Genomic DNA, 55,334 nt, shown 5'->3' with positions numbered 1-55,334 from the left:
ATGCACACGGTGATCGAACACGTGCTGGACGACGGCGAGTTCTTCGAGACGCAGTCCCTGTTCGCGCCGAACATCCTCACCGGGTTCGGGCGGGTCGAGGGCTTCCCGGTCGGCATCGTCGCCAACCAGCCCATGCAGTTCGCCGGCTGCCTGGACATCGACGCGTCCGAGAAGGCCGCCCGGTTCGTGCGCACCTGCGACGCCTTCAACATCCCGGTGCTGACCTTCGTGGACGTGCCGGGCTTCCTGCCGGGCGTCGACCAGGAGCACACCGGCATCATCCGGCGCGGCGCCAAGCTGATCTACGCCTACGCGGAGGCCACGGTCCCGCTGATCACCGTCATCACCCGCAAGGCCTTCGGCGGGGCGTACGACGTCATGGGCTCCAAGCACCTCGGCGCCGACCTCAACCTGGCCTGGCCCACCGCCCAGATCGCCGTCATGGGCGCCCAGGGCGCGGTCAACATCCTGCACCGCCGCACCATCGCCGAGGCGGAGGACGTCGAGGGCACCCGGGCCCGCCTGATCCAGGAGTACGAGGACACCCTCCTCAACCCCTACGTCGCGGCCGAGCGCGGTTACATCGACGCGGTGATCATGCCGTCCGACACCCGTGCCCACATCGTCCGCGGCCTGCGTCAGCTGCGCACCAAGCGGGAATCCCTGCCTCCGAAGAAGCACGGCAACATCCCCCTCTAAGGAGCCGCTGTGACGATCAAAGTCGTACGGGGCAACCCGACCCCGGAGGAGCTGGCCGCCGCCCTGGCGGTGGTCCGCGCCCGCGCCGCGGCGGCAGCGGCAACGCCGCCCGGCGCGGAGGGCCCGAGGGACGCCTGGTCCGACCCGGCACGGATCGCGGCGTCCCACCTGCCCAAGCCGGGGCAGGCGTCCTGGACCCGCACGTACTGGCCGAGCTGAGGCAACACGGCGCGCCAATTGAGTACCGATACTCAGGCGCCCACCCCCCACCGGGCCGCAGGCTGGACGAATGCTCTGGTCAGACCCGGAAAACGAGCCGCCGAAGGACCTGCGCGAAGCGCAGGCGATGCTTCGGCGGCTCGGCTTTCTGATGGCCTTGGCCATGATCCTGGCGATGGTCGTCATCGGCCTGAGGTGAGCCGGCCGGCGCCCCGCGACTAACCTGACCGCATGACTGCTACGGACCGCAGGTCTACGCGCCGCCGCCTGATCCTCGCCTCCGCCTCCCCCGCCCGGCTGGGCCTCCTGAGGCAGGCCGGTCTCTCACCGGAGGTGATCGTCAGCGGCGTCGACGAGGACGCCGTCACCGCGCCCACCCCGGCGGAGCTGGCGCTCGCCCTGGCCGAGGCGAAGGCCTCGGTCGTGGCGGCGAAGCCGGAGGTGCAGGGCGCCCTGGTGATCGGCTGCGACTCGGTGCTGGAGCTGGACGGGCAGGCCTTGGGCAAGCCCGCCGACGCCGAGGAGGCGACCGCCCGCTGGAAGGCGATGCGCGGGCGGGCGGGCACCCTCCAGACGGGTCACTGCATCTGGGACACGGCGGCCAAGCGGTACGTGTCCGGGACCGCATCCACCGTCGTCCGTTTCGGTGAACCCAGCGACGAGGAGATCGCGGCGTACGTGGCGTCCGGCGAGCCCCTCTACGTCGCCGGGGCCTTCACCCTGGACGGCCGTTCGGCGCCGTTCATCGAGGGCATCGAGGGCGACCACGGCAATGTGATCGGCATCAGCCTGCCCCTGGTGCGCAAGCTGCTGGCCGAACTGCACGTGGGCATCACGGAGTTGTGGTCGCCGGACGAGTGATCCGGGCGGGCCCGGAGTCCCGCGGCTCGCCGGGCCCGTCGTGCACGTCCTGCGGCGCGTCCGTACGGGGCCCCGGTACGGACGCCGGGCCCGTGGCCGCAGCCGGGGCCGAGGCCGGCTCGGCCTCCGTCTTCGGGTCGCCGTCCTGCCCCGCTCCACCGCCGGAGACATCCCGCCGCGGGCCGCCGTCCTGGTCGTACGTCATCAGGAGCAGGACGACGAGGCCGAGTACGACCACCATGAACAGGAACGCCGTCCAGCCGACCAGGCCCCAGACGAAGGCCCCCAGCAGGCCGTGGACGACCGCCACGCTGATCAGCAGGACGCGGCCGAAGCCCGCGGGGGCGCGGTCGCGGATCGCGACCAGGACGGCCACCAGCGCGCACAGCGCGAAGTAGAGCCCGAAGACGACGCCGCCGACCTTCGAGGACGTCGCCATCGTCGACGGGTCGAGGCCGGCCAGGGACATGTCCTGGCGGTCGACCACCATTCCGAGGAACCAGTTCAGCGCGGCGATGAAGACGCCCTCCGCCAGGAGGACGACCGCCACGACCCATGCCACCGGTCTGCGCACCACCGGTCCCCACCCACTCTCGAGCCAGCGACTTGTTACCACAGGTACGTTCGAGCCATCGCGAACGCTACTAACGGGTAAACCCAGGGACAAGGGTTTGCGCGCCAGCAAAGAATCATTGGGCCATTCGTAGGGACTCGACAAAGAAACTGAGTGGGCCGCAGCACGCTCTCACAGAGACCTTGACCACATGACAGGGCTAGGGTTTCCCGGAGGAGTCCTGCGTACGCGGGCGCGACATGGGATTTCACGGGTCGAGCGAGCCTCGAACTACGCTCCGTGTGGGCAAGCTCACCATTGGGGACGGGTCGAAGTGCCGTGTCGGCAGTCCCTAAACTCGGCTTGTTTCAAGGAGGGAGCCTCAATCGTGCGCAAGGTGCTCATCGCCAACCGTGGCGAAATCGCTGTCCGCGTGGCCCGGGCCTGCCGGGACGCCGGGATCGCGAGCGTGGCCGTCTACGCCGACCCGGACCGGGACGCTCTGCATGTCCGCGCCGCGGATGAGGCGTTCGCTCTGGGCGGTGACACTCCGGCCACCAGCTATCTGGTCATCGACAAGATCCTGAACGCGGCGCGTGAGTCCGGCGCGGACGCGATCCATCCCGGCTACGGGTTCTTGTCGGAGAACGCCGACTTCGCGCAGGCGGTGCTGGATGCGGGTCTGATCTGGATCGGCCCGCCGCCGCAGGCCATCCGTGATCTGGGTGACAAGGTCGCCGCCCGGCACATCGCGCAGCGTGCCGGCGCGCCTTTGGTCGCCGGTACGCCCGATCCGGTCTCGGGGGCGGAGGAGGTCGTGGCGTTCGCCCAGGAGCACGGCCTGCCCATCGCGATCAAGGCCGCGTTCGGTGGCGGTGGCCGGGGTCTGAAGGTCGCCCGGACCCTGGAGGAGGTCCCGGAGCTGTATGAGTCGGCGGTGCGCGAGGCGGTCGCCGCGTTCGGCCGTGGGGAGTGCTTCGTCGAGCGCTACCTGGACCGGCCCCGGCACGTGGAGACCCAGTGCCTGGCCGACAAGCACGGCAACGTGGTCGTCGTCTCCACCCGTGACTGCTCCCTGCAGCGCCGTCACCAGAAGCTGGTCGAGGAGGCCCCGGCGCCGTTCCTGTCCAAGGAGCAGGTCGCCGAGCTGTACCGCGCCTCCAAGGCCATCCTGAAGGAGGCCGGCTACCAGGGTGCGGGCACCTGTGAGTTCCTGGTCGGCCAGGACGGCACGATCTCGTTCCTGGAGGTCAACACCCGCCTGCAGGTGGAGCACCCGGTGACCGAGGAGGTCGCCGGCATCGACCTGGTGCGCGAGATGTTCCGCATCGCCGACGGCGAGGAACTCGGCTACGACGACCCGGTGCTGCGCGGACACTCCTTCGAGTTCCGCATCAACGGCGAGGACCCGGGCCGCAACTTCCTGCCCGCCCCGGGCACGGTCACCCGTTTCGACGCGCCCTCCGGGCCGGGTGTCCGTCTGGACGCCGGTGTCGAGGCGGGCAGCGTGATCGGTCCGGCCTGGGACTCCCTGCTCGCCAAGCTGATCGTGACCGGCCGTACCCGCAAGGAGGCCCTGGAGCGGGCCGCCCGCGCCCTGGACGAGTTCCAGGTCGAGGGCATGGCCACCGCGATCCCCTTCCACCGCGCGGTGGTGAGGGACCCGGCGTTCGCGCCGGAGCTGACCGGCTCCGACGACTCGTTCACGGTCCACACCCGCTGGATCGAGACCGAGTTCGTCAACGACATCAAGCCCTTCGCCGCTCCCGCCGACACGGAGGCGGACGAGGAGAGCGGGCGTGAGACGGTCGTGGTCGAGGTCGGCGGCAAGCGCCTGGAGGTCTCCCTGCCCTCCTCGCTGGGCATGTCCCTGGCCCGTACCGGCCTGGCGGCCGGCGCCAAGCCCAAGCGCCGCGCGGCCAAGAAGTCCGGCCCCGTCGCCTCCGGCGACACCCTCGCCTCCCCGATGCAGGGCACGATCGTGAAGGTCGCGGTCGAGGAGGGCCAGGAGGTCAAGGAGGGCGACCTGGTCGTCGTCCTGGAGGCCATGAAGATGGAACAGCCCCTCAACGCCCACAAGGCGGGCACCATCAAGGGCCTGACCGCCGAGGTCGGCGCCTCCCTCACCTCCGGCGCCCCGATCTGCGAGATCAAGGACTGACGGCAGGCTTCACAGACGCCCGGTGGACCGACAGCTTCGGTCTGCCGGGCGTCGTCCTTTGCCCGAGGGTGGGGACGGCTTTCCGAGACCCGGGGGACGCCTCACGTCCCTGAGGGGCAGCCGGCCTGAAGGGGACGGGGAACTGCGCGACCGGTCCGGGCGGACCCGCACCAGCCCGACGACCTGAAGCCCTACGGCAAGTCGGGCGACCTCAGCGCCGTCGCAGATCAGCGACACGCCCGCGCTCAGCTGACGCCGGCTCCCCGAACCCCGCCCCCGGCCGAAGCGCCATCCCCCTGCGCGGCCCCGGCAGCGGAGCACGCCGCGCCGGGGCCTGCTCACCCCCCGAAGGGACTCCGTTCGCCCCGGCCACGGCGATCTGCACCCCCTGGTCGGCAAGAGCCTGCAACTCCATGCCGGCGCGGTCGTCGTTCGCGGGGGGCTCGTCGGTGACCAGACGGGTGATGACATCGGTCGGCACGGTCTGGAACATCGTGTCCGTACCGAGCTTGGTGTGGTCGGCGAGGACCACGACCTCCGCGGCAGCCTGCACCAGCGCCCGGTCGACGGACGCCGAGAGCATGTTGGACGTGGACAGCCCGCGCTCGGCGGTGAGCCCGCTCCCGGACAGGAAGGCCTTCGACACCCGCAGCCCCTGCAGGGACTGCTCCGCGCCGGAGCCGACGAGGGCGTAGTTGGAGCCGCGCAGGGTGCCGCCGGTCATCACGACCTCCACCCGGTTTGCGTGGGCCAAGGCCTGAGCCACCAGCAAGGAGTTGGTGACGACGGTCAGGCCGGGCACCCGCGCGAGCCGGCGGGCCAGCTCCTGCGTGGTGGTACCCGCGCCGACCACGATGGCCTCGCCCTCTTCGACGAGGCCTGCCGCGAGGTCGGCGATGGCGGTCTTCTCGGCGGTCGCGAGATGGGACTTCTGCGGGAAGCCGGATTCTCGCGTGAACCCGCCCGGCAGTACCGCACCGCCGTGCCGGCGGTCGAGGAGTCCTTCGGCCTCCAGCGCCCGCACGTCCCGCCGTACGGTCACTTCGGAGGTCTGGACGACGCGGGCGAGCTCACGGAGCGACACGGCACCGTTCGCTCGCACCATTTCGAGGATCAATTGGCGACGTTCAGCAGCGAACACGAAACTGACAGTAACCCCAGCGACCGTCTGCTTTCAGCAGTTTGCGCCGAATAACAGAAGTTGTTCGCGTGACAGGTCGGGAAGTGGTATAGGACCTAGTCGCCCCGACTATGCCGTACGCACACGCGGCGACTCCCCGTGACCAGCGGGAAGCCGGAACCGGCCGTCAGACCTCCGCGCCGGCCTTGCGGGTGTGCAGCTGCCGGGCCACCTCGGCGATCGACCCCGAAAGGGAGGGGTACACCGTGAACGCGTTCGCGATCTGCTCGACCGTCAGATTGTTGTCGACGGCGATCGAGATGGGGTGGATCAGTTCCGAGGCGCGGGGCGCGACGACCACACCGCCGACGACGATGCCCGTACCCGGCCGGCAGAAGATCTTCACGAAGCCGTCCCGGATGCCCTGCATCTTGGCGCGGGGGTTGCGCAGCAGGGGCAGCTTGACGACCCGGGCGTCGATCTTGCCCGCGTCCACGTCCGCCTGCGTGTAACCGACCGTCGCGATCTCGGGGTCGGTGAAGACGTTGGAGGAGACCGTCTTCAGGTTCAGCGGGGCCACCGCGTCGCCGAGGAAGTGGTACATGGCGATACGTCCCTGCATGGCGGCGACGGACGCGAGGGCGAAGACACCGGTCACGTCACCGGCCGCATAGACGCCGGGAGCGGTCGTCCTGGACACCTTGTCGGTCCAGATGTGCCCCGACTCGCGCAGCTTCACGCCGGCCTCCTCCAGGCCGAGCCCCGCGCTGTTCGGGATCGCACCGACGGCCATCAGACAGTGCGTGCCGCTGATGACACGCCCGTCGGCCAGCGTCACCTCGACCCGGTCGCCGACGCGCTTGGCGGACTGCGCGCGGGAACGGGCCATGACGTTCATGCCGCGGCGCCGGAAGACGTCCTCCAGCACGGCGGCGGCGTCCGGGTCCTCGCCCGGCAGCACGCGATCCCGGGAGGACACGAGGGTGACCTTGGATCCCAGGGCCTGGTAGGCGCCGGCGAACTCGGCACCGGTCACACCGGAGCCGACCACGATCAGCTCTTCCGGCAGTTCGGTGAGGTCGTAGACCTGGGTCCAGTTGAGGATGCGCTCGCCGTCGGGCTGGGCGTCGGGCAGCTCGCGCGGGTGGCCGCCGGTGGCGATGAGGACGGCGTCGGCGGTGAGGGTCTCCTCGGTGCCGTCGGCGGCGGTGACGACGACCTTCCGGGACCCGTCGAGGGCCTGCATGCCGTCCAGCCGGCCGCGGCCGCGCATGACCCGGGCGCCGGCACGCGTGACGGAGGCGGTGATGTCGTGGGACTGGGCGAGCGCAAGCCGCTTCACACGGCGGTTGACCTTCCCCAGATCCACCCCGACGACCCGGGCCGCCTGCTCCAGCGGAGGTGTGTCGTCGGCGACGATGATCCCCAGCTCTTCGTACGACGAGTCGAAGGTGGTCATCACCTCGGCCGTAGCGATGAGCGTCTTCGACGGCACGCAGTCGGTCAGCACCGACGCTCCGCCCAGACCGTCGCAGTCGACGACGGTCACCTCCGCACCGAGCTGGGCGGCCACCAGGGCCGCTTCGTATCCGCCGGGTCCGCCACCGATGATCACGATCCGAGTCACGTACTCCATTGTCCCGCACCCTTCAAGGTGCTACTGCCCCGGGGCGCACGGAAGCTTCGGCTGGGACACGAGTGACCCGCGTTTCCCCTGCCGTACCCTCTGTGCATGTCGCTCTATGCCGCGTACGCCGGCAACCTCGACGCGGGCCTGATGTCCTTCCGCGCCCCGCACTCCCCGCTGCGCGCCACGGGCTGGCTGAACGGCTGGCGGCTGACGTTCGGCGGCGAGCACCTGGGCTGGGAGGGCGCGCTGGCGACGATCGTCGAGGACCCCCTCGCGCAGGTCTTCGTCGGCCTGTACGACATCGCACCCATGGACGAGGAGTCCCTCGACCGGTGGGAGGGCGTGGCGGACGACCTCTACCGCCGGGTGCGGGTGCGCGTGCACACCCTCGACGGCGAGGAGACGGCGTGGACGTACGTCCTCAACGGTTACGAGGGCGGTCTGCCCTCGGCGCGCTACCTGGGCGAGATCGCCGACGCGGCGGAGTCCGCCGGGGCACCCCACGACTATGTGATGGAACTCCGCAAGCGCCCCTGCTGAGCCGCTCCGGCGGCTTCCTGCGGGTTTGCCTGCTGTTCGTGGAAAACGACAAGGCAACGATTCCAATCCCGTGAGCTCTGTCATCTACGCGCGTAGGCGAAGACGAGCTACCCTCGTCGGCGTGAACGCATTTCTTCTTCCGGACGACATCCAGGGCGACCCCTACGCCGCCGCCGACGCCGCCGCCGCGCGCCTGCGCGAACTCACCGGCGCCGAGACCCACGACGTCGCCCTCGTGATGGGCTCCGGCTGGGCTCCGGCCGTCGACGCCCTGGGCGCGCCCGACGCCGAGTTCCAGGTCACCGAGCTGCCCGGCTTCCCGCCGCCGGCCGTCGAGGGGCACGGCGGCAAGGTCCGCTCGTACTCCTTCGGTGACAAGCGCGCGCTGGTCTTCCTGGGCCGCACGCACTACTACGAGGGCCGTGGCGTGGCCGCGGTCGCGCACGGCGTCCGTACGGCCGTCGCGGCGGGCTGCAAGACCATCGTGCTGACCAACGGCTGCGGCGGTCTGCGCGAGGGCATGCGCCCCGGCCAGCCGGTCCTGATCAGCGACCACATCAACCTGACGGCGACCTCCCCGATCGTCGGCGCGAACTTCGTCGACCTGACGGACCTCTACTCGCCCCGCCTGCGCGCCCTGTGCAAGGAGATCGACCCCTCCCTGGAGGAGGGCGTCTACGCGCAGTTCCCCGGCCCGCACTACGAGACCCCGGCCGAGATCCGCATGGCCCGCGTCATCGGCGCGGACCTGGTCGGCATGTCCACGGTCCTGGAGGCCATCGCCGCGCGCGAGGCGGGCGCCGAGGTGCTGGGCATCTCCCTGGTCACCAACCTGGCGGCCGGCATGACCGGCGAGCCCCTCAACCACGAGGAGGTCCTCCAGGCGGGCCGCGACTCGGCTGCCCGGATGGGCGAGCTGCTGGGCCAGGTGCTGGGCAAGCTGTAAGCGCCGCAAAGCCCATCCGCTCGCTTGTCGGCCGGCCGTTTCGGCCGGGCGGGTGGGAGACGGGGATCCGGGGGCGGAGCCCCCGGTGGACCAGGCAAACACGGAGAGGTTGATCCCAAGGTGCACGACGATCTCATCGCCCGGGCCAAGGCTTGGCTCGCCGAGGATCCCGACCAGGAGACTCGCGACGAACTGGCCGGGCTGATCGAGGCCGGTGACACGGCGGAGCTGTCCGCCCGCTTCAGCGGCACGCTGCAATTCGGCACCGCCGGCCTGCGAGGCGAGCTGGGCGCCGGCCCGATGCGCATGAACCGCTCGGTCGTCATCCGCGCCGCGGCCGGCCTCGCCGCGTACCTGAAGAACCAGGGCCAGACCGACGGACTCGTCGTCATCGGCTACGACGCCCGCCACAAGTCCGCCGACTTCGCCCGGGACACCGCCGCCGTCATGACGGGCGCCGGCCTGCGCGCGGCCGTACTGCCCCGCCCCCTGCCCACTCCCGTCCTGGCCTTCGCCATAAGGCACCTCGGCGCGGTCGCGGGCGTCGAGGTCACCGCCAGCCACAACCCGCCCCGGGACAACGGCTACAAGGTCTACCTCGGCGACGGCTCCCAGATCGTGCCGCCGGCCGACGCGGAGATCGCCGCCGAGATCGACGCGATCGCCTCCCTGCACGACGTGCCCCGCCCGGACGCCGGCTGGGAAACCCTGGACGACACGGTCCTGGAGGCCTACCTGGCACGCACGGACGCCGTACTGTCCCCGGACTCCCCCCGCACGGCCCGCACGGTCTACACGGCCATGCACGGCGTCGGCAAGGACGTCCTGCTCGCCGCCTTCGCGCGGGCCGGATTCCCCGAGCCGGTGCTGGTTGCCGAGCAGGCCGACCCGGACCCCGACTTCCCGACGGTGGCGTTCCCCAACCCGGAGGAGCCGGGCGCGATGGACCTCGCCTTCGCGCAGGCCCGCGCCACCGATCCGGACCTGGTCATCGCCAACGACCCGGACGCCGACCGTTGCGCCGTGGCCGTCCGGGACGGCGGCGACTGGCGCATGCTGCGCGGCGACGAGATGGGGGCGCTCCTCGCGGCCCACCTGGTCCGCCGCGGAGCACAGGGCACCTTCGCCGAGTCGATCGTCTCCTCCTCCCTCCTCGGCCGCATCGCCGAGAAGGCGAACCTTCCCTACGAGGAGACGCTGACCGGCTTCAAGTGGATCGCCCGCGTGGACGGCCTGCGCTACGGCTACGAGGAGGCCCTCGGCTACTGTGTGGACCCCGAGGGCGTGCGCGACAAGGACGGCATCACCGCCGCCCTGCTGATCACCGAGCTGGCCTCGCAGCTGAAGTCGGAGAACCGCACCCTCCTCGACCTCCTGGACGACCTCGCCGTCGAGCACGGCCTGCACGCCACCGACCAGCTCTCGGTCCGCGTCGAGGACCTCTCCGTCATCGCGGACGCGATGCGCCGCCTGCGCGAGCAGCCCCCGACCGAGCTGGCCGGCCTGTCCATCACCCGTGCCGAGGACCTCACCCGGGGCACCGACAGACTGCCCCCCACGGACGGCCTGCGCTACACCCTCGACGGCGCCCGCGTGATCGTCCGCCCGAGCGGCACCGAGCCGAAGCTGAAGTGCTACCTGGAGGTCGTCGTACCGGTCGCCACCCGCGCCGGCCTCCCGGCCGCCCGGACCCGCGCGACGGAACTCCTGACCACGATCAAGCGAGACCTGTCAGCGGCCGCCGGCATCTGACCCGCACGACACCGATGGGGTGCCCCGGCCCGGGGCACCCCATTTCGCCATGCGACACGGAGAGCCGTCGAGCTCACTGCAGGCACCGCGACGGGGCGCCCGCCACCGACCTGAGCACCGCGACCGGCCTCAGCACCACCGCCGGCCGCGCCCAGCCCCCGTACCTCCCCCTGCCCCCGCCGAAAACCTCACCCCAAGCCCACCAGGATCCCGAACAGGACCGCCCCCGCCACCGCCGGTGCAATCACCTCGTACGCCCACCGCACGGTGACCTCTCCCTGCGCGGACTCCGCCTCGCCCCGCCGGTCCAGCAGTTCCCGCAGCTCGTCCATGACCTGGTCGGTCTCCGCCCGAGTCGGCCCGCTCGCGGCAGCGCTGCGGCCCGCTCCCCCGACGGCGCCGAGGCCGCCGAGCCCCCGGCTCGCCGACCCCCCACCGCTCGCCGGCCCACCGCGCGCCGCCTCCGCCGCCGCCCGTGCCTTGCGCGCCTCCGCCTTCTTGCGGGCCCGCAGTGAGACGGGAACGGACCACAGCTGGTACCTGGTGCCGGACTTGGCGACGACCTCGTTGGAATAGCCGGAGCGCAGCGAGGCGACCTCGCCCCAGGGCAGGCTGATCACCCGGAACGGGTTGCGGATCCGCAGCCGGTCCTCGCCCGCGAAGACCGCCGGGCGGAGAGTGAAGGCGATCACCAGCGGCACCGCCAGGATCATTCCGGCGAGCGCCAGCCACGGGGTGCGGCCGTGGCCCTGGAACAGCGCGTCGAAGCCGAGCCAGCCGACGACGAGGAGCAGCAGCACGCCGCCCACGAGCGCCATGGGCGAGCGGTAGATCCGGTCCTGGGGGGTGGGCACCGGAGGCTGTGACGCGGGTGACTGGTGGTCCGGAGTCGTCATGGTCCCGATTCTGCATGACGTCGCCGCCGGTACTTCCACGCGGCCCGGCACCGGCGCTCATCCGTGATCTTCGGGCGGAGGATGAGCACCGATCACGGCTCGGGGCTATACATTCGCTACGCGCGTAGATATGCTCGTCTGGTGACCATGCCCACTACCGCACCCACAGCTCACGCTCTCTCGGACGTCACCGCGTCCGACAGCACGCTGCGCCGCTTCCTGCACGGGCTGCCCGGCGTCGACGCGGTCGGCCTGGAGGCGCGCGCCGCGTCTCTCGGCACCCGTTCCATCAAGACCACCGCGAAGGCGTACGCCATCGACCTCGCCATCTCGATGGTCGACCTGACGACGCTGGAAGGCGCGGACACCCCGGGCAAGGTCCGGGCGCTCGGCGCCAAGGCGGTCCACCCCGACCCGACGGACCGTACGACCCCGACCACGGCCGCGGTCTGCGTCTACCCCGACATGGTGGCCGTCGCCAAGGAGGCCGTGGCCGGCTCCGGCGTGAAGGTCGCCTCGGTCGCCACCGCCTTCCCGGCCGGCCGCGCCGCCCTCGACGTCAAGCTGGCCGACGTCCGTGACGCCGTCGCCGCGGGCGCCGACGAGATCGACATGGTCATCGACCGGGGCGCGTTCCTGGCGGGCCGGTACCTGAAGGTGTACGACGAGATCGTCGCCGTGAAGGAGGCCTGCGGCGACAGCGCCCGTCTGAAGGTCATCTTCGAGACCGGGGAGCTGTCGACGTACGACAACATCCGCCGGGCGTCCTGGCTGGGCATGCTCGCCGGCGCCGACTTCATCAAGACCTCGACCGGCAAGGTGGCCGTCAACGCCACCCCCGCGAACACGCTCCTCATGCTGGAGGCCGTGCGGGACTTCCGCGCCCAGACCGGCGTCCAGGTGGGCGTGAAGCCCGCCGGCGGCATCCGCACCTCCAAGGACGCCATCAAGTTCCTCGTCCTCGTCAACGAGACGGCCGGCGCGGACTGGCTGGACAACCACTGGTTCCGCTTCGGCGCCTCCTCGCTCCTGAACGACCTGCTGATGCAGCGTCAGAAGCTGGCCACCGGCCGCTACTCCGGCCCCGACTACGTGACGGTGGACTGATCCCCATGGCATCCGCATTCGAGTACGCACCCGCGCCCGAGTCCCGCTCGGTCGTCGACATCGCCCCCTCCTACGGCCTGTTCATCGACGGCGAGTTCACGGACGCGGCCGACGGCAAGGTCTTCAAGACCGTCTCCCCGTCGACCGAGGAGGTCCTCTCCGAAGTCGCCCAGGCCGGCGAGACGGACATCGACCGTGCGGTGAAGGCCGCCCGCAAGGCGTTCGAGAAGTGGTCCGCGCTGCCGGGCTCCGAGCGCGCGAAGTACCTGTTCCGCATCGCCCGCATCATCCAGGAGCGCAGCCGCGAACTGGCCGTCCTGGAGACGCTGGACAACGGCAAGCCGATCAAGGAGACGAGGGACGCCGACCTCCCCCTGGTCGCGGCCCACTTCTTCTACTACGCGGGCTGGGCCGACAAGCTCGACCACGCCGGCTTCGGCGCGAACCCGCGTCCGCTGGGCGTGGCCGGGCAGGTCATCCCCTGGAACTTCCCGCTGCTGATGCTGGCGTGGAAGATCGCCCCGGCCCTCGCGACCGGCAACACGGTCGTCCTGAAGCCCGCCGAGACGACTCCCCTGTCCGCCCTGTTCTTCGCGGACATCTGCCGCCAGGCGGGCCTGCCCAAGGGTGTCGTCAACATCCTCCCGGGCTACGGCGACGCGGGCGCCGCGCTCGTCGCCCACCCGGACGTGAACAAGGTGGCCTTCACCGGCTCCACGGCCGTGGGCAAGGAGATCGCGCGGACCGTCGCGGGCACCCGCAAGAAGCTCACCCTCGAACTGGGCGGCAAGGGCGCCAACATCGTCTTCGACGACGCCCCGATCGACCAGGCGGTGGAAGGGATCGTCAACGGGATCTTCTTCAACCAGGGCCAGGTCTGCTGCGCGGGCAGCCGCCTGCTCGTCCAGGAGTCGATCCAGGACGAGCTGCTGGAGTCCCTGAAGCGCAGGCTCTCCACTCTCCGCCTCGGCGACCCGCTGGACAAGAACACCGACATCGGCGCGATCAACTCCGCCGAGCAGCTGGCCCGGATCACCGCGCTGGCCGAGCGGGGCGAGGCGGAGGGCGCCGAGCGCTGGTCCCCGTCCTGCGAGCTGCCGGCCTCCGGGTACTGGTTCGCCCCGACGCTGTTCACGAACGTCACCCAGGCGCACACCATCGCCCGCGACGAGATCTTCGGCCCGGTGCTGTCGGTCCTGACCTTCCGCACGCCGGACGAGGCCGTCGCCAAGGCCAACAACACCCAGTACGGCCTCTCGGCCGGCATCTGGACCGAGAAGGGCTCCCGGATCCTGGCCGTCGCGAGCAAGCTGCGCGCCGGCGTCGTCTGGTCCAACACGTTCAACAAGTTCGACCCGACCTCGCCGTTCGGCGGCTACAAGGAGTCGGGCTTCGGCCGCGAGGGCGGCCGCCACGGCCTGGAGGCGTACCTCGATGTCTGACCGTTTGAGCGTCTTCAAGACCTACAAGCTGTACGTCGGCGGGAAGTTCCCGCGTTCCGAGAGCGGCCGGGTGTACGAGGTGACGGACTCGAAGGGCAACTGGCTGGCCAACGCTCCCCTGTCCTCCCGCAAGGACGCCCGGGACGCGGTCGTGGCCGCGCGCAAGGCGTTCGGCGGCTGGTCCGGCGCGACCGCCTACAACCGCGGCCAGGTCCTCTACCGCGTCGCGGAGATGCTGGAGGGGCGCCGCGAGCAGTTCGTGCGCGAGGTCGCGGACGCGGAGGGCCTGTCGAAGTCGAAGGCGGCCGGGGTCGTGGACGCCACGATCGACCGCTGGGTCTGGTACGCGGGCTGGACCGACAAGATCGCCCAGGTGATCGGCGGCGCCAACCCGGTCGCGGGCCCGTTCTTCAACCTCTCCTCGCCCGAGCCGACCGGCGTCGTCGCCGTCCTGGCCCCGCAGGAGTCGTCCTTCCTCGGCCTGGTGTCGGTCGTGGCCCCGGTGATCGCCACCGGCAACACGGCGGTCGTGGTGGCGAGCGAGAAGGCTCCCCTGCCGGCCCTCTCCCTGGGCGAGGTGCTGGCCACCTCCGACGTCCCGGGCGGCGTGGTCAACGTCCTGTCCGGCCGTACGGCGGAAATCGTGGCGCCGCTGGCCGCGCACCAGGACGTCAACGCGATCGACCTCGCGGGCGCCGACGAGGAGCTGGCGAAGGAGCTGGAGATCGCGGCGGCGGACAACCTGAAGCGCGTACTGCGTCCACAGCCTGTGGATTACTTCGAGACGCCGGGCATCGACCGGATGACGGCGTTCCTGGAGACCAAGACGGTCTGGCACCCGACGGGTTCGCTGGGCGCTTCCGGCTCGTCGTACTGAGTCGCATCCGGGCCCCACGGCCGAGAGCCGCGTCCTCCCACCGTCCGGGGAAGACGCGGCTCTCTCGTGTGCCGCCGGCCGGCTCAGGCCGCGCCGCCGCCCAGCAGCCCGCCGACCGTGCGCTCCAGCGTCGGTACGACGCCGACCGTCCCGGTCTCGACGAGCGGGCCGGTGTATCCGGAGACGTCTCCCTCGTCCGCCCGGCCGGAGGTGGTGTTGCCGACGGGGGTGTACTGGAGGGCCTGGACGGGGACGGTGGCGTACTCGAGTCCGCTGGACGCACCCTGGACGGCGGCCTGCGGGGCCGTCGTCCCGAAGGAGGCAGCGGGCCGCCAGGGCACCTCCGCGAGGCGGGCGGTGTCCGCGCCCGCGGACGCCGTCACCGCGCCCGCGCCCAGCGCCGCCGAGGCGGTCGCGAGGACGATCAGGGCCCGCTTCGCGGTGTGGTTGAGGGGGAACGCGTGTCGTGCCATCCAGGGGCCGCCTTAGATTGCGTGGAGTAACAGATTCGACACGAAGAGTAGTTGAGGTGGGAGTCACGCTCAAAAGCCGACCCGCAGGGTCGGCAGGCGGCTCCCCATGCGTCAAACTGGTGTTCCGTGAGCCTTCATCTCCCGTCCCCCGCCCGAGTCGTCCTGCTGTGCGGCCCCTCGGGCTCGGGCAAGTCCCTCGTCGCCGCCCGCTCCGGGCTTCCCGTCCTGCGTCTGGACGACTTCTACAAGGAGGGCGACGACCCGACCCTGCCGTTGGTGGAGGGGAGTTCGGACATCGACTGGGACCACCCCGAGTCGTGGGACGCGGACGTCGCCGTCGAGGCCATCACCCGGCTGTGCGCCACCGGCTCGACGCCGGTACCGGTGTACGACATCGCACTGAGCGCCCGCACCGGCGAGGACACGCTGCACATCGGCCGTACCCCGCTGTTCGTCGCGGAGGGCGTCTTCGCCGCGGAGATCGTCGAGCGCTGCCGTGAGCTGGGGGTGCTGGCGGATGCGCTGTGTCTGACCCGGGGGCCCGTCACCACCTTCCGCCGCCGCTTCCTGCGCGACCTGAAGGAGGGGCGCAAGTCGGTGCCGTTCCTGCTGCGCCGCGGCTGGCGGCTGATGCGCGCGGAGCGGTCGATCGTCGCCCGCCAGGTGTCCCTGGGCGCCCATCCCTGCGACCGGGACGAGGCCCTCGGCCGGCTCGCGGCGGCGGCCGCGGGACGGCAGGTACGCCGGCAGACGGTGGCGTAACCGGCGTACGGGCCGCCCGACCGGCGTACGGACGGCCCGGCCTGCGCACGCAACGCAAAACGGGACTGGTTGGACCCCCCGGCCCACCAGTCCCGTTCCTCTTGCTCCCCCGTGCTCCTCCCCCGGTGATTCCCCCGTGTCCCCCCGTATATCCCCCGTGTTTCCCCCTCAGGTCACCCCCCAGTGACCCCTCACCTTCAGGCGACGAGTTCGCCGAAGGCGTCCTCCCGGTCACGGCCGAAGCTGAGGACCTCGTCCTCGCGCAGCCGGCGGAGCGACCGCCAGATGCTGGACTTCACCGTGCCGACACTGATGTCGAGGATCTCCGCGATCTCCGGGTCCGTGCGGCCCTCGTAGTAACGCAGGACCAGCATGGTGCGCTGGAGTTCGGGCAGCCGGGCCAGCGCCTGCCACAGGACCGCGCGCAGCTCGGTGCCGCGCATCGCGTCCGTGTCGGAGGGCGTCTCCGGCAGTTCCTCGGTCGGGTACTCGTTGAGCTTGCGGCGCCGCCAGGCGCTGATGTGCAGGTTGGTCATGGTGCGGCGGAGATAGCCGCCGACCGCCGCCTTGTCGCTGATCCGGTCCCACGCCTTGTACGTCGAGAACAGCGCGCTCTGCAGCAGGTCCTCGGCCTCGAAACGGTCGCCGGTCAGGTGGTAGGCGGTGGCGTACAGGGAGGCGCGGCGCTCCTGGACGTAGGCGGTGAACTCCGCCTCCGTCAGCGAACGGCGCTGCTCCCCCGAGTCCTCCCTGTACGCGGTTCCCCCGTGCGTTTCCCCCGTGTGCGCGTCAACCACCGTCATGTAGGGCGGAAGCCCTTGCTGCGCATAGGCGGTGTGCTGACGCCCGGTGCCGCGAGCGCACCCCCGCCCGCTCACGGCACCGGACTTCTCGTAACCCCGGTGCACGTCGTGCAGGCGCGTGACTACGGCGCTGGTGCTGATGCTGTGCAGCGTGTTCATCTCGCGCTCCCCGTCGTGTACTTGCGGTGGTTCGGTCCTGCGCGGGCCGGTTCGGACGACCGCCCTGCCCGTGTCCAAAAGACTGCCGGGGTGACTTCATGGCCGTGTCCGCCGACTGTCACAGACCTGTCACAGGGGTCCGGCCCAGGTCCGTCACAGGAAGTGCACAGTGCGTGGCGGTGGAGAAGCCCTGGTGCGCGCAGGTCGTACGACACCCCGTCCATGGGCCAGAATGAGCCCGTGCCTTCCCTGTTGCTGATCGAGGACGACGACGCCATCCGTACGGCCCTGGAGCTCTCTCTGACGCGCCAGGGACACCGTGTGGCCACCGCTGCCAGCGGTGAGGACGGTCTGAAGCTGCTGCGCGAGCAGCGGCCCGACCTGATCGTGCTGGACGTGATGCTGCCCGGCATCGACGGCTTCGAGGTGTGCCGGCGCATCCGGCGCACCGACCAGCTGCCGATCATCCTGCTGACCGCGCGCAGCGACGACATCGACGTCGTGGTCGGGCTGGAGTCGGGAGCCGACGACTACGTCGTCAAACCCATCCAGGGCCGGGTGCTGGACGCCCGCATCCGGGCCGTGCTGCGGCGCGGGGAACGCGAGTCCAGCGACGCGGCGACCTTCGGCAGCCTGGTCATCGACCGCTCGGCGATGACCGTGACGAAGAACGGCGAGGACCTGCAGCTGACCCCGACCGAGCTCAGGCTGCTGCTGGAGCTGAGCCGGCGGCCCGGTCAGGCACTGTCCCGGCAGCAGCTGCTGCGGCTGGTGTGGGAGCACGACTACCTCGGTGACTCGCGGCTCGTGGACGCCTGTGTGCAGCGGCTGCGCGCCAAGGTCGAGGACGTGCCCTCGTCCCCGACCCTGATCCGTACCGTCCGTGGTGTCGGCTACCGCCTGGACGCCCCTCAGTGACCGGTACGCAAGGGGGGCTGCGCGGCTGGTCCGCGCGGCGCAAGGGAAGTCTGTCGCGGCTCAGGTTCACCAGCCTCAGGCTGCGCCTGGTCGTGGTTTTCGCGCTGGTCGCGCTCACCGCGGCGGTATCCGCGTCCGGCATCGCCTACTGGCTGAACCGGGAGGCGGTGCTCACCCGTGCCCAGGACGCGGTGCTGCGCGACTTCCGGCAGGAGATGCAGAACCGCGCGGGCGCGCTGCCCGAGCACCCCACGCAGGACCAGCTGCAGCGCGCGGCGGGCCAGATGGCGGCCGGCAGCCAGCACTTCAGCGTGCTCCTGGTCGCCCAGGACGCCGACGGCAAGACGGTGTACGGCAACTCGGGCGGCATCAACGGCTTCGCGCTGGAGGACGTGCCGAAGTCGCTGCGCACGGCCGTGGCCAAGCGGCAGAAGGTGACCGACACCAACAGGGAGCCGTACCACCTGTACTGGCAGCGGGTCGTGGACCACGGCACGCCCTATCTGGTGGCCGGCACGCGCGTCATAGGAGGCGGTCCGACCGGCTACATGGCGAAGTCCCTGGAGCCGGAGGCCAAGGACCTCAACTCGCTGGCCTGGTCGCTGGGCATCGCCACCGGGCTCGCGCTGATCGGGGCGGCGCTGCTCGCGCAGGCCGCCGCCACGACCGTACTGAAGCCGGTGCACCGGCTCGGCGTGGCCGCCCGGCGGCTCGGCGAGGGCAAGCTGGACACGCGGCTGCGGGTGTCCGGCACGGACGAACTCGCGGATCTCTCCCGGACGTTCAACAACGCGGCCGAGGCCCTGGAGCAGCGGGTCGCGGAGATGGCCGCGCGGGACGAGGCATCGCGGCGCTTCGTCGCCGACATGAGCCATGAGCTGCGGACGCCGCTGACCGCCATCACCGCCGTGACGGAGGTGCTGGAGGAGGAGCTGGAGTTCGAGTCCGGCAGCATAGATCCGATGATCGAGCCCGCGGTGCGGCTGGTGGTCAGCGAGACCCGCCGGCTGAACGACCTGGTCGAGAACCTGATGGAGGTCACCCGCTTCGACGCGGGCACCGCCCGGCTGGTGCTGGACGACGTCGACGTCGCCGACCAGATCACCGCCTGCATCGACGCCCGGGCGTGGCTGGACGCGGTCGAGCTGGACGCCGAGCGGGGCATCCACGCCCGCCTCGATCCGCGGCGGCTGGACGTCATCCTCGCCAACCTGATCGGCAACGCGCTCAAGCACGGCGGATCGCCGGTGCGGGTGTCGGTACGGGTGTCGGACGACTCGATGGTGATCCAGGTCCGCGACCACGGCCCCGGCATCCCCGAGGACGTCCTGCCGCACGTCTTCGACCGCTTCTACAAGGCGAGCGCCTCCCGGCCCCGCTCCGAGGGCAGCGGCCTGGGCCTGTCCATCGCCATGGAGAACGCCCACATCCACGGCGGCGAGATCACCGCCGCCAACTCACCCGAGGGCGGCGCGGTGTTCACCCTCACGCTGCCACGGGACGCCTCCCGGCTGACGGAGGAGCCGGACGGGGGCACGCAGAAGGACGAGCAGGAAACGAACGACAGTTCAGGAAAGGAGGGGTCATGACCGCGCGGACCGTGAGACGACACCGGGCCGTGAGACCACACCGGGCCGTGAGACCACGCCTGCTGGCGCTGCCCCTCCTGGGCCTGCTGCTCACCGGCTGCGGCATCCGGGCCACCCAGGTGCCGACCGACTTCGGCGCGGCGCCCTCCCGGGTGCCGTGCTCGCTGGCCGGGCCGAACCCCGCCACGCAGTCCTCGCAGGGGGTGCCCGTGCAGGTCTTCCTGCTGTGCGGGGCCTCCCTGGTGACCGTCGACCGGACGGTACGCGTCCCCGAGGGCACTCCGGACGCGCGGCGCCGGGTGATCGTGGCGCAGGGGCTGCTGGACCAGCTCGCCGCGGCACCCTCCGCCGCGGAGCGCTCCGCGGGCTATGCGACGTACGTGCCGGGCGGCCTCAGTGTGAGCGGTCCCGCTCCGAGGGACCCCGAGGACACCCTGCGCCTGGGCACGGCGCCGTCGCGGCTCACCTCCTACGCCCTGGCCCAGCTGGTGTGCACCCTGTCCGACTCAGCGGCGACGGAGGGCGACGGCTCGGTCATCCTGGGCGGCCCGGCCAACGACACGCTGCGCCGCTACGAATGCACGGACGAGGTCCGCGACCGCCCGGGAAGCGTCCAGCCGCCGTCCAGCGAGATCGGGCACAAATAGCGGAGTCCCGCCGTCGGGCCGCGGAGCCGCAGCCGAAGGCAACCGGATGGTTGCGGTGCGGAACCGTTCGTACCCGGTGCTGCGTCTAGGGAGGCGTGCAGCGTCAAGGCTCCATCGGCGGCAGCGCCGCGATCCGCATCCGGGTGACAGGGGGTGTCCTCCTCGTCGCCCACCTCGCCCTCGTCGCCTGGCTGATGCTGCGGCCCCTGGACGTGCCCTGGGTGACACCCCCCAACCTGCACCCCCTCGCCGGCATCCGGGCCGATCTGGCCCTGGGCTGGCCGCGGGCCGCGAGACCCCTCGGCGAGGGACTGGCACTGCTGGCCCCGCTCGGCGTGCTGCTGCCGATGGCCCACGGCAGGCTCGCCGTCTCCCCTCTCGCCTCCCTGATCCGTACGGCCGCCGCGGCCGCCCTGATCTCCCTCGGCATCGCCCTGCTGCAGACCGGCGTGCCCGGCCGGGTGGTGGACGTCGACTCGGTGCTGCTCAACACCTCCGGTGTGATCCTGGCCCATCTGCTCGTCGTGCCCGCGGGCCGCGCCCGGCTGCGCCGGCGGGAGGCGCACGAGTACGCCGGGACCGGGGCCGTCACCGTCCAGGAGGAGCTGTCTCAGGGGCGTACCCCGACGATTCCCAGGGTCGGAATAGCTCCGTAGAGTGACGCTTCGCCCGCTTCGTCTCCGTATCGTCGAAGACAGCTGAAGACACCTGACGACAGCGAACCGACGACCACCGAGGAGTCGACATGAGCGCCCTTGTCCGTCCCACCCACGGCCGCATGCTCGGCGGAGTGTGCGCAGCGCTGGCACGGCGCTTCGGCACCTCCGCGACGACGATGCGGGTGATCTTCCTGCTGTCCTGTCTGCTGCCCGGCCCGCAGTTCCTTCTCTACATAGCCCTGTGGATCCTGCTTCCGGCGGAGGACAAGACGCGTACCGCCTGGTGACCGCCGTACGCGAAACGCCGTCGGGGCGCTCCCGGAGCTGACCGGGGCGCCCCGACGGCGTCATAGCGGCAGTCGGTGTCAGCCGAGCGAGACCCCGTCGACCGGCAGACCGCGCGTGGGCAGGCTGCGCGTGGGCAGGTCCTGGACCGGCAGTCCGCCGAGGCGGCTGTGCACCGGCGCGGTCGCTCCCTGCTTCAGCGCGCTCTCGACGGCCGGCTGCGCGGCGGCCACGCCGGCCCCCAGGGCGTCCTGCCCCCGCGTGAGGGCGTCGGCGGCACCGGGCTGCGCCGTGCCGACGTTCTCGGCCGGCAGCGTCCTGGTGACGCCGTCCAGCGCCGGGGCGGTCGGCACCGCCGGGGCCGCGTGGGCCGCGCCCGCACCGACAGCGGCGAAGGCAGCACCGAGAGCGGCGACACCGAGGGTCCTGACAGCAGAGTGCTTCATGGGAAATGCGTCCTTGCCATGAGGGGACGGAACAAAAACGATGAACGGTCCACGACCGTAAACACGCCCGATCGCCCGCCGCAAACACCGAAATGCGGACGGCTTGTGAACCCCCGTTCACAAGCCGCGCCCCCAGCGAGCCGCCCTTATCCCGCCGAACCGACAGAACCCCTGGTGGAGGCCGTTTGCTGAAACAGCCATTCGGATTTCAGTTCCGCATATCCCGGCTTGACGACGTCATTGATCATCGCAAGTCGTTCATCGAAAGGAATGAACGCCGATTTCATTGCATTGACCGAGAACCACTGCAGATCGTCGAGCGTGTAACCGAACGCCTCGACGAGACGCTCGAATTCCTGGCTCATACTCGTGTGCGACATCAGCCGGTTGTCGGTGTTCACCGTGGCCCGGAAGTGGAGCCGGCGCAGCAGCCCGATCGGGTGCTCGGCGTAGGAGGGCGCGGCCCCGGTCTGCAGATTGGAGCTGGGGCACAGCTCCAGCGGGATGCGCTTGTCGCGGACGTAGGACGCCAGCCGGCCGAGTCGCACCGAGCCGTCCTCGCGGACCTCGATGTCGTCGATGATCCGTACGCCGTGCCCGAGCCGGTCGGCGCCGCACCACTGCAGCGCCTGCCAGATCGAGGGCAGCCCGAAGGCTTCGCCGGCGTGGATGGTGAAGTGGTTGTTCTCGCGCTTGAGGTACTCGAACGCGTCGAGGTGCCGGGTGGGCGGATAGCCGGCCTCGGCACCGGCGATGTCGAAGCCGACCACGCCCAGGTCCCGGTAGCGGTTGGCGAGCTCGGCGATCTCCAGGGAACGGGCCGCGTGCCGCATGGCGGTCAGCAGGGCGCCGACCCGGATGCGCCGGCCGCTCTCCCGGGCGATCCGCTCGCCCTGCCGGAACCCCTCGTTGACGGCCTCGACCACCTCCTCCAGAGTCAGCCCGGCGTCCAGGTGCTGCTCGGGGGCGTACCGCACCTCGGCATAGACGACCCCGTCCTCGGCGAGGTCCTCGGCGCACTCGCGGGCGACCCGGATCAGCGCCTCCCGGGTCTGCATCACGCCGACGGTGTGCCTGAAGGTCTCCAGATACCGTTCCAGCGAACCGGAGTCGGCGGCCTCGCGGAACCAGATGCCCAGCTTGTCCGGATCGGACTCGGGAAGCCCCGAGTAGCCGGTCTGGTGGGCGAGTTCGACGACGGTTCCGGGGCGGAGCCCGCCGTCGAGATGATCGTGCAGCAGAACCTTGGGTGCCCGGCGGATCTGGTCCGGCGTCGGGACGGCCCCACTTGGCGCAGTCTGGCTCGTCATTTCCGCACTCTAACGCCTACGCGCGTAGAAGGCCCGGTGAACGCGGCGCCTCTTTCCCAGCACTTTTCCGGCGCTTTCCCGTCGATACGCAACGGTGACCGCACGTACGGGTTTCGTACACCGCCCCTTCTGACACTGTTCTGTCATGGGACAGCAAGCGACACCGGTCCGAACGGCCGGGCTGGGGAAGGCAATCGGCCCCGTGCCGACGGGGGTGAGCGGAGCGGTGCTGCTGCTCCCCGGCGGGGAGGAGGTCTCCGCCCGCCGGCCGTCCCCCGTGCGGGCGACGATCGCGCTGCGCTCGCTGGGCCGGCGCATCGCGCGGGCGGGCCGGGCCGAGGGGCTGGCCGTGCACACCGTGCGGTACCGCTACCGGGGCTGGAACGGCAGCGAGGCGCACCTGGCGGTGGACGCCGAGTGGGGCGCCGACGAGGTCGTACGGCGGTACGGGGATGTTCCCGTGTGCCTGGTCGGAGTGGACATGGGCGGCCGGGCGGCGCTGCGGGCGGGCGGACACGAGGCCGTCAACTCCGTTGTGGCGCTGGCCCCCTGGCTGCCGGAGGAGGATGTCGCCGCACCCGTCGAGCCGGTGAAGCAGCTGGTGGGGCGGCGGGTGCTGATCGTGCACGGCACGAACGACGAACGGACCGATCCCGAGCTGTCGTTCCGGTTCGCCGCGCGGGCGAAGAAGGCGAACCGGGAGGTGTGCCGGTTCGAAGTGCATTCCGAGGGCCACGGGTTGTACGGGCACCGGGACGAGGTCGCTTGTCTGACCGTTGATTTCATGATGGGGGCGTTGTTCGGGCACTCCGTGTCCCGGCCCGTCGAGGATGCGCTCGCGGCGCCGCCGCCGATCGGGCTTCGGATGCCGTTGGCTGTGGGGTTCGGCAGGTCGTTGCGGCGGTAGAGCTCGGGGCGGGTTGCGTCCCTCACGTCGGCAGCAAGTTGCCCCTTCTCGACAGCAGGAACTTCTTGAAGGCGGCCACCGGTGGGGTGTCCGGGCGGTCGGCCGGCCACGCCACGCCGATCTCGCGGACCGCTCGCGGAGCCGTGACCGTCAGTTCCACCACTCCCGGCCGGGCGACCGTGGGCGGGGGCAGCAGGGCGACCCCCAAGCCCGCCGCCACCAGACCCCTCAGCGTCTCCGCCTCCTCGCCCTCGAAGGCGACCTTGGGGCGGAAGCCGGCCTCGCGGCACAGGGTGTCGAAGATGCGGCGCAGGCCGTAGCCGGGCTCCAGGGTGACGAATGTTTCCTCGGCGGCCTCGGCGAGGCGGATGCGGCGGCGGGTGGCCAGGCGGTGGTCGGCGGGGACGACCAGGCGGAGCTTCTGTTCGTCCAGGCGACGGGCGACCAGGTCGGGGGCGTCGGGGACGGGTGAGGTGAGGCAGAGGTCCAGCTCACCGGCGCGCAGACGTTCCAGCATGGCCTCGCCGTAGTTCTGCACCAGGCTGAAGCGGACGCGCGGATGGTCGGCGCGGAAGGCGTGCAGGAGGCCGGGTACGGTCTCGGCGCCCATGGTGTGCAGAAAGCCGAAGGCGACCTTGCCGGTGGCGGGATCGGCGTCGGCGCGCACCTCCTCGGCGGCACGCTCGATCTCGGCCAGGGCGCGTTCGACGGAGGTGAGGAAGGTGCGGCCGGCCGGGGTCAGGGAGACCGTACGGCCGTGCCGGGCGAAGAGGTCGACGCCCAGGTCCTGCTCCAGGCGGGCCATCGCGCGCGAGAGCGTGGACTGCGGGACGTTCATCTCGTGGGCGGCCCGGGTGACGTGCTCGGTGCGGGCCACGCCCGCGAAGTACGCGAGGCGCGGCGCGAGCACCCGCGACATCTCAGACATGTCTTCTGTGTCACCGGACGGTGACAGGCGGGCCTGTGAGCTCTGCTGATGCGGCATGGGAACGATTATGGCGAATTCATGCATTGGACGGATGAGACAGGCCCTCGTACGGTCGAAGCATGTCTCCCGCCAGTACCGGGGCGTCCACCACCGTGGGCGCCGCAAAGCCCGTCCCCGCCGTCGACTCCCCCGCTTCCGACTCCCGTATGACCCCGGGCGGTCCCGGCTACCGCCGGATGAATCTCGCCCTCTTCCTCGCCGGAGTCGCGACCTTCGCCCTCCTGTACTCCACGCAGGCACTGCTGCCCCTGATCTCCGGCGAGTTCGGCGTCGCGGCGAGCGAGGCGAGCTGGACCGTGGCGGCCGCGACCGGCGGACTGGCGCTGTTCGTGCTGCCCATGAGCGCCCTGTCGGAGCGCTTCGGGCGCCGAACGGTGATGACGGCCTCGCTCGCCGTCGCGGTCACCGTCGGCATGCTGGTGCCGTTCGCGCCGTCGATCGGCGCACTGGTGGCGCTGCGGGCGGTGCAGGGAGCGGCGCTGGCCGGTCTGCCGGCCTCGGCGCAGGCCTATCTGGCCGAGGAGGTCCGGCCGAAGGCGCTGGTCACGGCGATCGGCCTGTTCGTCGCGGGCAACAGTGTCGGCGGCATGAGCGGCCGGGTGATCACCGGCTGGGTGGCTCAGGAGTGGGGCTGGCGGGTCTCGGTCGGCGTGATCGGCGCGGTCGCGGTGGCGTGCGCGGTGGCGTTCCGGCTGCTGCTGCCGGCCCCGAAGCACTTCAAGGCGGGCTCGCTGCGGCCCCGCGTGCTGCTCGGCACGGTACGCGACCACCTCGCCAATCCGCTGCTGCGGCGCCTGTACGCGATCGGCGCGCTGTTCATGACCGTGTTCGGCGGTGTCTACACGGTCATCGGCTACCGGCTGACGGAGGAACCGTTCGGGCTGCCGCAGGGCATCGTCGGCTCGATCTTCCTGGTCTACCTGGTGGGTACGGTGTCCGCGTCCACGGCGGGCCGCCTGGTGGGCCGGCTCGGCCGCCGGGGCGCGCTGTACCTGGCGGGCGGTACGACGGCGGCGGGCCTGCTGCTCTCGGTGGCGCCCTCGCTGCCGCTGGTCCTGCTGGGACTGGTGCTGATCACGGCGGGCTTCTTCGCGGGCCACGCGGTGGCCTCCTCGGCGGTCAGCAAGACGGCCACCCACGGCCGCGCACAGGCCTCGGCCCTGTACCAGTCGATGTACTACGTCGGCTCCAGCGTCGGCAGCACGGCCGGCGCGACGGCGTTCCACGCGCAGGGCTGGGGCGGCACGGTCGCGGTGGGCCTGCTGGCGGTCGTCGGGGTCGTCGCCATCACGGTGCTGGGCACCCGGGCGGCGCGGGTGGCGGCGCGACGCGAGCCGGTGGCCGACGCCCGCTGAAGCGCCCCGCTCGGGCACCGTCCGACCTGTGCCTTTTCCCGCTCGGAGGGCCGTTGTCAGTGCCCTGCGGTAGCTTCCCAAGTGGCGCAGAGGTGCGCCGCAGGAACGGCCACAGGGGTGGGTGGACGATGGGCGACAGCACGGCGACGGCGGACCTCGGCGTCGCACTGGACAAGCACCGGACCGAGCTGACCGGGTACTGCTACCGGATGCTCGGCTCCTCCTTCGAGGCCGAGGACGCGGTGCAGGACACCCTGGTCCGGGCGTGGCGGAGCTACGACAAGTTCGAGGGCCGCTCCTCGCTGCGCTCGTGGCTGTACCGGATCGCGACGAACGTGTGCCTGGACATGCTGACGGCGGGCAACAAGCGGGCGCGGCCGATGGACCTCACCGAGTCGACCCCGCTCGCCCGGGCGGCCCTGTCGCCCCGGCCGGACCACACGTGGCTGGAGCCGATGCCGGATGCGCGGGTGCTGCCGACGGTCGAGGACCCGGCGGAGGCCGCCGTCGCCAAGGAGTCGGTCCGGCTGGCCTTCATGGCGGCCCTCCAGCAACTGCCCCCCAAGCAGCGCGCGGTGCTGATCCTGCGCGAGGTGCTGGCCTGGAAGGCGAGCGAGGTCGCCGAGCTGCTGGACACCACGGTCGCCTCGGTCAACAGCGCGCTGCAGCGGGCGCGGGCCACGCTCGCGGAGCGCGCGGACGCGGGCCGGGAGGGCGCGGTGTCCGACCCGCTCGACGAGGAGCAGCACAGGCTCCTGGAGCGCTATGTGAAGGCGTTCGAGGGGTACGACATGACGGCGCTCACGGCGTTGCTCCACGAGGACGCCGTGATGACGATGCCGCCGTTCGACCTGTGGCTGCGCGGCCCGGCCGACATCACCGGCTTCATGACCACCCTCGGCGCCTCCTGCGCGGGTTCGCGTCTGCTGCCGGTGCAGGTGAACGGCCTGCCGGGCTTCGCGCACTACAAGCCGGACGCGGAGGACGGCGGGTTCAGCCCGTGGGCGGTGCAGGTGCTGGAGCTGTCAGACGGCCGGATCACCGGTTTCCACTGCTTCCTCGACACCAAGCGCTGGTTCCCGCTCTTCGGCCTGCCCCTCCATCTGGAAGCGGAGGCCGACGAGGTCGAGCAGGGCGGGTAGCGCGGGACCGGGGTCACGCAGCCGGATGCGCCCACCGGCGCGTCGGGCGGCCAGCTCCAGCCGCGCCAGCAGATCCACGACGGCCAGCCCCGGCGGCCCGAGCCCGCCCAGATCGCAGACGACGACGTGGGCGCCGCTCCCCGCCAGCAGCTCCTGTACCCGGGCGCACAGCTCCGCCACCTCGTCGCGGGTGGCGGAGCCGGGCAGCACGAGCACGGCGGGTTCCATGGCCTTCACATGCGGTAGACCGGCGGGCCGGGCGCAACTCATCGGCACGGATCACATTGACCAGCCCCCTCTTCGCCTCGGAGGGTTGGCCCTGTGACGGGGGTGCTGAGCGGGTTCGCGGTGATCGCGGTCGTCATCGGGGTGGGCTATGTGCTCGGGCGGCGCGGCACGCTCGGGGCGCAGGGCGGTGAGGTGCTGACGAGGCTGGCCTTCATGGTGGCGGGCCCCGCCCTCCTCTTCACGACTCTCGCGCGCGCCGACCTGTCGGTGCTGTTCTCCGCCCGCCTGCTGGTGACGGCGCTCAGTACGGCCGCCGTGTCCGGGATCTTCGTGGCGGCCGGCGTGCTGCGGCGCTGGGGTGTGGGCCGTACGACCATCGGCGCCCTGTGCTCCGGTTACGTCAACTCGGGCAACCTCGGCATCCCGATCGCGGCGTACGTCCTGGGCGACGCGTCCCTGGTGGCGCCGGTGCTGCTCTTCCAGGTCGTCCTGGTGACCCCGGTCGCGCTCACCGTCCTGGACCTGTCCGGCATGGGCGAGAAGGGCACGGTGTGGCGGCGCCTGCTGACACCGCTGCGCAATCCGATAGCGGTGGGCTCGCTGTCGGGGGTCGTGGTGTCGGCGGCGGGCTGGACGGTCCCCGGCCCGCTGATGAACCCCCTCACGCTGATCGGCAACATGTCCGTCCCCGCGGCGTTGCTGGCCTTCGGCATGTCGCTGCACGGCAGTCCGGCCCCCGGCCGGGGGCGGGACCGTCAGCTGGTCCTGCTGTCCGTGGCGTTGAAGTCACTGGGCCAGCCGCTCGCGGCCTGGGCCCTGGCGAGCGGCGTCTTCGGCCTGCACGGCGCACCCCTGCTGGACGTGGTGGTGACCTCGGCCCTCCCGGCCGCGCAGAACCTGTTCACGTACGCCGGCCGCTACCGCGTGGCCGAGGGCCTGGCCCGTGAGTCGATCCTGCTGTCGACTGCGGTGTCGGTGCCCGTGTTGGTGGGGGTGGCGGCGGTGCTGGGGTGACGTCCGGTCGGTCGACGGGAAACTCACCGGTGTCGATCGTCAGGTCGCACGGCGGTGCGTCACCGGTCCCAGCATGCCGAAGGGGACCGGCGGCGGTCCACCGGTCCCCTTCGCCCGAAAGAGAAATCCCCTGGTCAGGCGATACGTTCCAGCACCACCGGCGACGGCGTGAAGTCGGTTCCCGGCGCCGCGATGTCGTAGGAGCCCTCCACCGCCTGCAGCGCGTACTCGAAGCGCTCGGGGGTGTCGGTGTGCAGGGTCAGCAGGGGCTGGCCCTCCTGAACCGTGTCGCCCGGCTTGGCGTGCATCTCCACGCCCGCGCCCGCCTGCACCGGGTCCTCCTTGCGCGCCCGCCCCGCGCCCAGACGCCAGGCCGCGACACCGATGTCGTACGCGTCGAGGCGGATCAGGACTCCGGAGGCCGGAGCCTTGATCACATGCTGCTCCTTCGACGTGGGCAGCACGGCGTCCGGGTCGCCGCCCTGCGCCGCGATCATCCGGCGCCAGACGTCCATCGCCGAGCCGTCGGCCAGGGCCTTCGCCGGGTCGGCGTCCTTGATCCCGGCCGCGTCCAGCATCTCGCGGGCCAGCGCGATCGTCAGCTCGACCACGTCCGCCGGGCCGCCGCCCGCCAGGACCTCGACCGACTCGCGGACCTCCAGGGCGTTGCCCGCCGTCAGGCCGAGCGGGGTCGACATGTCCGTCAGGAGGGCCACCGTCTTCACACCGTGGTCCGTGCCGAGGCCCACCATCGTCGAAGCAAGCTCACGGGCGTCCTCGATCGTCTTCATGAAGGCGCCCGTGCCGACCTTGACGTCCAGCACCAGGGAGCCCGTGCCCTCCGCGATCTTCTTGGACATGATCGAGGACGCGATCAGGGGGATCGCCTCGACCGTTCCCGTGACGTCGCGGAGCGCGTACAGCTTCTTGTCCGCCGGGGCCAGGCCGTCGCCCGCCGCACAGATCACCGCGCCCGTCGTGTCCAGGACGTGCAGCATCTCCTCGTTCGACAGCAGGGCGCGCCAGCCGGGGATCGACTCCAGCTTGTCCAGCGTGCCGCCGGTGTGGCCGAGGCCGCGGCCGGACAGCTGCGGGACCGCCGCACCGCAGGCCGCCACCAGGGGGGCCAGCGGCAGGGTGATCTTGTCGCCCACGCCGCCCGTCGAGTGCTTGTCGGCCGTCGGGCGGGACAGGGACGAGAAGTCCATGCGCTCGCCGGAGGCGATCATGGCCGCCGTCCAGCGGGCGATCTCGCGCCGGTTCATCCCGTTGAGCAGGATCGCCATGTTGAGCGCGGCCATCTGGTAGTCGGCGACCTCGCCCCGGGTGTACGCGTCGATGACCCAGTCGATCTGTTCGTCGGTCAGCTCGCCGCGGTCCCGCTTGGTGCGGATGACGGAGATGGCGTCCATGGCCATGGCTGGTGGCTTCCTTCCGGGAGGTGCGAAGTGCACGGCCCCCCTGCGAACGGGGCAGGGGGGCCGTACGGCGTTACTTGGTGAGATGGTCCGGGCCGAAGGCCTGGGGCAGCATCTCGGACAGCGTCAGGACGCCCGCGGGGGTGTCCAGGAGGAGGTCCGGGCCGCCGAACTCGTACAGCAGCTGACGGCAGCGGCCGCACGGCACCAGCAGGGCGCCCTCGCCGTCCACACAGGTGAAGTGGGTCAGGCGACCGCCGCCGGTGCGCTGCAGGTCCGAGACCAGGCCGCACTCGGCGCACAGCCCGAGGCCGTAGGAGGCGTTCTCGACATTGCAGCCGGTGACCGTGCGACCGTCGTCGACCCGGGCCGCCACGCCGACCGGGAAGCCGGAGTAGGGGGCGTAGGCGTGGGTCATCGCCTCCCGCGCCACCTCCCGCAGCGCCTCCCAGTCGAAGCCGCCGGCTCGCTGCGTCACTTGCCCTGGCCCTTCCGGTAGCGCATGCCGTCGGCCTTCGGCATCCGCAGGCGCTGCGCCGACAGGGACAGCACCAGCAGGGTGACGACGTACGGGGTGGCGCCCACGAAGTCGCTCGGGACCTCGTCGGTGAGCAGGTACCAGACCAGCACCAGCGCGGCCATCACCAGGCTGATCACGCCCTGCAGCATCGCCTTGCGGTACAGCTTCCAGCCGGCCAGGGCCACGAGCAGGACGACCAGCAGGAGCAGCAGCGCGTGCACGGTGGTACCGCCGTTGCGCAGCTGGAGCGCGTCGGAGTAGCCGAACAGGCCGGCGCCCATCGCCAGGCCGCCCGGGCGCCAGTTGCCGAAGATCATCGCCGCGAGGCCGATGTAGCCGCGGCCGCCGGTCTGGCCCTCCAGGTAGGTGTGGGACGTGACCAGGGCCAGGAAGGCGCCGCCGAGGCCGGCGAGGCCGCCGGAGACGGCGACCGCCGCGTACTTGTAGGTGTAGACGTTGACGCCGAGCGACTCCGCGGCGGTCGGGTTCTCGCCGCAGGAGCGCAGCCGCAGACCGAACGAGGTGCGCCACAGGACCCACCAGCTGGCGACGAAGAGCACCGCGGCCAGGATCGTGACCACGGACAGGTGGGTGATCAGGCCGCCGAGGATGCCGGCGAGGTCGGAGACCAGGAACCAGTGGTGGTTCTCGATCGTGTGCAGGCCGTCGGAGAGGCCGGGCACGGTGACGTCGGGCAGCGGCTCCACCGGCGGGGACTGCTTGGGGTTGCCGCCCGCGTCGGCCGCGCTGCCGCCCGCGAAGAACAGCTTGGCGAGGTACTGGGTGGCACCCAGCGCGAGCAGGTTGATCGCGACACCGGAGACGATGTGGTCGACGCCGAAGGTGACCGTCGCGACTGCGTGCAGCAGGCCGCCGAGGACACCGAAGCCGATGCCGCACAGCAGGCCCAGCCAGGGGCTGGTCTGCCAGCCGATCCAGCCGGCGCCGAAGGTACCGAGGATCATCATGCCTTCGAGGCCGATGTTGACCACACCGGCGCGCTCGGACCACAGGCCGGCGAGACCGGCGAGCCCGATCGGCACGGCGAGGCCGAGGGCGGCGCTGATCTGCCCGGCCGAGTCGAGGTCCTGCGAGCCGGTGATCATGCGGACGGCGGCCAGGAGCAGCAGCGCACCCGCGACGATGACGAGGATCTGGCCGAGGGAGCGGCCCGAGCGCTGCGGCGCGCCCGCCGCCTTGGGCGCCGCGGGCGGCGGCGTGTCGGTCATCGTGGCAGTCATCACGCCACCTCCTGCTTCTTCGACGTGGCGGCGGCCTGGGCGGCGAGTTCCGCGCCGACCTTCTGCTGCTGGCGCTTGAGGCCGTAGCGGCGTACGACCTCGTAGGCGATGACGACGCACAGCACGATGACGCCCTGGATGACGCCGAGGATTTCCTTGTCGTAGCCCTGGAATTCCAGGTGGTTGGTGGTGCGCTCCAGGAAGCCCCAGAGCAGGGCGCCGAGCGCGATGCCGACCGGGTTGTTGCGGCCGAGCAGCGCGATGGCGATGCCGGTGAAGCCGATGCCCGCCGGGAAGTCGCTGCTGAACTGGTAGCTGTCGTTGAGCAGGGTCGGCATGCCGATCAGGCCGGCCACCGCGCCCGAGATGATCATGCTGGTGACGACCATCTTCTTGACCGACACACCGCTCGCGGTGGCCGCGCTCTCGGACTGGCCGACGGTGCGCAGGTCGTAGCCGAACCGGGTGCGGCCGAGCACGAACCAGTACGCGATGCCGACGATCACGGCGACGAAGATGAAGCCCCACAGCACACCGGCCGGGCCGGTGTCGATGCTGAAGAAGTGCGAGGCCGACGGCAGCGGCTTGGTGGCGACGACGGTGCCGCCCTGCTGGAGCTGGGCCAGCTTTCCGGGCTGCAGCAGGTAGGCGATGATCGCGGTGGCGATCGAGTTCAGCATGATCGTCGAGATGACCTCGCTGACGCCGCGGGTCACCTTGAGCACACCGGCGATGGCCGCCCACGCCGCGCCGGTCGCCATGGCGCACAGCAGGATCAGGACGATGGAGAGCCAGCCGGGCAGGGTCAGCGCACCGCCGAGGACGGCGGCGAAGAACGCGGCGAGCCGGTACTGGCCGTCGACGCCGATGTTGAACAGGTTCATCCGGAAGCCGATGGCCACCGAGACGCCCGCGAGGTAGTAGGTGGTCGCCTTGTTGAGGATGTAGACCTGGCTGTCGCTGGCGAAGCCGTAGGTCAGCATGTCGTTGAAGGCGGGGCCGGGGTTCTTGCCGGTCGCGAGGATCACCAGTGCGGTGACGACGAGCGCGGCGACGACCGCCAGCACCGGCGCGGCGATGCCGAGGAACAGCCGCTCCTTGTCGATCCGTGAGGTCAGCTTGTTCATCGCTCGTCGTCCTCTGTGTGCTCCAGGTGGCCGGTGGCCGCACCCGTCATGGCGGAGCCCAGCTCTTCGGGGGTGATGGTGGCGGGGTCGGCGTCGGCGACCAGGCGGCCGCGGTACATCACCCGCAGGGTGTCGGAGAGGCCGATCAGCTCGTCCAGGTCGGCGGAGATCAGCAGTACGGCCAGGCCCTCGCGGCGGGCCTCGCGGATGTAGTCCCAGATGGCCGCCTGCGCGCCGACGTCCACACCGCGGGTGGGGTGGGCGGCGATGAGCAGCTTGGGGTTGTGGCTCATCTCGCGGCCGACGATCAGCTTCTGCTGGTTGCCGCCGGACAGCGAGGCCGCGGTCACGTCGATGCCGGGCGTGCGGACGTCGTACGCCTCGACGATCCGCTCGGTGTCGGCGCGGGCCGCCTTGATGTCGAGCAGTCCGCCGCGCGAGTTGGGCTTCTCGGTGACGTGGCCGAGGATGCGGTTCTCCCACAGCGGCGCTTCCAGCAGCAGGCCGTGGCGGTGGCGGTCCTCGGGGATGTAGCCGATGCCGGACTCGCGGCGGTCACGGGTGGCGGCGTGCGAGATGTCGGTGTCGTCGAGCGTGATCACGCCGGTGTCGGGGTGGCGCATGCCCATGATCGCCTCGACCAATTCCGACTGGCCGTTGCCCTCCACACCGGCGATGCCGAGGACCTCGCCCTTGTGGATGGTGAAGGAGATCTGGTCCAGGATGATCCGCTCGATGCCCTCCAGGTCGGTCTGCGCGAGGTGCAGGCCTTCGACCTTCAGCATCGGGACGTCCGTGACGGTGGACTCCGCGGTCTCCGGGGTGGGCAGTTCGCTGCCGACCATCATCTCGGCGAGCTGCTTGGGGGTGGTGCGGGACGGCTCGGCCGTGCCGACCGTCGTACCGCGCCGGATGACGGTGATCTCGTCGGCGACGGAGAGCACCTCGCCCAGCTTGTGGGAGATGAAGATGACGGTGAGGCCCTCGGCCTTCAGCTCGCGCAGGTTGTCGAAGAGGGCGTCGACCTCCTGCGGTACGAGCACGGCCGTCGGCTCGTCCAGGATGAGGGTCTTGGCGCCGCGGTAGAGGACCTTGAGGATCTCCACGCGCTGGCGGTCGGCGACGCCCAGCTCCTCCACGAGGACGTCGGGGCGGACGTTCAGGCCGTACGCGTCGGAGATCTCCTTGATCTTCGTGCGGGCCTTGCCGCCGATGCCGTACAGCTTCTCCGCGCCGAGGACGACGTTCTCCAGCACGGTGAGGTTGTCGGCGAGCATGAAGTGCTGGTGCACCATGCCGATGCCGCGGGCGATGGCGTCGCCGGGGTTGTGCAGGACGACCTGCTCCCCGTTGATCGTGATGGTGCCCTCGTCCGGCTGCTGCATGCCGTAGAGGATCTTCATCAGGGTGGACTTGCCGGCGCCGTTCTCACCGCACAGGGCGTGGACGGTGCCCGTGCGGACCGTGATGTCGATGTCGCGGTTGGCGACGACGCCGGGGAAACGCTTGGTGATGCCGCGCAGTTCGACGGCAGCGGGAGGGCTGGACGCGTTGATGGCGCACTCTCCTCGGGGAAAGGGGCTGCTTAGGGGAGGTGGCAGGCGTCGGCGACGCTAGCGCGGCAACTCCACGCTACACGCGTAGAGTTGACACATTGTTATGGCTCGGCGGGGGGCTCCGGAAGGCGCCCCCGCGCCGAGCCTCACGTCCCACGGTACGGCCGGTGCGCCGATCGGCGGACCGGCCGTACCGACTGGGTCACGGGTTCGTCTTGACCTTGATCTTGCCGTCGACGATCTTCTTCTTCGCGGCGTCCAGCTTCGGCTGAATGTCGTTGATGAAGCCGCCGCTGGTGGCCAGCGAGACGCCGCCCTTGGCCAGCGAGTAGACGTTGTTGCCCGTCAGCGGCTTGCCGTCCTTGACGGACTTGATGAAGTCGTACACACCGACGTCGACGTTCTTGACCATGGAGGTCAGGATCGCGCTCTTGTACTGGGCGAGACCCGGGATGTTGTACTGGTCGGAGTCCACACCGATGGCCCAGGCGCCCTTGGCGCCGTGCACGGCCTCGATCGCGCCGTTGCCGGAGGAGCCGGCGGCCGTGTAGATGACGTCGGCACCCTTGTCCAGCATGCCCTGCGCGGCCTGCTGGCCCTTGTCGGGGCTGGAGAAGCCGGAGAAGTCCTGGCCGTGGGACAGGTACTGGACGTCGACCTTGACCTTGGGGTTGGTGTCGTGCACGCCCTGGACGTAGCCCGCCTCGAACTTCTTGATCAGCGGGTTGTCGACACCGCCGATGAAGCCGACGTGGTCCTTCTTGGTCTTCAGTGCGGCGGCGACACCGGCCAGGTAGGAGCCCTGCTCCTCGGTGAACGTGATGCTGTTGACGTTCTTGGCGTCCACGACCGAGTCGACGATGCCGAAGTTGGTCTTCGGGTACTTCGCGGAGATCTTGGTGACGGCGGGGGCGTAGGAGAAACCGACCGCCACGATCGGGTTGTAGCCCGCCTGGGCCAGGTCCGACAGGCGCTGCTCGCGGTCGGCCTCGGTGTCGGAGGTCTTCGCGGTCAACTCCTTGATGGAACCGCCGAAGTCCTTGACCGCCTTGTCGGCACCGCGCGCGGCGGAGTCGTTGAAGGAACGGTCACCACGGCCGCCGACGTCGTAGGCGAGGCCGATCTTGACACCCTTGCCGCCGCCGGAGGAGGACGACGGGCTGGTGTTGTCGGAGGACGTGCTGCCACACGCGGTGGCAGTCAGTGCGAGGGCTGCGGTGGCGGCACACGCAGCGGAAAGCTTGGCTACCCGGCGCACGGGAGGCTCCTTCACCTGACCTGAGCGCCGTGTCGGCGCTTGATGTGAGCACCATGCCAGTGCCCGGGCCGGAACGCCCCATCGGCGTCGGCTTCGCGGCATCGTAACGCGCGTAGATGTCGCAAAAAACCCCCTCTCGAAGCCGTTATCGATTCGAGGCAAACAGCATCTGAACTCGGGCTCTCGGCCCTCTCATGCCGTCGTTGCGCACCGTGTACGTATGGCTTGCGAGCGTGTTGCGCCGGCCAGGGGAACGGCCCCCGCAGGGGCCGCATGCTCAGCCCCGTACGCCGTTCGGCTCCAGGAAGGCCGCCGCCGTGAACATCTCCACGCCGACCCTGATCGCGTCCTCGTCGGCGTCGAAGTCGCCCTGGTGGAGATCGCGCACCGTGCGCTCGCCGGGCCGGCGCACCCCGAGGCGGGCCATGGCGCCGGGCACGTGCTCCAGATACCAGGAGAAGTCCTCGCCGCCGAGGCTCTGCTCGGTGCTCTCGACTGCGTCCCGGCCGCGCCGCGCGGCCATCGCCCGGCGCAGCAGGTCGGTGGACTCGCGATCGTTGACGACCGGCGGCACCCCGCGCACATAGGTGATCTCGGACTTGGCCCGGTGCAGGGTGGCGACCTCGTCGATGGCGGCGTGCACCATGTCCGGGGCCTGCCGCCAGGCCTCCAGGTCCAGGCAGCGCACGGTTCCGGACAGCTCGGCGTGCTGCGGGATGACGTTCGGCGCGTGGCCGGACTCGATCCGTCCCCAGGTCAGCGCCAGCCCGGCCCGGGTGTCCACCCGGCGGGCGATCAGCGCGGGCACGTCGACGGCGACCCGCGCGGCAGCGGTGACCAGGTCGGTGGTCAGATGCGGCCGGGCGGTGTGTCCGCCGGGTCCGTCAAGGGCGATCTCCAGCCGGTCGCAGGCACTGGTGATCGCGCCGTGCCGCAGCCCGATCTTCCCGGCGTCCACCCGGGGGTCGCAGTGCACGGCGAGGATCCGCTCGACCCCCTTCAGCACCCCGTCCTCGATGGCGTCCAGCGCGCCGCCGGGCATGACCTCCTCGGCGGACTGGAAGAGCAGCCGCACCGGCCGGGGCAGCAGGCCCTTGGCGTGCAGGTCGGCGAGGACCAGGCCCGTGCCGAGCACCACCGTCGTATGCACGTCATGACCGCACGCATGCGCCCGGTCGGGCACGGTCGAACGGTACGGGCAGTCGGTCTTGGTGTCCGGGATGGGCAGGGCGTCGATGTCCGCGCGCAGTGCGAGCAGCGGTATGGCCGACCGCTCACCCTCCGCGAGCCCGATGTCACACACGAGTCCGGTGCCCTTGGCGAGCACCCGGGGCCGAAGCCCCGCCTGCTCCAGCCGCTCCTTGATCGCGGCGGTCGTACGGAACTCCTGATTGCCCAGCTCAGGGTGCATGTGCAAGTCGCGACGGAAGGCGACGAGTTCGGCGTGCAGCGCTTCGCTCAGCACGCCGGGGAGCACATCCCCCGCGAGGCCGGCCTCGGACTCTAGGGACATCAATTGCTTCACCCTCTGAAGGGTAGGACGCCCGGCTGGTCAACTACCCCTCGATCAACAAAACTTCAGCCCGTTAGGGGAAGAAAATCTGACCGGCGGACGCATGGCGGCGGACTCTGATGGGTAAAACCCTTGTTTCCTCCTTCCACGGATACCACGCCTCGGCGCACTCACGCTCGCCATGTCCACGAACCGGACCTCAGCGCGGCCCGCGTCCGACTAGCGTGCGCACACGTGAGCGACACGAGCGAGACCTTCCTGCAGACGACCCGCACCTCCTACGACGCGATCGCCAAGGACTACGCGGCCCGGTTCCCGGCCGGTGACTGGCACCCGCTGGACCGCAGCCTGATCACCGCGTTCGCGGAACTGGTCACGCAGGCCGGCCCGGCCCCCGTGGCCGACCTGGGCAGCGGCCCCGGCCACGTCACCGCGCTCCTGGACGAGCTGGGCGTCCCGGCCTTCGGTGTCGACCTCTCCCCCGCGATGGTGAACCTGGCCCGCGGCACCTACCCGCAACTGCGCTTCCACGTCGGCTCGATGACGTCCCTGGACCTGCCGGACGCCACCCTGGGCGGCATCCTCGCCCTGTACTCGACGATCCACGTCCCCGACGACCGCCTCCCGGCGGCCTTCGCGGAATTCCACCGCACCCTGCTGCCCGGCGGCCACGTGCTCCTCGCCTTCCAGACCGGCGCGGACCCCGGCCATCTGCACCTGCCGGAACGCTTCGGCCACGAGATCGACCTCGACTATTACTGGCGCACCCTGGACCAGATCACCGGCCTGCTGACGGAGGCGGGCCTGGACCTGGTCGCGACGGTGCGCCGGGAGCCGGCGGGGGAGGAACAGCGGCCGCGGGGGTTCGTGCTGGCCCGCAGGCCCGGCGGCGGGGCCTGAGCCCGCCCGGCTGGGGTGCGGCGTCGCGCCAGAGGGTGACGCCCAGGGTGACGTACCGGCCGGCGCTGGTGCTCGGTGACTGTCCCCGGTGGGCCACGAGGGCGGCCGTGGGGTGCCCACCGGCCGACGGTCCGGTGCTCCCAGGGGCACCGGTCCCGGCGGGCGAGCCGGAGGCCTCGGCCTGGCTTCCGTGGCCGGGGCCACCGCTTTGGACGAGATGGCCGATGACTCCGACGGCGAGCACGAGGGCTCCGGCGAGACAGCCGAGGAGGACCGCGGTCCTACGGCTCCGGGCACCGGCCGCCGGCTGCCCGTGCTGTCCCGTCGGCGGCGGTACGGGCCGGGCGGTCTGCGTCGGAACCTGGTGCACCCCGGTCGACTGCTGGGGGCACCGGCACCTGCGGTACGGCGGCCGTCGGGGAGTAGGAGGGGGCGTCGGCGGATGCGGGGGTGCTGGGAAGCGGCAGCGGCCGTCGGCAGATGCAGGGCGTGATGAGAAGCCGCGGCAGCCGTCGGCAGATGATGGGGCGCCTGGTGGCGCCCGGTGATCGCCGCGGTCACCGGCCTCGGCAGCCAGTCCTCGTGGCGGCGCAGCTGTGTGACGCCGGACGCGGTGTTGCAGAGGGCCAGGACCTCGGTGAGGGACGGGCGCGCGTCCGGGTCCTTGGCAGGCAGCGTCGTACGAGTTCGGTCAGCTGCGCGGGCAGGCACGACGAGCGAGTTCCTGACGCGTCGTGCCGGTCCCCGTGCCGTTGTCGGTACCCCCCGCTAGAGTCCCGTTCCAAGATCCGTACAGCGAGATCCGAGGGGGAATCCGCCATGGCCGATACCGACCGCACCGCATACGAGGGTTTCACAGCCGAGGAACGGGCCGCGATGAAGGAGCACGCCCGGGAGCTGAAGACAGCGGCCCGGCGCAGCTCGCGTGCGGAGAAGGCGGCGCAGGCAGAGCAGGACGTGCTCGCGAAGATCGCCGAGATGCAGGACTCGGACCGGGTCATGGCGGAGCGCGTCCACGCCGTGATCACCGCCAATGCCCCGGGGCTCGCGCCCAAGCTCTGGTACGGGATGCCCGCGTACGCGCTGGACGGCAAGGTCGTCTGCTTCTTCCAGAGCGCGGAGAAGTTCAAGTCGCGCTACGCGACGCTCGGCTTCAGCGACCAGGCGAAGCTGGACGAGGGCACGATGTGGGCGGCCGGCTTCGCCCTGACCGAGGTGACTGCGGAGGTGGAGGAGCGGATAGCGGCCCTCGTGAAGCGGGCCGTGGGCTGAGGCGCACGCCCGCCGACGCCGTGCTGGAGAAGTGGGCCCACCGGCCGGGCACCCGCTGGGCGCCTGGCCTGACGCCGACTGACGCTCATTCCAGCCAGGTTCCGTCGCGCATGATGACCCTGCCGCGCAGTTCCGGCTCGCCGCGCCAAGCGCGCACGGTCTTCGGCACCACACGGATGTACACGAAGGAGCCCTCCTCCGCGCGCGGGTCCCACCCGTACTTGGCAGTGAACGCTTCCGCTGCGTCTGCGGGCACGTTCTCGTCCGGAAAAGTCTCCGCCTCGCCCTGGATGAGCACCACGTCGAGGGTGTCCGGCAGCGCCAGGCGCACACGGGGCTCCGTGCGGAGGTTCCGTGCAGTCGCGGACGTGGCACTGGTGCACAGCCACACCGCTCGCCCGTCCCACAGGAACCACAGGGGCACCTGGTGCGGTCCGTGATCGGGGTGAGCCGTTGAAAGCCACATGTCCCGCTCGTCGACGAGCCGTTCCAGAGTGTCTCGCCTGCGTTCGCCTGCCTGGCGATGAATGATCCCCGTGGTCCGCATGAGTGCCGACCCTAGCCAGGGGGATGACGGCGCGCATGGGGCGAGGGACCTACTCCCAGCGACCGATAAACGGGTTGGGCCGGCCGACCCCCGCTGATACCGTCTGGGCAGCCGTGAGAGAACGCGAGGAGGTGAGACCCATGAAGGCGGTATCGGTGTGGGTGCTCCCCCTGTTGGTCACGGTGGGCGGTTGACGTAGGTGTCGCCGGGAGCGCCTCAAACAAAGGCACTCCCCGAGAGGCAACACCTATGAACTCTGTGCACTTCACTTCAGGCGCGAGTAGCCACGCGGTCGTGGTCACGCGCATGTCGGACACGCTGTGGCACGCCGTGGAGGACGACCGTACGGTCGGCCGCGGCGACGCTTCGCTGCGACCCGACGGACGGCTCTTCATCAGCATCGACGCATGGCACGGCGCGACCTTCGACCGCATCGCCGACACGATGCTGGAGGACCTGCCCACACCGCTGTACACCGTGGTCGACGAGGCCGACCAGGACTCGACGTCCGCCTGGGAGCGGGCCGGTTTCACCGCGGCACGCCGCGAGTGGGGCTATCTGGTGCCCACCGACCCAGCGGTCACCGGACTCGGCTCGGTGCGGCCCCCGTCAGGCGTGACGATCGTGCCCGCCGGTGCGGCGGAGGAGGGCCGGCTGCGCACCCTGGACCGCATCGTCCGCGACGAGGTAGAGGCCGCCGTCGGATGGCAGACGATGCCGGCCGAGGTGCTGCCCCGCCCGGCGGAGACCACCGTGGTCGACCCGTCGAAGTACGCGGTGGCACAGCACGCGGACCAGTACGTGGGGCTGGTCCGGGTGGCACCGCTGCCCCGGCAGCCACGGATCGGGCTGATCGCTGTCCGGGCCGACAGGCACCGCCGCGGCATCGCCCGGGCACTGCTGGCGCACACGCTCGGTTCGCTGCACCGCTCCGGGACCGCTGCGGCATGGGCCGAGGTGGACGAGTCCAACGCGGCGGCCACCGCCCTGTTCGAGAGCATCGGTGCCCGGCGCACCGCCGGCACCCTGGAACTCGTCCGCCACTGACACCCCGTCACATACGCAGTCGCACAAAGAGAGAAGTGAGAGACCATGACGAAAACAGCAGGGGGCGTGGAAGTCGAAGGCACCGTCGTCGAATGCCTCCGCAACGCCACCTTCAAGGTGGAGCTCGAAAACGGGCACATGGTGCTGGCCCACATCAGCGGGAAGATAAGGAAGAACTACATCAAGATCCTGCCGTACGACCGGGTACTCGTGGAACTCAGCCCGTACGACCTCACCCGCGGCCGGATCCGCTACCGGTACCGGTCGTAGCGGAAGGGATCGGCCGGGTCAGTGGGCCCAGGCCGGGCTGGTGACCGCCGCCAGCCGGTGCACGTCCCGGGCCGTGCCCGTCACCCCGGACAGGAAGCCCTGTGCTCGCGGGGACGCGTTCTCCGTGAGCCAGGTCGGGTCGATGTCGCACACCGCCACTCGCACCCCCGTGCCCGCCAGGGCCAGCGGCAGGGTGTGGACGACCGTCGACGGGAAGCTGAGGATCGTACGGCCGATCGGGCCCCGGCGGGCGATCAGCTCCAGGGGCAGGTCCGGGCGGACTATCTGCAGGCCCGTCTCGACGGCCAGGCGGTGGAGTTTGTCCGCGCTCTCGCGGCGGTGGGCGAAGTACCGGGTCGCGCCGTGGGCCTTGGCCAGGTTACGGACGGCGTCCAGGTAGCGGTCGCCGTCCACCACCCCCGTCTCCACCAGGGATGTGCCGACCATGTCCGCGCTCTTGGTGATGCGCGGCGGCCCGAAGCGGGCGCGGGTCCACGCGAAGTCATTGGCCGTGACCTGCACTCCCTCCGGTGTCTCCGTCACCGGCATGGAGGAGAAGACCTCGACCCGGCGGTGGGCGCTCGGCTTCAGACGGCGGCGGGCCGAGGAGGACACCGGGGCGAAGAGCAGGTCGCGCGCCCCGGGGCGGCCGCCCTTGCGGTGCCAGCGGACCAGCCGCTCGCCCCGGGCCAGCTGGGCGACGAACTCCATCGTCGCCGTGCCGTCGTCGACCACCACGAGGTCATTCGCCCGGGTGATCGTCAGCAGCAACTGCACATACCGCGAGAACGGGTCGCCCATGACGATGCGGTCCGCCCGCCTCAGGGCCCCCGCGAGGCCGCCGATCGTCTGGAACGGGGCCGCCGGGCCGCCCCGCGCCTCCTCCCAGCGCACCCGGTACCCCTCGTCCCGGGCGAGGTCCGCCATGCGGCGCAGCTGGCCCCGGGTCATGGGGTCGGTCGGGGACAGGACGACGACCGTGAGATCCGCACCGGCCTGTGGCGGGTCACCGGCCACCGTCCGCCTCACCTGCGCGGGCACGGACGGCAGCGGGTCCGTGCCCGGCGGCGGGTCCGGCTCCGCGCCGCGCAGGCCGTGCAGATGCGCCCACTCCAGCACGTTCAGCAGCTGGACCGGGCTCTCCACGAAGGCGAGCGTGCGGGGAAGGGAGCCGGCGTGACCGGCGCGGGGGCTCATCGGCGTACGACCGTCCCGTCGTAAGTGACCTGGATTCACACCGAGACCGGCTCGCCCGCCGCCGCGGCGATCTCCGCCTCGGCGACGACGCCGGCGACGCGGCGCAGCTTCTTCATCGGGCCCAGCTCGGAGTCGTAGACCTTCTTGACGCCGTCGCCGAGGGACGCCTCGATGGTGCGGATGTCGCGCACCAGGCGGGTGAGGCCCTGCGGTTCCACCGACGCGGCCTGGTCGGAGCCCCACATCGCGCGGTCGAGGGTGATGTGGCGCTCGACGAACACGGCACCCAGCGCGACCGCCGCCAGCGTCGTCTGCAGACCGGTCTCGTGGCCGGAGTAGCCGATCGGGACGTTCGGGTACTCCTTCTCCAGCGTGTTGATGACGCGGAGGTTCAGCTCATCGGCCTTCGCGGGGTAGGTCGAGGTGGCGTGGCACATGAGGATGTTGTCCGAGCCGAGGACCTCGACCGCGTGACGGATCTGCTTCGGGGTCGACATGCCGGTGGAGAGGATGACGGGCCGGCCCGTCGAGCGGAGGGCACGGAGCAGCTCGTCGTCCGTCAGGGACGCGCTCGCCACCTTGTGGGCGGGCACGTCGAACTTCTCCAGGAAGGCGACGGCCTCGGTGTCCCACGGGGAGGCGAACCAGTCGATCCCCTTCTCCTTGCAGTACTCGTCGATCCGGCGGTACTCGTCCTCACCGAACTCCACGCGGTGGCGGTAGTCGATGTAGGTCATCCGGCCCCAGGGGGTGTCGCGCTCGATGTCCCACTGGTCGCGCGGGGTGCAGATCTCCGGGGTGCGCTTCTGGAACTTGACCGCGTCGCAGCCGGCCTCGGCGGCCACGTCGATCAGCTTGAAGGCGTTCTCCAGCTCACCGTTGTGGTTGATGCCGATCTCGCCGCAGATGTAGACGGGCTTGCCGGGGCCGACCTCGCGGGAACCGAACGTACGCAGACGGGAGTTGGTGCTCATCAGGGGAGTGTCCTTACTTGGGGAGGGAATCGAGAGAGGGGCCGAGGATCCAGCTGGCGATCTCTCGGATCGCGCCGTCACCGCCGGGGACGGTGGTGACCGCGCGTGCGGCGCCGCGTACGACGTCGTGGGCGTTCGCGACCGCCACGGGCCAGCCGACGAGGGCGAAGCACGGCAGGTCGTTGACGTCGTTGCCGACGTAGAGCACGCGCTCCGGCGCGATGCCCTGCTCCTCGCACCACTGCTTCAGCGCGAGGTCCTTGCGGTCGATGCCGTGCAGCACCGGGAGCTTCAGCTTCCGGGCGCGGGCGGCGACCACAGGGTTCTGTTCCGTGGACAGGATCAGCATCTTCAGGCCGCTGCGGCGCAGGGCCGCGATGCCCAGTCCGTCGCCGCGGTGCACGGAGACGAACTCCCGTCCTTCGGAGTCGATCAGCACCCGGTCGTCGGTCTGGGTGCCGTCGAAGTCGAGGACTACGGCGTCGATGTCGTCGTAGGCGGGCAGCGCACCCGGGCGGTCCGCGTCGAACAGTGGTGCCAGGGCCCGTGCGCGCGCCAGGTCGTGCGGGTCGTCGATCTCCAGGACCCGGGCCGGGTCGGTGCGCACGAGTTCCGTACGGCCGAAGAAGCGGTGCCGGTGCTTGCGGAAGCCGGCCGCGTCCATCGCGTAGGCGGCGCCGGTCTCCAGGAAGTCCTGGGGGCGGTCCTGGCGGCGCGGGCGGTAGGACTTGTCGTGGTTGACGCCGTGGCCGCCGGCGGTCGGCGCGGGAACGGCGTGGCTGCCGACCGCCGCCGCGGCCACCGGGGCCGTGCCGGGTCCGGCTGCCGGGCCTGCCGTGCCCGTGGGTCCCTCCGCTGCCGCCCGGCTTCCGGTCACCGCGCCGGTGACCGGCGGCTCGCCGTGCCCGGCGGGTTCGTCGGCCGCCTCGCGCCAGACGAATCCATGGAACGGCGCGACCGTCAGCGCGGTGTCCGCGCCGTCTTCGATCACCGCCGACGCGACACCGTCGATGTCCTCGCGGACGATGAAGGGGCTGGTGCACTGCACGAGCAGGACCACGTCGACCGCCGCGCCGTGCAGCGCCTCATGGGCGTCCATGGCGTGCAGGACCGCGGCCTCGGAGGTCGCCGTGTCCCCGGCGATGGCGGCCGGCCGCAGCACGACTTCGGCCCCGGCCTCCCGGGCGGCGGCAGCGATGGCCTGGTCGTCGGTGGAGACGACGACGTCGGTCACCAGCCGGGCCGCCCGGCACTCGCGCACCGCGCGCGCCACCAGCGGGACGCCGCCGACGGGCGCGAGGTTCTTCGCGGGCACGCCCTTGGAGCCGCCGCGCGCGGGGATCACCGCGAGCACCCGGCGCACCGTCGCGCCTCGGCCCGCTTCCGGGTTGGACATGGGATCTACTCCTTGCGACGAGGTCACAGCTCCCCCATCCGGCGGATCACCGGGGCGACCCGCTGTACGCCGTGGCGGTAGGCGCCACGCGCGGCGCGGCGCACGATCTGGCGGACCGGTCCGGGCTCCTTGTCGGCGGCGGGCGCGCCGGGCAGCGGGACGCCGTCGGGACCGAGGTGGTGCCGGGCGAGGATGCCGGGCAGATAGCCGGGTGCGGTCTCGGGGGTGTAGTAGGGGGTCAGGGGCGGCAGGCCGCCGGGGCGGTCGAGCAGCTTGGCGATGCGTGCGCGTGCGGTGTCGAAGGCCGTGCCGTATGTGCCGTCGGCGGCAACTCCCTGCCGGGCGACCCACTCCTCGTCGGCCACCGGCCGGTGCCCGGCGTCCAGCTGGTCCCAGGAGGCCAGGCAGCCCGAGCCGGTGAAGTGGTGGTTGCCGAGCACCTCGCGCACGCCCAGGTCGGTCAGGATCACCGTGGGGATACGGCGGTGCAGAGACTCCAGGGCGGCCGTGGAGCTGACGGTGACGAGGAGGTCGGTACGGTCCAGTACCTCGCCCATGTGGCCGTACACCAGGCGGAGGTTGGCGGGCAGGTCGGTGCCCTGGACCAGCTTCTGGTACGGCAGTTCCTCGATGTGGGTGGTGTGTTCGCCCGGCTTGGAGCGCAGCTTCAGCAGCACTTCGCGCTCGGGGTGCTTGCGGGCGTGCCGGATGAGCCGGTTCAGCAGGTACGTACGGTCCTTGCGGCTGTCCGGGACGGACGGCTGGGCGGCGAACACCACGGTGTACGGGTCGTGTTCGCCGGTGTACGGCGCACCGCCGAGGAAGGGCAGCGCGACCTCGGTGACCGAGGAGGCGTCGGCGCCCACACCCTCGTACACGGCCCGGAACCGGTCCGCGTCATGGCGGGAGTTGGCGAGGACGAGGTCCGCGCCGTGCCGCAGCAGCAGCCCGTCGGCGAGCTTCTCGTAGACGACACCGACGTAGCCGGTGACGACGACGGGACGCCGGGCGGCACCCGCCCAGGCGGCGCGCAGCCCGTGCAGCATCGCCTGCACGCCGCCGCCGACCAGCGCCAGGACGAGGACGTCGTACGACGAGTCGCCCATGGTGCGCAGGAACTCGACGCCGGTGACCTCGCGGAGGGAGTCCGCGCGGACGCCGACCTCCTTCAGCTGGCGGGCTGTCGGGGTGGCGCGTCCCCGCAGGAGGTAGCCGTCGAGCCGGATCTCGGCATCGGCGGGGGCGAGGCGCTGCGCGGTGAGCGCGCCCCACTTCCACCGGGTGTCGGAATCGGCGAGGACCGCGACCCGCAGGGACTTCTTAGCACTTGCTGGCACGCCGAAGACGCTAGGAAGCCATTGAGAGGTTCCGCCCAACCGGAATGCAACAAACGGTTAACAGCACATCGCCGAATGGCGAATCGGGCCGCGAAGGCGCGCGGAAAAAGCCTGGTTCACAGCTTCGCCACGTGCCGTTCACCCAGCATCAAGCGGACGGTCAAGACGAATGACGGGCTTCGCCCTAACGTCCCTGACGTGGTCAAGCTCTCCGTCATCGTGCCGTTCTACAACGTGCAGCAATACGCACCCGACACGCTCAGGAGCCTGAAGGCGAACGCGCGTGAGGACTTCGAATTCATTCTCGTCGACGACTGTTCCCGTGACGAGACACCAGGGATTCTCGCGCGCGCGGAGCGCGAGCTGCCCGGGGCCGTGTACGTCCGGCACGAACGGAACGGAGGGCTGGCGACCGCTCGCAACACCGGTATCGACCGGGCGCGCGGCGCGTATCTGACCTTCCTGGACGGGGACGACTGGCTCGCCCCGGGCTACTTCGCGCAAGCGGTTTCGGCCATGGAGGAGTTGGGCTGCGACTTCATCCGCACCGACCATGTGCAGTGCACCGCGCGGTCGCGCCAGGTGTTCCGGGTGCCGGTCGGCCGGCGGAACGTGGTGCTGGACCCGCGGGCGGCGATCCTGCCGGCCGACCGGTCGACGTCGGTGGACTACGCGTACGCGTGGGCCGGTTTCTACCACCGGCGGCTCGTGGACAAGGGGGTGCTGCACTTCACCGACGGGCTGCGCACGGCCGAGGACCGGCCGTGGATCTGGAAGTTGCACCGGGAGGCGGAATCCTTCGCCGCGGTGAGTCTGCTCGGTGTGTTCTACCGGCGCGGAGTCGCCTCCTCGCTCACGCAGATCGGTGATGTCCGGCAGCTCGATTTCATTCGCGCGTTCGATCAGGTCATCGCGGAAACGGCGCAGGACCGGGATGCCGGCCGGCTGCTCCCGAAGGCCGTCCGCACCTATTGCGCCATCATTTCCCATCATCTGGGATCCATCGAAAGGTTCGAGCCCGCGGTGGCGAAGAAACTGAAATCCATGAGTGCCGCCGCCCTGCGGCGCATGCCGCAGGACGTGCTGGACGAGGCGCTGGACTCCATGGATCTCCAGCGCGCCACCAAGCTGCGCCGGCTGCGCCGCCGTCCCGCCCCCGCGGGGGCCGCCGCGTGACCACCCAGATCTTCCAGGCGTCGACGCTGTACGGCACGGCCACGCTCGCCGCCGCCCTGGACTCGGGCTGTTTCCGCCCGGCCGACCGGCGGATCCTGCTGGTCTGCAACAACGCGGCGACGCCCGAGACCACGCCCGCGCTGAACGAGGCACCCGGCTTCGAGAAGCTGCGCGACCGCTTCGACGACGTGATCTCGTACAACGAGACCCTCTTCCCGTTCCACCCGGGCGGCTGGGCACCCCGCGGGGACGATCTGCCGCTGTGGGAGAGGTTCCTGCGCCACGAGTGGCGACTGGGCGACGACGACGTGACGTTGGCGGTCGAGTCCATCCAGGTCAACCCCTCCCTGGCGCTCGCGCAGATCTTCACCGGCGCCCCGGTGACGGTGTACGCCGACGGCCTGATGAGCTACGGCCCCACCCGTAACAAGATCGACCCGCTGGTCGGCACCCGCGTGGACCGGGTGCTGCACCTGGATCTCGTGCCGGGCCTGAAGCCGCTGCTGCTCACGGAGTTCGGCGTGCCGGGCGAGATCGTGCCGACGGCCGCCTTCACCAAGGTGCTCGCCGGACTCGCCCCCTCGGGAGAGGGGTTGCCCGAGGTCGAGGAGCCCGCGCTGCTGCTCGGCCAGTACCTGTCGGCGCTGGACATCCTCACCGCCGAGCAGGAGGAGGACCTGCATGTCCGCATGCTGAAGGGCGCGGTGGCGCTCGGTCACACCCAGGTGGTGTTCAAGCCGCACCCGTCCGCACCGGCCCGCTTCACCCGCTCGCTGGAGCAGGCGGCGCAGGAGCTGAAGGCCGAGCTGACCGTGCTCGACACGCCGGTCCTCGCCGAGGTGCTGTACCAGCGGATGCGTCCCGCGCTGGTCGTCGGCTGCTTCTCCACCGCCCTGCTCACGGCCCAGGCGCTGTACGGCCTGCCGGTCGCCCGGATCGGCACCGAGGTGCTGCTGGAGCGGCTGACGCCGTACGAGAACAGCAACCGCGTCCCGGTCACCCTCGTGGACGCGCTCCTGCCCGACCTCGGCGACCGTGCCGCGGTCACCGAGCAGCGCACGGGCATGGACGTCGAGGCGCTCGGCGCGCTGATCCGCGCGGTGGGCTTCGCGATGCAGCCGAAGATCTACCCGCGGCTGCGTTCCGAGGCCGAGACCTGGCTCGCACGGCATCTGAACCCGCACACCCTGCGCTACTTCAAGCGCCGGCGCCTGTCCTCGCTGGCCCTGCCCGGCGGGGTGCCCGCCCAGCTGGCGTTCATCCCGCGCAACGCGACGGTCCGCCGGGTGGCCCGCAAGGCGCGCAGCCTGCGCCGGTCGGCGCGCGGTTGACCGGCGGGGGCGGGGCCGCGCGCGGCCGGGGAGCCATCGGCAGCTGGACCTTGCGACCGAACCAGGAGGGAACACCACACATGGCTGCTTCACGCCCCTGCCTCACCGCCGAACCCGGTCCGCTGATATCCCGGGTCATATCCCGGGCGGCCCCCGTCCCGCCGGCCCCCGGCCGGGGCCGGGGCCGCCTGCTCGCCCTGGACGGTCTGCGGCTCGTCGCCGCGCTGATGGTCTGCCTCTACCACTACACCGGTCGCGGCGGCCCGGTCTCCGCGTCCTGGCACGGGAGCCCGGCCCAGCTCTTCCCGGCCCTGTCCCGGGCGGCCGTCTACGGCAATTTCGGCGTGCAGTTCTTCTTCGTGATCAGCGGCTTTGTGATCTGCATGAGCAGTTGGGGCCGCACCCTCGGCGACTTCTTCCGCTCCCGCGTCGCGCGTCTGTATCCCGCGTACTGGGTCGCACTGGTCCTGATCACGGGCGCGTCCCTCGCGCTGCCCGTCGTGGTGCACCCGGTCCGGCTGGACGAGTTCCTCGTCAACCTCACCATGCTGCAGCAGCCGATGGGTGCGACCCGCGTCCTCGGGGTGTGCTGGACGCTCTGGGTCGAGGTGCGCTTCTACGCCCTCTTCGCCCTGCTCGTCGTCCTGCGCGGGGTCACCCACCGCCGGGTCGTGCTCTTCGCCTGCGTCTGGACGCTGGCGGCCGTCCTGTGCCACTCGTCCGGCAACGTGCTGCTGAACCAGGTGGTCATGCCCGAGTACGCCCCCTTCTTCATCGGTGGACTGGCGCTGTACCTGATCCACCGCTTCGGCAGCGATCTGCTGGCGTGGGGCATCGTCGCGATGTCCTGGCTGCTCGCCCAGAGCGAGGCCACCCGCGGCCTGTGGGGCCCGCACCCCCACCGTGACCCCCATGTCGTCGTCCTGATCGTCACCGTCGCCTTCGCGGCCGTCGCCGCGGTGGCGATGGGCTGGACGCGGTGGGCCTCCTGGCGCTGGCTGGTGACGGCCGGCGCGTTGACGTACCCGTTCTACCTGGTCCATGAGCACCTGGGCTGGTTCGTCATCCGGGTGCTGCACCGGAGTCTCGGCCTGCCCGCGTGGCCGACGCTGATCGTGACCGTCGTGGGCATGCTGCTGCTGGCGTGGCTGATCCACCGGTTCGTGGAGAAGCCGTTCGGGCCGCGGCTGAAGCGGGCGCTCAAGGGGCGCAGGCCGGAGGGCCGTTCTCCCGGTCCCGGATGGTGAACCGGCCGTCCGCTCAGCTGATTCCGTACCGGGCCCCGATGCCCGCGATCACCAGTGCCAGCCCCTCCTCGAACTGCTCGTCGTAGCCGTCGAAGAGCAGCTGTCCGACTTCCGCGGCGAGCGGGTACTCGGCCATCCGCCGGGCGCGTTCCTCGACGTCGTACCCCTCCCGGCGCTCGCCCGGGAGGGGCCTGACGCCCTGCTCCTCGGTGACGAAGCCGATGGTGTACGCGTTCGCCGTGCGGCCCGCGTGGACCGCCTGGACGAGGGTGAAGCCGGCGTCCGTCAGCAGGCGCAGGTTCGCCTCCAGTTCGGCGGCGTGGTCCGTGCCCGTGAAACGTGAGCCGCTGAACACCTTCGCCCCGTCGCGGTAGCCGAGCAGCGCGGCCCGCAGTCCGCGGTTCGCCTTCAGCAGTCGCTCCTGCCAGGTGTCGGCGGGGTCGAGCGCGGTACCGGCGACCATCCGCCGGTACATCTCCGTCGCCATCTCGTCCAGCAGCGCCTGTTTGTCCTTGAAGTGCCAGTACAGCGCGGGCGCCTTGACGTCCAGCTCCTTGGCGATGGCCCGCAGGGTCAGGCCGTCCAGGCCGACCTCGTTCAGCAGGCGCAGCGCGGTGTCGGCGACGCGTCGGCGATCCAGGGGTGCGCGTTTCTCGGGACTCACACTTGACAGCTTAACAGCGTTAAGGGCACTCTCGTGGACGACGGCACTTAACGGCGTTAAGGAGAATAGTGATGAATGTCCTGATCGTGGGCGCGGGCCCAACGGGTCTGACCCTCGGCATCGACCTCGCGCGGCGCGGGGTGGAGGCGCTGGTGGTGGAGCGGGCCGAGAGCCTGTTCCCCGGCTCGCGCGGCAAGGGACTCCAGCCGCGCACCCAGGAGGTCTTCGACGACCTGGGCGTGCTGGAGGCGATCCGGGCGGCGGGCGGCCCGTACCCGGCCCGGATGATCTGGAAGGACGGAAAGCGGATCGGCGCACAGCCGATGTTCGACGCGATCGAGCCGGACGAGGGCACGCCCCACACCGACCCCCTCATGATCGCTCAGTGGCGCACCCAGGAGGTGCTGTACACCCGGCTGGCCGAGCTGGGCGGGGAGGTCTCCTTCGGGCGCGAGGTGACCGGCGTCGAGCAGGACGCGGACGGCGTGACCGTGCGGTTCGCCGACGGTACGACCGCCCGCGCCCGGTACGTCGTCGCGGCCGACGGCGGCCGGTCGGCCGTCCGGCGCGCACTGGGCGTCGGCATGACCGGCGAGCCGGTCGACCCCGCGCCGTTCCTGGTGGCGGACATCCGGCTGACGGGCCTGGACCGCGAACACTGGCACACCTTCCCGGGCCCCGACGGCACCGGCGTCGCCCTGTGCCCGCTCGCCGGCACGGACGACTTCCAGTTGCAGGCGCGCCTCGCGCAGGGCACGGAACCCGAGCTGTCCCTCGACGGCGTGCGCAAGCTGGTGGCGGCGTACACGCACCTGGACGCCGAGGACGTCACCCAGCTGCGCTGGGCCTCGGACTTCCGGCCGCGCACCGGCCTCGCGGACCGGTTCCGGGCGGGCCGCGTCTTCCTCGCGGGCGACGCGGCGCACATCCACTCCCCGGCCGGCGGGCAGGGCCTGAACACCAGCGTCCAGGACGCCTACAACCTGGGCTGGAAGCTGGGCGCGGTACTGCGTGGGGCACCGGACTCGCTCCTGGACACCTACGAGGAGGAGCGCCGGTCGAACGCGGCGGCCATGCTGGACCTGTCGACCAGCGTGCACCGCGGCGAAGTCCGGCGCGGAAGGGCGACGCTGCAGCTCGAACTGGGCTACCGGGAGTCGTCGCTGAGCGTGGAGACCCGTGTGGGCCCCGCCGGACTCCGCGCGGGCGACCGCGCCCCGGACGGCACGGTGTCCGGCGTCCGTCTGTTCGACGCGTTCAGGGGTCCGCACTGGACCCTGCTCGGCGCGGAGACCTCACACGCCGGCGTGCGGACGCTGCCTGCGGCACCGGAGTCCTACGGCCCGGGCGTCTTCCTGGTCCGCCCGGACGGGTATGTGGGCTGGGCGGGAGAGACCACGGAGGGCCTGGCGGAGTACGCGCGACGAGCGGGAGTCTTCGAAGCGCCGTGAGTGTGAGCACCCTTCCGCGGAGCGTCAGGCGCTGGCCAGCGTCAGCTTCACGGCAAACCCCAGGAACAACGCTCCGGCTGCCGAAGTGGCCGTGGCCGACAGCCTCTTGCGCCGCCGGAACGCTGCGGCGAGCCGCGTCCCGCTGACTATCAGCGCGCTGAGATAGAGGAAGCTGGCCAGCTGGGCGAAGGCGCCGAGGACGACGAAGGACAGGGCCGGGTAGGCGTAGTGGGGGTCGACGAACTGCACGAAGAAGGCGACGAAGAACAGGATCGCCTTGGGGTTGAAGAGGCTCACGACGAAAGCGCGCCGGAAGGGCCGCTCGTCGGTGACCGCGGCGGCCGCGGCGGAGTCCTCCGGGGCCTTCTCCTGCCGCGTCCGCCACATCTGCCAGGCGGCACGCAGCATGCCGATCGCCAGCCAGGTCAGATACCCGGCACCGGCGTACTTCACGATCCCGAACAGCACGGCGTTGGCCTTCAGCAGCGACGCGACACCGGCGGCGGACAGCGTCATCAGCACGGTGTCCCCGCACCAGACCCCGGCGGCGGCGGTGTATCCGGCCCGGACTCCGCGGCGGGCGGCGACGGAGAGGACGTAGAGGGAGTTGGGGCCGGGCAGCAGGACGATCAGGATCAGTCCCGCGAGGTAGGTGGGGAGATCGATGACACCGAACATGGAAGGGAGTGTCGCACAGGGGTACGACACCGCTCAGAACACCTCCGAGGGCTCGTAGGCCCCCCAAACTCCCCGAAGGGCGTTGCACACCTCCCCCACCGTCGCCCGCCCGCGCAACGCCTCCCTCATCGGATACAGCACGTTGTCCTCTCCCTCCGCCGCCTTCCGCAGCGCGTCCAGTGCCGCGTCCACCGCCCCCTGGTCCCGCTCGGCCCGCAGCTTCGCCAAGCGTTCCGCCTGCCGGGCCTCGATGGCCGGGTCGACACGCAGCGGCTCGTACGGCTCCTCCTGGTCCAGCTGGAAGCGGTTCACGCCGACGACCACCCGCTCCCCGGAGTCCGTCTCCTGCGCGATCCGGTAGGCGTTCTTCTCGATCTCGGCCTTCTGGAAGCCCCGCTCGATCGCCGCGACCGCCCCGCCCAGGTCCTCGACCCTCCTCATCAGGTCGACGGCCGCCTCCTCGACCTCGTCCGTCATCCGCTCGACCGCGTACGAACCCGCGAAGGGATCCACCGTCGCCGTCACGTCCGTCTCGTGCGCCAGCACCTGCTGCGTCCGCAGCGCCAGCCGCGCGCTCTTATCCGTCGGCAGCGCGATCGCCTCGTCGAAGGAGTTGGTGTGCAGGGACTGCGTGCCGCCGAGGACCGCGGCCAGGGCCTGGACGGCGACCCGGACGAGGTTCACCTCCGGTTGCTGGGCCGTCAGCTGGACCCCGGCCGTCTGGGTGTGGAAGCGCAGCATCAGCGACTTGGGGTTCCTCGCGCCGAACTCCTCCTTCATCACCCGCGCCCAGATCCTGCGCGCCGCACGGAACTTGGCGACCTCCTCCAGCAGCGTCGTACGGGCCACGAAGAAGAAGGACAGGCGGGGCGCGAAGTCGTCCACGGACATCCCCGCAGCCACCGCCGTGCGGACGTACTCGATGCCGTCCGCCAGAGTGAACGCGATCTCCTGGACGGGTGACGCTCCCGCCTCGGCCATGTGGTAGCCGGAGATCGAGATCGTGTTCCACTTCGGGATCTCGGCGGTGCAGTACTTGAAGATGTCCGCGGTCAGTCGCAGGGAGGGCTTCGGCGGGAAGATGTACGTCCCGCGCGCGATGTACTCCTTCAGCACGTCGTTCTGGATGGTGCCCGTCAGCTGGTCCGCCCGTACTCCCTGCTCCTCCGCCACCAGCTGGTACAGCAGGAGCAGCAGCGCCGCCGGCGCGTTGATCGTCATCGACGTCGACACCTGGCCGAGCGGGATGCCGTCGAACAGCACCCGCATGTCCTCGATCGAGTCGACGGCCACGCCCACCTTGCCGACCTCACCGTGGGCGAGGGGCGCGTCGGAGTCGTGGCCCATCTGGGTGGGCAGGTCGAAGGCGACCGAGAGACCGGTGGTGCCGTGGGCGATCAGCTGCCGGTAACGGGCGTTGGACTCGGCGGCCGTACCGAAACCGGCGTACTGGCGCATGGTCCAGGGACGGCCGGTGTACATGCTCGGGTAGACCCCGCGGGTGAACGGGTACGTGCCCGGTTCGCCCAGTTTCCCGGCCGGATCCCAGCCCTGGAGGGCCTCCGGCCCGTAGACCGGCTCGATCGGCAGTCCCGACTCCGACTCACGCGCCATGGATCCTCCGCAGTACGTCCTGTCACCCTCACCATGCCCCGTCGTTCGGCGGCGGTCACGCGGGGAAGCATCCCCGGCATGAGGATCTCGCGACGACCGGCCGCCGTAGTCACCTCGGCCGCCGCCCTTACCGCACTCACCGCCCTGTGCGGCTGCACCGTGCAGCCCGTGGACACCGACGGCAAACCCCGGGCACCGGTGCACGTCCAGCCCCCGGAGCAGACCTCCGCGCAGACCTCCGGAGAGACCTCGGGACAGGTACCCGGACAGCCTCCGGCAAGCCTCCCGGCGAATCCCACCCGGACGGCCCAGCGGTCACCGGCCGTACCGCCCGCTCCCGCGCCCCGGGTGCTGTGGTCGCGTGGCGACAGCGGGCCGGGCGTGCGGGAGCTGCAGGCGCGGCTGCGCCAGGCGGAGTGGCTGTTCGACGGGCCGACGGGGACGTACGGCGCTCTGACCGAGCAGGCCGTCAGGGGCTTCCAGGGCAAGCGCGGGCTGCCGCAGACCGGGCGCGTGGACTCCGTCACCTGGGAGCGGCTGGTGCGGATGACCCATGCGCCCGGCACTTGGGAGCTGTACCGGATGGGCGGCCAGCCCGCCGGTGCGCCCGACCCGCGCTGCATGACCGGACGTGTGCTGTGCATCGACAAGACGACGCGGACGCTGCGCTGGATGGTCGACGGCCGGACCCTGTCGACGACGGCGGTGCGGTTCGGATCGCAGTACACGCCGACCCGCGAAGGTGTCTTCCACGTCTACTGGAAGGCACGGCACTGGGTGTCCACGCTCTACCACTCGCCGATGCCGTACGCGATGTTCTTCAGCGGCGGCCAGGCCGTGCATTACTCGTACGACTTCGCAGCGCGGGGGTACGCGGGCGGCTCGCACGGGTGTGTCAACGTCCGGGACGAGGCGGCGATCGCCCAGTTGTTCGCGCAGGTGCGGGTGGGCGACAAGGTCGTCATCCACTGGTGACGACCGGCGGGGTGGGGGTTGCGGGGCGGGGGGGGGGCCCGGGGGAACGGTGCCCCCCCCGCCCGGGGGGCCCCCCCGGGGGGCGGGGGGGACCCCCCGCGAAGGGGCCCGCCGATGTGCACTGCGCGCCCACACGA

Annotated in this window: 54 protein-coding genes and 1 pseudogene (1 of these 55 running past the window's edge); 30 read left to right on the top strand and 25 right to left on the bottom strand. The window is 71.1% G+C overall.

Annotated elements, in window-relative coordinates:
- The 4 genes from ACIGXP_RS04620 to ACIGXP_RS04605 all read left to right on the top strand — a co-directional run.
- Positions 1–699: the end of an acyl-CoA carboxylase subunit beta gene (locus ACIGXP_RS04620; protein WP_363219870.1), read on the top strand. 885 nt of this gene lie to the left of the window's left edge; only the last 699 of its 1,584 coding nucleotides appear in the window; the start codon falls outside the window, past its left edge; it ends in the stop codon at positions 697–699.
- Between the two features lie 9 nt (positions 700–708).
- The gene (locus ACIGXP_RS04615) at positions 709–918 is read left to right on the top strand and encodes an acyl-CoA carboxylase epsilon subunit (protein ID WP_363219871.1); all 210 of its coding nucleotides are present in this window, start codon (positions 709–711) and stop codon (positions 916–918) included.
- Between the two features lie 70 nt (positions 919–988).
- On the top strand, positions 989–1,117 hold the full coding sequence (gene mmpB / locus ACIGXP_RS04610; RefSeq protein WP_363219872.1) for a morphogenic membrane protein MmpB: 129 nt from the start codon (positions 989–991) through the stop codon (positions 1,115–1,117).
- 32 nt (positions 1,118–1,149) lie between these two features.
- Positions 1,150–1,779 carry a nucleoside triphosphate pyrophosphatase gene (locus tag ACIGXP_RS04605; RefSeq protein ID WP_363219873.1) on the top strand — a complete coding sequence of 210 codons (630 nt, stop codon included), beginning with the start codon at positions 1,150–1,152 and terminating at the stop codon, positions 1,777–1,779.
- Between the two features lie 85 nt (positions 1,780–1,864).
- On the opposite strand, the pseudogene ACIGXP_RS04600 reads toward ACIGXP_RS04605, so the two are convergent.
- Positions 1,865–2,356: pseudogene (locus ACIGXP_RS04600) on the bottom strand (hypothetical protein); the annotation flags it as partial.
- Positions 2,357–2,720: 364 nt separating this feature from the next.
- Between ACIGXP_RS04600 and ACIGXP_RS04595 the strand changes: the two are divergent.
- A complete protein-coding gene (locus ACIGXP_RS04595) occupies positions 2,721–4,493 on the top strand; it encodes an acetyl/propionyl/methylcrotonyl-CoA carboxylase subunit alpha (RefSeq protein ID WP_399763956.1) in 1,773 nt (590 codons plus the stop codon).
- 211 nt (positions 4,494–4,704) lie between these two features.
- Here the strand turns inward: ACIGXP_RS04595 and ACIGXP_RS04590 are convergent, their stop codons facing one another.
- Together ACIGXP_RS04590 and ACIGXP_RS04585 are read right to left on the bottom strand one after the other, a co-directional pair.
- Positions 4,705–5,634, bottom strand: a complete 930-nt coding sequence (locus ACIGXP_RS04590; protein ID WP_399763954.1) for a DeoR/GlpR family DNA-binding transcription regulator — start codon at positions 5,632–5,634, stop codon at positions 4,705–4,707.
- A 166-nt stretch (positions 5,635–5,800) separates the two neighbouring features.
- Complete coding sequence (locus ACIGXP_RS04585; RefSeq protein ID WP_363216889.1) at positions 5,801–7,249, bottom strand: NAD(P)H-quinone dehydrogenase; 1,449 nt, start codon at positions 7,247–7,249, stop codon at positions 5,801–5,803.
- A gap of 96 nt (positions 7,250–7,345) precedes the next feature.
- Between ACIGXP_RS04585 and ACIGXP_RS04580 the strand changes: the two genes are divergently transcribed.
- From ACIGXP_RS04580 to ACIGXP_RS04570, 3 genes are all read left to right on the top strand, one after another.
- Positions 7,346–7,783, top strand: a complete 438-nt coding sequence (locus ACIGXP_RS04580; protein ID WP_399763951.1) for a gamma-glutamylcyclotransferase — start codon at positions 7,346–7,348, stop codon at positions 7,781–7,783.
- 121 nt (positions 7,784–7,904) lie between these two features.
- Positions 7,905–8,729 carry a purine-nucleoside phosphorylase gene (locus tag ACIGXP_RS04575; protein WP_399763948.1) on the top strand — a complete coding sequence of 275 codons (825 nt, stop codon included), beginning with the start codon at positions 7,905–7,907 and terminating at the stop codon, positions 8,727–8,729.
- A gap of 120 nt (positions 8,730–8,849) precedes the next feature.
- The gene (locus ACIGXP_RS04570) at positions 8,850–10,481 is read left to right on the top strand and encodes a phospho-sugar mutase (protein ID WP_399763946.1); all 1,632 of its coding nucleotides are present in this window, start codon (positions 8,850–8,852) and stop codon (positions 10,479–10,481) included.
- Between the two features lie 188 nt (positions 10,482–10,669).
- Here the strand turns inward: ACIGXP_RS04570 and ACIGXP_RS04565 are convergent, their stop codons facing one another.
- Positions 10,670–11,377 (bottom strand): PH domain-containing protein, encoded by a 708-nt coding sequence (locus tag ACIGXP_RS04565; RefSeq protein WP_399763943.1) that lies wholly within the window; start codon positions 11,375–11,377, stop codon positions 10,670–10,672.
- A gap of 147 nt (positions 11,378–11,524) precedes the next feature.
- Between ACIGXP_RS04565 and deoC the strand changes: the two genes are divergently transcribed.
- The 3 genes from deoC to ACIGXP_RS04550 are packed head-to-tail and all read left to right on the top strand — an operon-like array spanning position 11,525 to position 14,803.
- Positions 11,525–12,484 carry a deoxyribose-phosphate aldolase gene (gene deoC, locus ACIGXP_RS04560; RefSeq protein ID WP_399764833.1) on the top strand — a complete coding sequence of 320 codons (960 nt, stop codon included), beginning with the start codon at positions 11,525–11,527 and terminating at the stop codon, positions 12,482–12,484.
- 5 nt (positions 12,485–12,489) lie between these two features.
- Positions 12,490–13,926, top strand: coding sequence for an aldehyde dehydrogenase family protein (locus tag ACIGXP_RS04555; protein ID WP_399763940.1), 1,437 nt, complete (start codon positions 12,490–12,492; stop codon positions 13,924–13,926).
- A complete protein-coding gene (locus tag ACIGXP_RS04550; protein ID WP_399763937.1) occupies positions 13,919–14,803 on the top strand; it encodes an aldehyde dehydrogenase family protein in 885 nt (294 codons plus the stop codon). Before ACIGXP_RS04555 ends, ACIGXP_RS04550 begins: the two co-directional genes overlap by 8 nt.
- 83 nt (positions 14,804–14,886) lie before the next feature.
- Here the strand turns inward: ACIGXP_RS04550 and ACIGXP_RS04545 are convergent, their stop codons facing one another.
- Positions 14,887–15,276 carry a hypothetical protein gene (locus ACIGXP_RS04545; RefSeq protein ID WP_399763934.1) on the bottom strand — a complete coding sequence of 130 codons (390 nt, stop codon included), beginning with the start codon at positions 15,274–15,276 and terminating at the stop codon, positions 14,887–14,889.
- A 126-nt stretch (positions 15,277–15,402) separates the two neighbouring features.
- On the opposite strand from ACIGXP_RS04545, the gene ACIGXP_RS04540 reads away from it, so the two are divergent.
- Positions 15,403–16,038, top strand: a complete 636-nt coding sequence (locus tag ACIGXP_RS04540) for a uridine kinase (protein ID WP_363216897.1) — start codon at positions 15,403–15,405, stop codon at positions 16,036–16,038.
- Positions 16,039–16,235: 197 nt separating this feature from the next.
- On the opposite strand, the gene ACIGXP_RS04535 is transcribed toward ACIGXP_RS04540, so the two are convergent.
- A complete protein-coding gene (locus ACIGXP_RS04535) occupies positions 16,236–17,000 on the bottom strand; it encodes a SigE family RNA polymerase sigma factor (RefSeq protein WP_363216898.1) in 765 nt (254 codons plus the stop codon).
- A gap of 240 nt (positions 17,001–17,240) precedes the next feature.
- Here ACIGXP_RS04535 and afsQ1 point away from each other — a divergent pair, with 240 nt between their 5' ends.
- The 5 genes from afsQ1 (at position 17,241) to ACIGXP_RS04510 (ending at position 21,100) form a co-directional block, all read left to right on the top strand.
- Positions 17,241–17,918, top strand: coding sequence for a two-component system response regulator AfsQ1 (gene afsQ1, locus ACIGXP_RS04530; RefSeq protein ID WP_363216899.1), 678 nt, complete (start codon positions 17,241–17,243; stop codon positions 17,916–17,918).
- Positions 17,915–19,507, top strand: a complete 1,593-nt coding sequence (locus ACIGXP_RS04525) for an ATP-binding protein (protein WP_399763930.1) — start codon at positions 17,915–17,917, stop codon at positions 19,505–19,507. The genes afsQ1 and ACIGXP_RS04525 overlap by 4 nt, the downstream gene beginning before the upstream one ends.
- A complete protein-coding gene (locus ACIGXP_RS04520; RefSeq protein WP_399763927.1) occupies positions 19,504–20,154 on the top strand; it encodes a hypothetical protein in 651 nt (216 codons plus the stop codon). The genes ACIGXP_RS04525 and ACIGXP_RS04520 overlap by 4 nt, the downstream gene beginning before the upstream one ends.
- A gap of 95 nt (positions 20,155–20,249) precedes the next feature.
- On the top strand, positions 20,250–20,810 hold the full coding sequence (locus tag ACIGXP_RS04515; RefSeq protein ID WP_399763925.1) for a VanZ family protein: 561 nt from the start codon (positions 20,250–20,252) through the stop codon (positions 20,808–20,810).
- A gap of 89 nt (positions 20,811–20,899) precedes the next feature.
- Complete coding sequence (locus ACIGXP_RS04510) at positions 20,900–21,100, top strand: PspC domain-containing protein (RefSeq protein WP_360081424.1); 201 nt, start codon at positions 20,900–20,902, stop codon at positions 21,098–21,100.
- A gap of 78 nt (positions 21,101–21,178) precedes the next feature.
- Here the strand turns inward: ACIGXP_RS04510 and ACIGXP_RS04505 are convergent, their stop codons facing one another.
- Together ACIGXP_RS04505 and ACIGXP_RS04500 are read right to left on the bottom strand one after the other, a co-directional pair.
- Positions 21,179–21,544, bottom strand: a complete 366-nt coding sequence (locus ACIGXP_RS04505) for an ATP-binding protein (protein WP_399763920.1) — start codon at positions 21,542–21,544, stop codon at positions 21,179–21,181.
- A gap of 146 nt (positions 21,545–21,690) precedes the next feature.
- On the bottom strand, positions 21,691–22,854 hold the full coding sequence (locus tag ACIGXP_RS04500) for an adenosine deaminase (protein WP_363216905.1): 1,164 nt from the start codon (positions 22,852–22,854) through the stop codon (positions 21,691–21,693).
- A gap of 145 nt (positions 22,855–22,999) precedes the next feature.
- Here ACIGXP_RS04500 and ACIGXP_RS04495 point away from each other — a divergent pair, with 145 nt between their 5' ends.
- On the top strand, positions 23,000–23,761 hold the full coding sequence (locus ACIGXP_RS04495; protein WP_363216906.1) for a prolyl oligopeptidase family serine peptidase: 762 nt from the start codon (positions 23,000–23,002) through the stop codon (positions 23,759–23,761).
- Between the two features lie 22 nt (positions 23,762–23,783).
- Here ACIGXP_RS04495 and ACIGXP_RS04490 read toward each other — a convergent pair whose 3' ends face one another.
- Positions 23,784–24,746, bottom strand: a complete 963-nt coding sequence (locus ACIGXP_RS04490; RefSeq protein WP_363216907.1) for a LysR family transcriptional regulator — start codon at positions 24,744–24,746, stop codon at positions 23,784–23,786.
- Between the two features lie 62 nt (positions 24,747–24,808).
- Here ACIGXP_RS04490 and ACIGXP_RS04485 point away from each other — a divergent pair, with 62 nt between their 5' ends.
- Both ACIGXP_RS04485 and ACIGXP_RS04480 read left to right on the top strand, forming a co-directional pair.
- Positions 24,809–26,104, top strand: coding sequence for an MFS transporter (locus ACIGXP_RS04485; RefSeq protein ID WP_363216908.1), 1,296 nt, complete (start codon positions 24,809–24,811; stop codon positions 26,102–26,104).
- Between the two features lie 128 nt (positions 26,105–26,232).
- Complete coding sequence (locus ACIGXP_RS04480; protein ID WP_399763915.1) at positions 26,233–27,246, top strand: sigma-70 family RNA polymerase sigma factor; 1,014 nt, start codon at positions 26,233–26,235, stop codon at positions 27,244–27,246.
- Here ACIGXP_RS04480 and ACIGXP_RS04475 read toward each other — a convergent pair.
- Positions 27,130–27,474 carry an STAS domain-containing protein gene (locus ACIGXP_RS04475; RefSeq protein WP_399763912.1) on the bottom strand — a complete coding sequence of 115 codons (345 nt, stop codon included), beginning with the start codon at positions 27,472–27,474 and terminating at the stop codon, positions 27,130–27,132. The genes ACIGXP_RS04480 and ACIGXP_RS04475 overlap by 117 nt on opposite strands.
- A 93-nt stretch (positions 27,475–27,567) precedes the next feature.
- Here ACIGXP_RS04475 and ACIGXP_RS04470 point away from each other — a divergent pair, with 93 nt between their 5' ends.
- Positions 27,568–28,488, top strand: coding sequence for an AEC family transporter (locus ACIGXP_RS04470; protein WP_363216912.1), 921 nt, complete (start codon positions 27,568–27,570; stop codon positions 28,486–28,488).
- A gap of 134 nt (positions 28,489–28,622) precedes the next feature.
- On the opposite strand, the gene ACIGXP_RS04465 is transcribed toward ACIGXP_RS04470, so the two are convergent.
- The 7 genes from ACIGXP_RS04465 to ACIGXP_RS04435 form a co-directional block, all read right to left on the bottom strand.
- Positions 28,623–29,906, bottom strand: a complete 1,284-nt coding sequence (locus ACIGXP_RS04465) for a thymidine phosphorylase (protein WP_399763909.1) — start codon at positions 29,904–29,906, stop codon at positions 28,623–28,625.
- A 73-nt stretch (positions 29,907–29,979) separates the two neighbouring features.
- Positions 29,980–30,384: a cytidine deaminase gene (locus ACIGXP_RS04460; protein ID WP_399763906.1), complete on the bottom strand. Its 405-nt coding sequence runs from the start codon at positions 30,382–30,384 to the stop codon at positions 29,980–29,982.
- Positions 30,381–31,667 carry an ABC transporter permease gene (locus ACIGXP_RS04455; protein ID WP_399763903.1) on the bottom strand — a complete coding sequence of 429 codons (1,287 nt, stop codon included), beginning with the start codon at positions 31,665–31,667 and terminating at the stop codon, positions 30,381–30,383. Before ACIGXP_RS04455 ends, ACIGXP_RS04460 begins: the two co-directional genes overlap by 4 nt.
- On the bottom strand, positions 31,667–32,794 hold the full coding sequence (locus ACIGXP_RS04450) for an ABC transporter permease (RefSeq protein ID WP_363216916.1): 1,128 nt from the start codon (positions 32,792–32,794) through the stop codon (positions 31,667–31,669). The genes ACIGXP_RS04455 and ACIGXP_RS04450 overlap by 1 nt, the downstream gene beginning before the upstream one ends.
- Positions 32,791–34,317 carry an ABC transporter ATP-binding protein gene (locus ACIGXP_RS04445; RefSeq protein ID WP_399764830.1) on the bottom strand — a complete coding sequence of 509 codons (1,527 nt, stop codon included), beginning with the start codon at positions 34,315–34,317 and terminating at the stop codon, positions 32,791–32,793. Before ACIGXP_RS04445 ends, ACIGXP_RS04450 begins: the two co-directional genes overlap by 4 nt.
- Before the next feature lie 235 nt (positions 34,318–34,552).
- Entirely contained in the window at positions 34,553–35,608 is a 1,056-nt protein-coding gene (locus ACIGXP_RS04440) for a BMP family protein (protein WP_399763899.1), read from the bottom strand.
- A 277-nt stretch (positions 35,609–35,885) separates the two neighbouring features.
- Entirely contained in the window at positions 35,886–37,121 is a 1,236-nt protein-coding gene (locus ACIGXP_RS04435; RefSeq protein ID WP_399763897.1) for an amidohydrolase, read from the bottom strand.
- Positions 37,122–37,355: 234 nt separating this feature from the next.
- Here ACIGXP_RS04435 and ACIGXP_RS04430 point away from each other — a divergent pair, with 234 nt between their 5' ends.
- Complete coding sequence (locus tag ACIGXP_RS04430) at positions 37,356–38,021, top strand: class I SAM-dependent DNA methyltransferase (RefSeq protein ID WP_399763894.1); 666 nt, start codon at positions 37,356–37,358, stop codon at positions 38,019–38,021.
- Positions 38,022–38,840: 819 nt separating this feature from the next.
- Entirely contained in the window at positions 38,841–39,293 is a 453-nt protein-coding gene (locus tag ACIGXP_RS04425; protein ID WP_363216921.1) for a DUF1801 domain-containing protein, read from the top strand.
- A gap of 85 nt (positions 39,294–39,378) precedes the next feature.
- Here the strand turns inward: ACIGXP_RS04425 and ACIGXP_RS04420 are convergent, their stop codons facing one another.
- The gene (locus tag ACIGXP_RS04420; RefSeq protein WP_399763891.1) at positions 39,379–39,840 is read right to left on the bottom strand and encodes a pyridoxamine 5'-phosphate oxidase family protein; all 462 of its coding nucleotides are present in this window, start codon (positions 39,838–39,840) and stop codon (positions 39,379–39,381) included.
- Positions 39,841–40,089: 249 nt separating this feature from the next.
- Here ACIGXP_RS04420 and ACIGXP_RS04415 point away from each other — a divergent pair, with 249 nt between their 5' ends.
- Both ACIGXP_RS04415 and infA read left to right on the top strand, forming a co-directional pair.
- Entirely contained in the window at positions 40,090–40,887 is a 798-nt protein-coding gene (locus ACIGXP_RS04415; protein WP_399763889.1) for a GNAT family N-acetyltransferase, read from the top strand.
- A gap of 45 nt (positions 40,888–40,932) precedes the next feature.
- Complete coding sequence (gene infA, locus ACIGXP_RS04410; RefSeq protein WP_363216924.1) at positions 40,933–41,157, top strand: translation initiation factor IF-1; 225 nt, start codon at positions 40,933–40,935, stop codon at positions 41,155–41,157.
- Between the two features lie 18 nt (positions 41,158–41,175).
- Here the strand turns inward: infA and ACIGXP_RS04405 are convergent, their stop codons facing one another.
- The 4 genes from ACIGXP_RS04405 to ACIGXP_RS04390 are packed head-to-tail and all read right to left on the bottom strand — an operon-like array spanning position 41,176 to position 46,061.
- Positions 41,176–42,354, bottom strand: a complete 1,179-nt coding sequence (locus ACIGXP_RS04405; RefSeq protein WP_363216925.1) for a hypothetical protein — start codon at positions 42,352–42,354, stop codon at positions 41,176–41,178.
- Positions 42,355–42,389: 35 nt separating this feature from the next.
- Positions 42,390–43,328, bottom strand: coding sequence for an N-acetylneuraminate synthase family protein (locus ACIGXP_RS04400; protein WP_363216926.1), 939 nt, complete (start codon positions 43,326–43,328; stop codon positions 42,390–42,392).
- A 13-nt stretch (positions 43,329–43,341) separates the two neighbouring features.
- Positions 43,342–44,724 (bottom strand): cytidylyltransferase domain-containing protein, encoded by a 1,383-nt coding sequence (locus tag ACIGXP_RS04395; protein ID WP_399763884.1) that lies wholly within the window; start codon positions 44,722–44,724, stop codon positions 43,342–43,344.
- A gap of 23 nt (positions 44,725–44,747) precedes the next feature.
- The gene (locus tag ACIGXP_RS04390; RefSeq protein ID WP_399763881.1) at positions 44,748–46,061 is read right to left on the bottom strand and encodes a DUF6716 putative glycosyltransferase; all 1,314 of its coding nucleotides are present in this window, start codon (positions 46,059–46,061) and stop codon (positions 44,748–44,750) included.
- Positions 46,062–46,259: 198 nt separating this feature from the next.
- Here ACIGXP_RS04390 and ACIGXP_RS04385 point away from each other — a divergent pair, with 198 nt between their 5' ends.
- The 3 genes from ACIGXP_RS04385 to ACIGXP_RS04375 all read left to right on the top strand — a co-directional run bounded on the left by ACIGXP_RS04385 (position 46,260) and on the right by ACIGXP_RS04375 (position 49,815).
- Complete coding sequence (locus ACIGXP_RS04385; protein ID WP_363216938.1) at positions 46,260–47,237, top strand: glycosyltransferase family 2 protein; 978 nt, start codon at positions 46,260–46,262, stop codon at positions 47,235–47,237.
- Complete coding sequence (locus ACIGXP_RS04380) at positions 47,234–48,568, top strand: polysialyltransferase family glycosyltransferase (RefSeq protein ID WP_399763878.1); 1,335 nt, start codon at positions 47,234–47,236, stop codon at positions 48,566–48,568. The genes ACIGXP_RS04385 and ACIGXP_RS04380 overlap by 4 nt, the downstream gene beginning before the upstream one ends.
- Before the next feature lie 80 nt (positions 48,569–48,648).
- Complete coding sequence (locus ACIGXP_RS04375) at positions 48,649–49,815, top strand: acyltransferase family protein (protein WP_399763874.1); 1,167 nt, start codon at positions 48,649–48,651, stop codon at positions 49,813–49,815.
- 13 nt (positions 49,816–49,828) lie between these two features.
- On the opposite strand, the gene ACIGXP_RS04370 is transcribed toward ACIGXP_RS04375, so the two are convergent.
- Entirely contained in the window at positions 49,829–50,479 is a 651-nt protein-coding gene (locus tag ACIGXP_RS04370; RefSeq protein WP_363216931.1) for a TetR/AcrR family transcriptional regulator C-terminal domain-containing protein, read from the bottom strand.
- A gap of 71 nt (positions 50,480–50,550) precedes the next feature.
- Here ACIGXP_RS04370 and ACIGXP_RS04365 point away from each other — a divergent pair, with 71 nt between their 5' ends.
- A complete protein-coding gene (locus ACIGXP_RS04365) occupies positions 50,551–51,930 on the top strand; it encodes an FAD-dependent monooxygenase (RefSeq protein ID WP_399763870.1) in 1,380 nt (459 codons plus the stop codon).
- 24 nt (positions 51,931–51,954) lie between these two features.
- Here ACIGXP_RS04365 and leuE read toward each other — a convergent pair whose 3' ends face one another.
- A complete protein-coding gene (gene leuE, locus ACIGXP_RS04360; protein ID WP_363216932.1) occupies positions 51,955–52,608 on the bottom strand; it encodes a leucine efflux protein LeuE in 654 nt (217 codons plus the stop codon).
- A gap of 33 nt (positions 52,609–52,641) precedes the next feature.
- Positions 52,642–54,222 (bottom strand): methylmalonyl-CoA mutase family protein, encoded by a 1,581-nt coding sequence (locus tag ACIGXP_RS04355; protein ID WP_363216933.1) that lies wholly within the window; start codon positions 54,220–54,222, stop codon positions 52,642–52,644.
- A 78-nt stretch (positions 54,223–54,300) separates the two neighbouring features.
- On the opposite strand from ACIGXP_RS04355, the gene ACIGXP_RS04350 reads away from it, so the two are divergent.
- On the top strand, positions 54,301–55,197 hold the full coding sequence (locus tag ACIGXP_RS04350) for a L,D-transpeptidase family protein (protein WP_399763865.1): 897 nt from the start codon (positions 54,301–54,303) through the stop codon (positions 55,195–55,197).
- Positions 55,198–55,334 lie beyond the last annotated feature (137 nt).

The sequence above is a fragment of the Streptomyces sp. NPDC053069 genome (assembly GCF_044546895.1).
In the GTDB taxonomy this organism is placed as follows: domain Bacteria; phylum Actinomycetota; class Actinomycetes; order Streptomycetales; family Streptomycetaceae; genus Streptomyces.
The sequence above is the reverse complement of the archived record's forward strand: the minus strand, read 5'-3'. Positions and strand labels throughout refer to the sequence as shown.

Coding starts and splice junctions, on each gene's coding strand:
- ACIGXP_RS04365 (WP_399763870.1), top strand. CDS start 50,551: ATGAATGTCCTGATCGTGGGCGCGGGCCCAACGGGTCTGACCCTCGGC.
- ACIGXP_RS04505 (WP_399763920.1), bottom strand. CDS start 21,544: ATGAAGCACTCTGCTGTCAGGACCCTCGGTGTCGCCGCTCTCGGTGCT.
- leuE (WP_363216932.1), bottom strand. CDS start 52,608: ATGTTCGGTGTCATCGATCTCCCCACCTACCTCGCGGGACTGATCCTG.
- ACIGXP_RS04395 (WP_399763884.1), bottom strand. CDS start 44,724: ATGTCCAACCCGGAAGCGGGCCGAGGCGCGACGGTGCGCCGGGTGCTC.
- ACIGXP_RS04465 (WP_399763909.1), bottom strand. CDS start 29,906: ATGGCCATGGACGCCATCTCCGTCATCCGCACCAAGCGGGACCGCGGC.
- deoC (WP_399764833.1), top strand. CDS start 11,525: ATGCCCACTACCGCACCCACAGCTCACGCTCTCTCGGACGTCACCGCG.
- ACIGXP_RS04425 (WP_363216921.1), top strand. CDS start 38,841: ATGGCCGATACCGACCGCACCGCATACGAGGGTTTCACAGCCGAGGAA.
- ACIGXP_RS04565 (WP_399763943.1), bottom strand. CDS start 11,377: ATGACGACTCCGGACCACCAGTCACCCGCGTCACAGCCTCCGGTGCCC.
- infA (WP_363216924.1), top strand. CDS start 40,933: ATGACGAAAACAGCAGGGGGCGTGGAAGTCGAAGGCACCGTCGTCGAA.
- ACIGXP_RS04420 (WP_399763891.1), bottom strand. CDS start 39,840: ATGCGGACCACGGGGATCATTCATCGCCAGGCAGGCGAACGCAGGCGA.
- ACIGXP_RS04455 (WP_399763903.1), bottom strand. CDS start 31,667: ATGACTGCCACGATGACCGACACGCCGCCGCCCGCGGCGCCCAAGGCG.
- ACIGXP_RS04500 (WP_363216905.1), bottom strand. CDS start 22,854: ATGACGAGCCAGACTGCGCCAAGTGGGGCCGTCCCGACGCCGGACCAG.
- ACIGXP_RS04485 (WP_363216908.1), top strand. CDS start 24,809: ATGTCTCCCGCCAGTACCGGGGCGTCCACCACCGTGGGCGCCGCAAAG.
- ACIGXP_RS04535 (WP_363216898.1), bottom strand. CDS start 17,000: ATGAACACGCTGCACAGCATCAGCACCAGCGCCGTAGTCACGCGCCTG.
- ACIGXP_RS04580 (WP_399763951.1), top strand. CDS start 7,346: ATGTCGCTCTATGCCGCGTACGCCGGCAACCTCGACGCGGGCCTGATG.
- ACIGXP_RS04605 (WP_363219873.1), top strand. CDS start 1,150: ATGACTGCTACGGACCGCAGGTCTACGCGCCGCCGCCTGATCCTCGCC.
- ACIGXP_RS04355 (WP_363216933.1), bottom strand. CDS start 54,222: ATGGCGCGTGAGTCGGAGTCGGGACTGCCGATCGAGCCGGTCTACGGG.
- ACIGXP_RS04545 (WP_399763934.1), bottom strand. CDS start 15,276: ATGGCACGACACGCGTTCCCCCTCAACCACACCGCGAAGCGGGCCCTG.
- ACIGXP_RS04480 (WP_399763915.1), top strand. CDS start 26,233: ATGGGCGACAGCACGGCGACGGCGGACCTCGGCGTCGCACTGGACAAG.
- ACIGXP_RS04400 (WP_363216926.1), bottom strand. CDS start 43,328: ATGAGCACCAACTCCCGTCTGCGTACGTTCGGTTCCCGCGAGGTCGGC.
- ACIGXP_RS04350 (WP_399763865.1), top strand. CDS start 54,301: ATGAGGATCTCGCGACGACCGGCCGCCGTAGTCACCTCGGCCGCCGCC.
- ACIGXP_RS04550 (WP_399763937.1), top strand. CDS start 13,919: ATGTCTGACCGTTTGAGCGTCTTCAAGACCTACAAGCTGTACGTCGGC.
- ACIGXP_RS04510 (WP_360081424.1), top strand. CDS start 20,900: ATGAGCGCCCTTGTCCGTCCCACCCACGGCCGCATGCTCGGCGGAGTG.
- ACIGXP_RS04435 (WP_399763897.1), bottom strand. CDS start 37,121: ATGTCCCTAGAGTCCGAGGCCGGCCTCGCGGGGGATGTGCTCCCCGGC.
- ACIGXP_RS04375 (WP_399763874.1), top strand. CDS start 48,649: ATGGCTGCTTCACGCCCCTGCCTCACCGCCGAACCCGGTCCGCTGATA.
- mmpB (WP_363219872.1), top strand. CDS start 989: ATGCTCTGGTCAGACCCGGAAAACGAGCCGCCGAAGGACCTGCGCGAA.
- ACIGXP_RS04585 (WP_363216889.1), bottom strand. CDS start 7,249: ATGGAGTACGTGACTCGGATCGTGATCATCGGTGGCGGACCCGGCGGA.
- ACIGXP_RS04415 (WP_399763889.1), top strand. CDS start 40,090: ATGAACTCTGTGCACTTCACTTCAGGCGCGAGTAGCCACGCGGTCGTG.
- ACIGXP_RS04405 (WP_363216925.1), bottom strand. CDS start 42,354: ATGAGCCCCCGCGCCGGTCACGCCGGCTCCCTTCCCCGCACGCTCGCC.
- ACIGXP_RS04450 (WP_363216916.1), bottom strand. CDS start 32,794: ATGAACAAGCTGACCTCACGGATCGACAAGGAGCGGCTGTTCCTCGGC.
- ACIGXP_RS04490 (WP_363216907.1), bottom strand. CDS start 24,746: ATGCCGCATCAGCAGAGCTCACAGGCCCGCCTGTCACCGTCCGGTGAC.
- ACIGXP_RS04555 (WP_399763940.1), top strand. CDS start 12,490: ATGGCATCCGCATTCGAGTACGCACCCGCGCCCGAGTCCCGCTCGGTC.
- ACIGXP_RS04520 (WP_399763927.1), top strand. CDS start 19,504: ATGACCGCGCGGACCGTGAGACGACACCGGGCCGTGAGACCACACCGG.
- ACIGXP_RS04495 (WP_363216906.1), top strand. CDS start 23,000: ATGGGACAGCAAGCGACACCGGTCCGAACGGCCGGGCTGGGGAAGGCA.
- ACIGXP_RS04475 (WP_399763912.1), bottom strand. CDS start 27,474: ATGGAACCCGCCGTGCTCGTGCTGCCCGGCTCCGCCACCCGCGACGAG.